55 protein-coding genes and 2 tRNA genes (2 of these 57 running past the window's edge) are annotated in these 56,846 nt (G+C 65.3%); 31 read left to right on the plus strand and 26 right to left on the minus strand.

Annotated features, from left to right (window positions below; genetic code table 11):
• Positions 1 to 887: the 3' portion of an allantoinase AllB gene (gene allB / locus NO366_RS13720; protein ID WP_256531353.1), read on the plus strand. Its footprint begins 487 nt before the window's first position; only the last 887 of its 1,374 coding nucleotides appear in the window; its start codon lies beyond the left edge, outside the window; its stop codon occupies positions 885 to 887.
• Positions 888 to 1,105: 218 nt separating this feature from the next.
• Here the strand turns inward: allB and NO366_RS13725 are convergent, their stop codons facing one another.
• Positions 1,106 to 2,167: a quinone-dependent dihydroorotate dehydrogenase gene (locus NO366_RS13725; RefSeq protein WP_256531354.1), complete on the minus strand. Its 1,062-nt coding sequence runs from the start codon at positions 2,165 to 2,167 to the stop codon at positions 1,106 to 1,108.
• A gap of 575 nt (positions 2,168 to 2,742) precedes the next feature.
• Here NO366_RS13725 and NO366_RS13730 point away from each other — a divergent pair.
• From NO366_RS13730 to NO366_RS13780, 11 genes are all read left to right on the plus strand, one after another.
• On the plus strand, positions 2,743 to 3,807 hold the full coding sequence (locus NO366_RS13730) for a monovalent cation/H+ antiporter subunit E (RefSeq protein WP_256531355.1): 1,065 nt from the start codon (positions 2,743 to 2,745) through the stop codon (positions 3,805 to 3,807).
• Entirely contained in the window at positions 3,804 to 4,085 is a 282-nt protein-coding gene (locus NO366_RS13735; RefSeq protein ID WP_256531356.1) for a monovalent cation/H+ antiporter complex subunit F, read from the plus strand. The genes NO366_RS13730 and NO366_RS13735 overlap by 4 nt, the downstream gene beginning before the upstream one ends.
• Entirely contained in the window at positions 4,085 to 4,390 is a 306-nt protein-coding gene (gene mnhG, locus NO366_RS13740; RefSeq protein ID WP_256531357.1) for a monovalent cation/H(+) antiporter subunit G, read from the plus strand. The genes NO366_RS13735 and mnhG overlap by 1 nt, the downstream gene beginning before the upstream one ends.
• Entirely contained in the window at positions 4,390 to 4,929 is a 540-nt protein-coding gene (locus NO366_RS13745; protein WP_256531358.1) for a DUF4040 domain-containing protein, read from the plus strand. The genes mnhG and NO366_RS13745 overlap by 1 nt, the downstream gene beginning before the upstream one ends.
• Positions 4,926 to 5,615, plus strand: coding sequence for an MnhB domain-containing protein (locus tag NO366_RS13750; RefSeq protein ID WP_256531359.1), 690 nt, complete (start codon positions 4,926 to 4,928; stop codon positions 5,613 to 5,615). Before NO366_RS13745 ends, NO366_RS13750 begins: the two co-directional genes overlap by 4 nt.
• Entirely contained in the window at positions 5,612 to 5,971 is a 360-nt protein-coding gene (locus NO366_RS13755; protein ID WP_256531360.1) for a cation:proton antiporter subunit C, read from the plus strand. The genes NO366_RS13750 and NO366_RS13755 overlap by 4 nt, the downstream gene beginning before the upstream one ends.
• Positions 5,964 to 7,523, plus strand: coding sequence for a proton-conducting transporter transmembrane domain-containing protein (locus tag NO366_RS13760; protein WP_256531361.1), 1,560 nt, complete (start codon positions 5,964 to 5,966; stop codon positions 7,521 to 7,523). The genes NO366_RS13755 and NO366_RS13760 overlap by 8 nt, the downstream gene beginning before the upstream one ends.
• Positions 7,523 to 9,262 carry a proton-conducting transporter transmembrane domain-containing protein gene (locus tag NO366_RS13765; protein WP_256531362.1) on the plus strand — a complete coding sequence of 580 codons (1,740 nt, stop codon included), beginning with the start codon at positions 7,523 to 7,525 and terminating at the stop codon, positions 9,260 to 9,262. Before NO366_RS13760 ends, NO366_RS13765 begins: the two co-directional genes overlap by 1 nt.
• Positions 9,262 to 11,061 (plus strand): Na(+)/H(+) antiporter subunit D, encoded by a 1,800-nt coding sequence (locus NO366_RS13770; protein WP_256531363.1) that lies wholly within the window; start codon positions 9,262 to 9,264, stop codon positions 11,059 to 11,061. The genes NO366_RS13765 and NO366_RS13770 overlap by 1 nt, the downstream gene beginning before the upstream one ends.
• Positions 11,062 to 11,668: 607 nt before the next feature.
• Positions 11,669 to 13,009: a glycosyltransferase family 2 protein gene (locus tag NO366_RS13775; RefSeq protein WP_256531364.1), complete on the plus strand. Its 1,341-nt coding sequence runs from the start codon at positions 11,669 to 11,671 to the stop codon at positions 13,007 to 13,009.
• Positions 13,006 to 14,079 (plus strand): DUF354 domain-containing protein, encoded by a 1,074-nt coding sequence (locus NO366_RS13780; RefSeq protein ID WP_256531365.1) that lies wholly within the window; start codon positions 13,006 to 13,008, stop codon positions 14,077 to 14,079. Before NO366_RS13775 ends, NO366_RS13780 begins: the two co-directional genes overlap by 4 nt.
• A 29-nt stretch (positions 14,080 to 14,108) precedes the next feature.
• On the opposite strand, the gene NO366_RS13785 is transcribed toward NO366_RS13780, so the two are convergent.
• From NO366_RS13785 to NO366_RS13800, 4 genes are all read right to left on the minus strand, one after another.
• Entirely contained in the window at positions 14,109 to 15,191 is a 1,083-nt protein-coding gene (locus tag NO366_RS13785; RefSeq protein WP_256531366.1) for a tyrosine-type recombinase/integrase, read from the minus strand.
• Between the two features lie 249 nt (positions 15,192 to 15,440).
• Complete coding sequence (locus tag NO366_RS13790) at positions 15,441 to 16,865, minus strand: MATE family efflux transporter (protein WP_256531367.1); 1,425 nt, start codon at positions 16,863 to 16,865, stop codon at positions 15,441 to 15,443.
• A 543-nt stretch (positions 16,866 to 17,408) separates the two neighbouring features.
• Positions 17,409 to 17,675, minus strand: a complete 267-nt coding sequence (locus tag NO366_RS13795; RefSeq protein WP_382274245.1) for a chorismate mutase — start codon at positions 17,673 to 17,675, stop codon at positions 17,409 to 17,411.
• Positions 17,676 to 17,746: 71 nt separating this feature from the next.
• On the minus strand, positions 17,747 to 18,619 hold the full coding sequence (locus NO366_RS13800; protein WP_256531369.1) for a shikimate kinase: 873 nt from the start codon (positions 18,617 to 18,619) through the stop codon (positions 17,747 to 17,749).
• A 255-nt stretch (positions 18,620 to 18,874) separates the two neighbouring features.
• Here NO366_RS13800 and NO366_RS13805 point away from each other — a divergent pair, with 255 nt between their 5' ends.
• The gene (locus tag NO366_RS13805; protein WP_256531370.1) at positions 18,875 to 19,303 is read left to right on the plus strand and encodes a DUF5796 family protein; all 429 of its coding nucleotides are present in this window, start codon (positions 18,875 to 18,877) and stop codon (positions 19,301 to 19,303) included.
• 94 nt (positions 19,304 to 19,397) lie between these two features.
• Here NO366_RS13805 and NO366_RS13810 read toward each other — a convergent pair whose 3' ends face one another.
• Positions 19,398 to 19,532, minus strand: a complete 135-nt coding sequence (locus tag NO366_RS13810; RefSeq protein ID WP_425493224.1) for a DUF7128 family protein — start codon at positions 19,530 to 19,532, stop codon at positions 19,398 to 19,400.
• A 171-nt stretch (positions 19,533 to 19,703) separates the two neighbouring features.
• On the opposite strand from NO366_RS13810, the gene NO366_RS13815 reads away from it, so the two are divergent.
• Positions 19,704 to 21,887, plus strand: coding sequence for an AAA family ATPase (locus tag NO366_RS13815; RefSeq protein ID WP_256531371.1), 2,184 nt, complete (start codon positions 19,704 to 19,706; stop codon positions 21,885 to 21,887).
• A gap of 35 nt (positions 21,888 to 21,922) precedes the next feature.
• Here NO366_RS13815 and NO366_RS13820 read toward each other — a convergent pair whose 3' ends face one another.
• From NO366_RS13820 to NO366_RS13845, 6 genes are all read right to left on the minus strand, one after another.
• Complete coding sequence (locus NO366_RS13820) at positions 21,923 to 22,234, minus strand: MazG nucleotide pyrophosphohydrolase domain-containing protein (protein ID WP_256531372.1); 312 nt, start codon at positions 22,232 to 22,234, stop codon at positions 21,923 to 21,925.
• A 122-nt stretch (positions 22,235 to 22,356) separates the two neighbouring features.
• Entirely contained in the window at positions 22,357 to 22,977 is a 621-nt protein-coding gene (locus tag NO366_RS13825) for a protein sorting system archaetidylserine decarboxylase (protein ID WP_256531373.1), read from the minus strand.
• A 147-nt stretch (positions 22,978 to 23,124) separates the two neighbouring features.
• Positions 23,125 to 26,013 carry a DEAD/DEAH box helicase gene (locus NO366_RS13830; RefSeq protein WP_256531374.1) on the minus strand — a complete coding sequence of 963 codons (2,889 nt, stop codon included), beginning with the start codon at positions 26,011 to 26,013 and terminating at the stop codon, positions 23,125 to 23,127.
• A gap of 107 nt (positions 26,014 to 26,120) precedes the next feature.
• Positions 26,121 to 27,026, minus strand: coding sequence for a metallophosphoesterase (locus NO366_RS13835; RefSeq protein ID WP_256531375.1), 906 nt, complete (start codon positions 27,024 to 27,026; stop codon positions 26,121 to 26,123).
• 2 nt (positions 27,027 to 27,028) lie between these two features.
• Entirely contained in the window at positions 27,029 to 28,798 is a 1,770-nt protein-coding gene (locus tag NO366_RS13840) for a hypothetical protein (RefSeq protein ID WP_256531376.1), read from the minus strand.
• Positions 28,795 to 30,066: a Single-stranded DNA binding protein gene (locus tag NO366_RS13845; protein ID WP_256531377.1), complete on the minus strand. Its 1,272-nt coding sequence runs from the start codon at positions 30,064 to 30,066 to the stop codon at positions 28,795 to 28,797. The genes NO366_RS13840 and NO366_RS13845 overlap by 4 nt, the downstream gene beginning before the upstream one ends.
• Positions 30,067 to 30,418: 352 nt before the next feature.
• Between NO366_RS13845 and NO366_RS13850 the strand changes: the two genes are divergently transcribed.
• The 7 genes from NO366_RS13850 (at position 30,419) to NO366_RS13880 (ending at position 35,893) form a co-directional block, all read left to right on the plus strand.
• Positions 30,419 to 31,084: a 2,5-diamino-6-(ribosylamino)-4(3H)-pyrimidinone 5'-phosphate reductase gene (locus NO366_RS13850; protein WP_256531378.1), complete on the plus strand. Its 666-nt coding sequence runs from the start codon at positions 30,419 to 30,421 to the stop codon at positions 31,082 to 31,084.
• Between the two features lie 92 nt (positions 31,085 to 31,176).
• Positions 31,177 to 31,836 (plus strand): HD domain-containing protein, encoded by a 660-nt coding sequence (locus NO366_RS13855; RefSeq protein WP_256531379.1) that lies wholly within the window; start codon positions 31,177 to 31,179, stop codon positions 31,834 to 31,836.
• Positions 31,837 to 32,011: 175 nt separating this feature from the next.
• Positions 32,012 to 32,785: an AzlC family ABC transporter permease gene (locus NO366_RS13860; RefSeq protein WP_256531380.1), complete on the plus strand. Its 774-nt coding sequence runs from the start codon at positions 32,012 to 32,014 to the stop codon at positions 32,783 to 32,785.
• Complete coding sequence (locus NO366_RS13865) at positions 32,778 to 33,110, plus strand: AzlD family protein (RefSeq protein WP_256531381.1); 333 nt, start codon at positions 32,778 to 32,780, stop codon at positions 33,108 to 33,110. Before NO366_RS13860 ends, NO366_RS13865 begins: the two co-directional genes overlap by 8 nt.
• 114 nt (positions 33,111 to 33,224) lie before the next feature.
• Complete coding sequence (locus tag NO366_RS13870; protein WP_256531382.1) at positions 33,225 to 33,890, plus strand: cyclase family protein; 666 nt, start codon at positions 33,225 to 33,227, stop codon at positions 33,888 to 33,890.
• 283 nt (positions 33,891 to 34,173) lie between these two features.
• Positions 34,174 to 34,716, plus strand: a complete 543-nt coding sequence (msrA, locus tag NO366_RS13875) for a peptide-methionine (S)-S-oxide reductase MsrA (RefSeq protein ID WP_256531383.1) — start codon at positions 34,174 to 34,176, stop codon at positions 34,714 to 34,716.
• A gap of 202 nt (positions 34,717 to 34,918) precedes the next feature.
• Entirely contained in the window at positions 34,919 to 35,893 is a 975-nt protein-coding gene (locus NO366_RS13880) for an MBL fold metallo-hydrolase (protein ID WP_382274243.1), read from the plus strand.
• 330 nt (positions 35,894 to 36,223) lie between these two features.
• Here NO366_RS13880 and NO366_RS13885 read toward each other — a convergent pair whose 3' ends face one another.
• Entirely contained in the window at positions 36,224 to 37,138 is a 915-nt protein-coding gene (locus tag NO366_RS13885; protein ID WP_256531385.1) for an MSCRAMM family adhesin SdrC, read from the minus strand.
• A 218-nt stretch (positions 37,139 to 37,356) separates the two neighbouring features.
• On the opposite strand from NO366_RS13885, the gene NO366_RS13890 reads away from it, so the two are divergent.
• The 3 genes from NO366_RS13890 to NO366_RS13900 all read left to right on the plus strand — a co-directional run bounded on the left by NO366_RS13890 (position 37,357) and on the right by NO366_RS13900 (position 41,260).
• Positions 37,357 to 38,007, plus strand: coding sequence for a DUF7504 family protein (locus tag NO366_RS13890; RefSeq protein ID WP_256531386.1), 651 nt, complete (start codon positions 37,357 to 37,359; stop codon positions 38,005 to 38,007).
• 234 nt (positions 38,008 to 38,241) lie between these two features.
• On the plus strand, positions 38,242 to 40,332 hold the full coding sequence (locus NO366_RS13895; protein ID WP_256531387.1) for an AAA family ATPase: 2,091 nt from the start codon (positions 38,242 to 38,244) through the stop codon (positions 40,330 to 40,332).
• 166 nt (positions 40,333 to 40,498) lie between these two features.
• Positions 40,499 to 41,260 carry a ribonuclease H-like domain-containing protein gene (locus NO366_RS13900; protein ID WP_256531388.1) on the plus strand — a complete coding sequence of 254 codons (762 nt, stop codon included), beginning with the start codon at positions 40,499 to 40,501 and terminating at the stop codon, positions 41,258 to 41,260.
• 25 nt (positions 41,261 to 41,285) lie between these two features.
• Here the strand turns inward: NO366_RS13900 and ddfA are convergent, their stop codons facing one another.
• From ddfA to mct, 8 genes are all read right to left on the minus strand, one after another.
• Positions 41,286 to 41,558 (minus strand): DdfA family disk-determining factor, encoded by a 273-nt coding sequence (gene ddfA / locus NO366_RS13905; RefSeq protein WP_256531389.1) that lies wholly within the window; start codon positions 41,556 to 41,558, stop codon positions 41,286 to 41,288.
• Between the two features lie 723 nt (positions 41,559 to 42,281).
• A tRNA-Thr gene (locus NO366_RS13910) sits at positions 42,282 to 42,355 on the minus strand.
• A gap of 23 nt (positions 42,356 to 42,378) precedes the next feature.
• A complete protein-coding gene (locus NO366_RS13915) occupies positions 42,379 to 42,915 on the minus strand; it encodes a GNAT family N-acetyltransferase (RefSeq protein ID WP_256531390.1) in 537 nt (178 codons plus the stop codon).
• Entirely contained in the window at positions 42,887 to 44,107 is a 1,221-nt protein-coding gene (locus NO366_RS13920; RefSeq protein WP_256531391.1) for a phosphoglycerate kinase, read from the minus strand. Before NO366_RS13920 ends, NO366_RS13915 begins: the two co-directional genes overlap by 29 nt.
• Before the next feature lie 65 nt (positions 44,108 to 44,172).
• Positions 44,173 to 44,742: a CBS domain-containing protein gene (locus NO366_RS13925; RefSeq protein ID WP_256531392.1), complete on the minus strand. Its 570-nt coding sequence runs from the start codon at positions 44,740 to 44,742 to the stop codon at positions 44,173 to 44,175.
• A 117-nt stretch (positions 44,743 to 44,859) separates the two neighbouring features.
• On the minus strand, positions 44,860 to 45,624 hold the full coding sequence (locus NO366_RS13930; protein ID WP_256531393.1) for a GTP cyclohydrolase III: 765 nt from the start codon (positions 45,622 to 45,624) through the stop codon (positions 44,860 to 44,862).
• A gap of 86 nt (positions 45,625 to 45,710) precedes the next feature.
• Positions 45,711 to 46,031 carry a DUF5785 family protein gene (locus NO366_RS13935; RefSeq protein ID WP_256531394.1) on the minus strand — a complete coding sequence of 107 codons (321 nt, stop codon included), beginning with the start codon at positions 46,029 to 46,031 and terminating at the stop codon, positions 45,711 to 45,713.
• A 113-nt stretch (positions 46,032 to 46,144) separates the two neighbouring features.
• On the minus strand, positions 46,145 to 47,323 hold the full coding sequence (gene mct / locus NO366_RS13940) for a succinyl-CoA:mesaconate CoA-transferase (RefSeq protein WP_256531395.1): 1,179 nt from the start codon (positions 47,321 to 47,323) through the stop codon (positions 46,145 to 46,147).
• Between the two features lie 177 nt (positions 47,324 to 47,500).
• Here mct and glmS point away from each other — a divergent pair, with 177 nt between their 5' ends.
• The 6 genes from glmS to NO366_RS13970 all read left to right on the plus strand — a co-directional run bounded on the left by glmS (position 47,501) and on the right by NO366_RS13970 (position 53,443).
• Complete coding sequence (gene glmS / locus NO366_RS13945) at positions 47,501 to 47,941, plus strand: methylaspartate mutase subunit S (protein WP_256531396.1); 441 nt, start codon at positions 47,501 to 47,503, stop codon at positions 47,939 to 47,941.
• Positions 47,942 to 47,945: 4 nt separating this feature from the next.
• On the plus strand, positions 47,946 to 49,406 hold the full coding sequence (locus tag NO366_RS13950; RefSeq protein WP_256531397.1) for a methylaspartate mutase subunit E: 1,461 nt from the start codon (positions 47,946 to 47,948) through the stop codon (positions 49,404 to 49,406).
• A complete protein-coding gene (locus tag NO366_RS13955) occupies positions 49,396 to 50,685 on the plus strand; it encodes a methylaspartate ammonia-lyase (protein WP_256531398.1) in 1,290 nt (429 codons plus the stop codon). The genes NO366_RS13950 and NO366_RS13955 overlap by 11 nt, the downstream gene beginning before the upstream one ends.
• Positions 50,682 to 51,908 carry an acyl dehydratase gene (locus NO366_RS13960; RefSeq protein ID WP_256531399.1) on the plus strand — a complete coding sequence of 409 codons (1,227 nt, stop codon included), beginning with the start codon at positions 50,682 to 50,684 and terminating at the stop codon, positions 51,906 to 51,908. The genes NO366_RS13955 and NO366_RS13960 overlap by 4 nt, the downstream gene beginning before the upstream one ends.
• On the plus strand, positions 51,905 to 52,954 hold the full coding sequence (citE, locus tag NO366_RS13965; protein WP_256531400.1) for an L-malyl-CoA/beta-methylmalyl-CoA lyase: 1,050 nt from the start codon (positions 51,905 to 51,907) through the stop codon (positions 52,952 to 52,954). The genes NO366_RS13960 and citE overlap by 4 nt, the downstream gene beginning before the upstream one ends.
• A gap of 108 nt (positions 52,955 to 53,062) precedes the next feature.
• Positions 53,063 to 53,443: a hypothetical protein gene (locus NO366_RS13970; RefSeq protein ID WP_256531401.1), complete on the plus strand. Its 381-nt coding sequence runs from the start codon at positions 53,063 to 53,065 to the stop codon at positions 53,441 to 53,443.
• A gap of 329 nt (positions 53,444 to 53,772) precedes the next feature.
• Here the strand turns inward: NO366_RS13970 and NO366_RS13975 are convergent.
• Positions 53,773 to 53,854 (minus strand) — tRNA-Ser (locus tag NO366_RS13975).
• A gap of 46 nt (positions 53,855 to 53,900) precedes the next feature.
• Positions 53,901 to 54,638 carry a hypothetical protein gene (locus NO366_RS13980; RefSeq protein WP_256531402.1) on the minus strand — a complete coding sequence of 246 codons (738 nt, stop codon included), beginning with the start codon at positions 54,636 to 54,638 and terminating at the stop codon, positions 53,901 to 53,903.
• A gap of 100 nt (positions 54,639 to 54,738) precedes the next feature.
• Here NO366_RS13980 and NO366_RS13985 point away from each other — a divergent pair, with 100 nt between their 5' ends.
• Entirely contained in the window at positions 54,739 to 54,987 is a 249-nt protein-coding gene (locus tag NO366_RS13985) for a hypothetical protein (RefSeq protein WP_256531403.1), read from the plus strand.
• 1 nt (position 54,988) lies between these two features.
• Here NO366_RS13985 and NO366_RS13990 read toward each other — a convergent pair whose 3' ends face one another.
• The 3 genes from NO366_RS13990 to NO366_RS14000 form a co-directional block, all read right to left on the minus strand.
• Entirely contained in the window at positions 54,989 to 55,582 is a 594-nt protein-coding gene (locus NO366_RS13990) for a uracil-DNA glycosylase (protein ID WP_256534030.1), read from the minus strand.
• 102 nt (positions 55,583 to 55,684) lie between these two features.
• Complete coding sequence (locus tag NO366_RS13995) at positions 55,685 to 55,906, minus strand: DUF7976 family protein (protein ID WP_256531404.1); 222 nt, start codon at positions 55,904 to 55,906, stop codon at positions 55,685 to 55,687.
• Between the two features lie 23 nt (positions 55,907 to 55,929).
• Positions 55,930 to 56,846, minus strand: partial view of an Mrp/NBP35 family ATP-binding protein gene (locus NO366_RS14000; RefSeq protein WP_256531405.1) — the 3' portion only. The gene runs 157 nt beyond the window's last position; the window shows 917 of its 1,074 coding nt (coding positions 158-1,074); its start codon lies beyond the right edge, outside the window; it ends in the stop codon at positions 55,930 to 55,932.

The raw sequence follows: 56,846 nt of genomic DNA on the forward strand, positions 1-56,846 counted from the left end.
ACGGAGAGATCCTCGCGGCGATGAATCGGATCCGCGAGACCGGGAAGCGACTCGGCTTTCACGAAGAGAACGGCGAGATAATCGATCACTACGAGTCGGCCTACCGGAACGAGGGCAAGAACGAACCGATCCACCACGCCCGGTCCCGTCCTGTCGTCGCGGAGCGAGAAGCTATCGAACGGATGATCACGTTCGCCGAGGAGACCGATGTCTCGATTCACATGTTCCACGTGTCGTCGGGATCGGGCGCGGAAGCGGTCGCTCGCGGTCGTGAGCGCGGAGTTGACGTCACCGCGGAGACGACGCCGCACTACCTCTGGTTCACCGAAGACGTGCTTCGCGAGAAGGGAAACGTCGCCCGCGTTCAGCCTCCGATCCGCGACGCTGCGGAACGCGAGCGCCTCTGGCGGGCGTTCGGTGATGGAGCGATCGACTGCATCGCGACCGATCACGCCCCGCATACGGACGGGGAGAAACTCGTCGACGATCCGTTCGGAAACACCTGGGACGCCATCTCCGGGTTCGTCGGTCTCGAAACGGAGGTTCCCGCGATGCTTTCGTTCGTCGACCAGGGACGCCTCTCGCTCACCGACTGGATCTACCACCACTCGACGCGCCCGGCACAGGTCTGGGGACTGTACCCACAGAAAGGGTCGTTGCAGATTGGAACCGACGCGGACCTCACGATCGTCGATCCAGACGAGGAGTGGACGCTAGCGGATCGATCGACGCTTCACTCGAAAGGAACCGTGACCCCGTTCGAGGGCGAAACGTTCGTCGGGCGGGCCGTCACGACGATCGTCCGCGGAGAAATCGTGTACGAGGACGGCACCGTCACCGGGGAGCCCGGCTTCGGAACGCGCGTCGACGTCGACACGGAGACGTGAGCCGGGCGAGATCTCGAGATCCGATCGAAGTCACGTGATCCGATCGGCGTTTCGTGCCCCGATCGGAATCAGGTGATCCGATTGGTGTTTCGTGACTCGTTCGGAACCAGGTGATCCGATTGGTGTTTCGTGACGCGTTCGGAACCAGGTGATCCGACCGGACTCTCGTGACGCGACGCCGCTGTCGAGACGTTCGAGCAGGGTTTGCTGGTGGTCGCTCAGTCCAGATCGGCGCCGACCGCCTCCGAGACGGTGTCGAAGCCGTCCTCGTGGAGTCGTTCGACGAGCCCGCGGTTTATCTCGCGAGCGGTCGACGGCCCGTTGTAGACGAAGCCGGTGTAGAGCTGGACGAGCGAGGCACCGGCTCGGATCTTCTGGTACGCGCTCTCGGCCGAGTCCACACCGCCGACACCCACGATTGGCAGGTCGGTGTACCCCGCAATCGTCTTGATCACGCCCGTCGATCGGGATTCGAGGGGTTTCCCGCTCAGGCCACCCCACTCGTCCGTCGTCGAGCGCAGCCCCTCGCGGCTCGTGGTGGTGTTCGTCGCGACGATCCCGTCCAGATCGTACGCTTCGACGATGTCGACGAGTTCGTACAGCGAGTCGGTCGGCGAGTCGGGGCCGATCTTCACGAGTAGCGGGGCGTCGTCTTCGTTCGCCGCCTGGAGCGTCTCGAAGATCGTTCGGAGGTGGTCCGGGTCGTCCTCGTCGAACTCGTCGGGCGTGTTCGGACAGGAGACGTTGACGACGAAGTACTCGCCGTACGGGGACAGTTCCTCGAAGACCCGCAGGTAGTCCTCGATAGCTTCGTCCGCGTCGGAGTCGTTCATCTTCCCCACGTTGACGCCGATCGGTCCGCCGGCCTCGCGGTTCGTTTCGAGGCGGTCGCGGACGCGGTCGACGCCGTCGCCGTTGAAGCCCATCCGGTTGACGAGCGCGCGATCTTTGGGGAGGCGAAAGAGCCGCGGACGCGGGTTTCCCGCTTGCGGTTCTGGGGTGACCGTCCCGACCTCGACGAATCCGAATCCGAGGGCGTCGAGCGCCGGAAAGACGCGCGCGTTCTTGTCGAAGCCGGCGGCCACGCCGACCGGATTATCGAAGGTCGTATCGAAGCACTCGACCTCGAGAGCCGGGTGCCGGTAGGTGTACCGGGTCGAAAGCGCTCGTCGAGCGGCGCCGACCGACTGGACCGCACGGAGTCCGGCCGTCACGTACTCGTGAGCGGTTTCTGCAGGGAGTCTGAAGAACAGCGGTCGGAGCCACGAGTACGCGTCCATCGTGCGTCAGTGACTCGCTCGGATACGTAAGTGACTCGGGTCGGCCCGACACAGGATGGGACGAGAGTAGTGACTCGGGTCGGCCTGACACAGGATGGGACGAGAGAAGTGACTCGGATCGGCCCGACACAGGATGGGACGAGAGAAGTGACTCGGATCGGCCCGACACAGGATGGGACGAGAGAAGTGACTCGGATCGGCCCGACACAGGATGGGACGAGAGAAGTGACTCGGATCGGCCCGACACAGGATGGGACGAGAGAAGTGACTCGGATCGGCCCGACACAGGATGGGACGAGAGAAGTGACTCGGATCGGCCCGACACCGGACTGTTCGAGGGCGACCCTCTCCACACCCGATTCGCCGATCGATTCGCGGTCCCGCACAGGATTCGACGTCGGACGGAGGCGACCCCGTTACGATCCGACTCATGGGTACACAATTGGATGCTTTTCTCTCACATTAGTTGTCAATATCTGTGTTTACGCCACGGTGATGGGTCGATGGTGGCACGATCGGACCGTGGTGGGCCCAAACGGGAACATTGAAGGCCGTACGACCGAAATCTCCGGAAAATGACCGACACAGCCGGAGGTGAGACGGCCGGTGACGTTCTCGTTCTCGTTACCGAGTCGTCCACGCTCGAGGAGACCGTCGAGTACGCGGCGCGGTCGGTCCGGGAGCTCGCCGCCGAGACCGACAGTCGGCTCTCGCTCACGATCGGAGCCCCGATCGTCGAGGCTGCTCCGGGAGCGGAGACGGCCGATTTCGACGCGCTCCTCGAGACGGCGGCGTCCGTCGCCGACCGGGAGACTGAACTGACCGACCCACAGGGGTCCGTGGACGTCCGGACCGAACGGATCTACCAGTATCGCTATCCGTTCGACCCCTACGAGTACGCCGACGCGATTCGGTCATACGCGACCGATCACGGCGTCGAGACGGTCGTGGTCGATCCCGCTCACTCACGGCCCGGTGTCAGGCCGATGACCGGATCCCTCGCAGACCAGTTGGATTCGATGGCCGATATCGAGGTCGTGGTCGCGCCCGTCGAGCGGACGAGTCGTCGTCCCTCGCCCGTCACCCGTGGCGGACTGGCCCAGTTTCTGTCCGTGTTCGGCATCTCGTTCGGCTTCTACCTCCTCGTCGGCGGGTTCGCTGACGTCCCGTTCGATCTCGCGACAGGTGTCGTCTCCGCCACCCTCGTCGCCGGAGTGCTCTCTCGCGTCACGTTCGAGCGGACGCCGAGTCCCGCCAGGATGGCCACGACTTCGATCCGCTGGCTGGCGTACGTCCCGTACCTCGGCTACAAGATCCTCGTCGCGAACGTCCAGATCGCCTACGTCGTCTTGCACCCGTCGCTTCCGATCGACCCCTCGGTGGAGCGGTTCGAACCCGGCGTCTGGGGTGGCCTCCCGATCGCGACGCTCGCGAACAGCATCACACTCACGCCGGGCACGTTGACGGTCGACGTCGAGGATCGGCAGTTCGTCGTTCACTCGCTCACCACCGGCGCCCGCGAGGACCTGCTCGAGGGCAGTCTGGAGCGGGCGGTCAGGTTCGTCTTCTTCGGTCGGAGCTCGCTCCCGTACCCGTCTCCGCGCGAGCGAGCGGCGGAGTCGGAGGGTGATTCGACGTGATCCAGGGGCCGGTTTCGACGGTGCTGGTCGCAGGAGCCCTCGGATTCGTGACGATCTCCATCGCCCTGCTCGGGCGTGTGCTCGTCGGTCCGACGATGCAGGATCGGGTCATCGCCCTCAACGTCGTCGGCTCGAACGTCGTCGTGGTCATCGCACTGCTTGCGGCCGCGATGGATCGTCCGGCGTTCCTCGACGTGGCGCTCGTCTACGCACTGTTGAACTTCCTGATGAGCATCGCCATCTCGAAGTTCACCGTCGAACGAGGAGGGGTTCTGTGATGGTGGGATCGGTACTGGTCGCCGCGTTCGTTGCCGGCGGCCTGTTCTTCGCGTTCGTCTCCGCGGTCGGGCTCTACCGCCTGCCGGATCTGTACACGCGGGCCCACGCGGCGTCGAAGAGCGATACCCTCGGAGCGGTTCTCTCGCTGACCGCGGTCGCCGTCGCGTTCGGTGTCGACGTCGCGACGCTCAAAGTGGCGATGCTCGCTATCTTCATGTTGATAACCTCGCCGACGGCCGCACACGCCATCGCCCGTGCCGCACACGAACAGGACATCGAACCCTGGACACGAGGTGAGAACTGATGATCACGTGGCTCGAAGCCGGGTTGCTCGTCTTCATCGTCCTCTCGGCGGTGATGACGGCGATCCTGCGCGACGTACTTGCCGCCATCATCGTGTTCGGAGCCTACAGCCTCGGCATGGCGGTGCTCTGGATCGTGTTGCAGGCGCCCGACGTCGGACTGACCGAAGCGGCCGTCGGCGCGGGAATCATGACGGTGTTGCTTCTCGTCTCTATCGCCCGGACGACGAGACTGACCGGGATCGAACTGCGTCCCGTCGACGTGAACTGGGCCGTCGCCGGACTCTGTGGTCTGTTCGTCCTGGCGCTCCTCGCGACCGTCCCGGAACTCCCCGAGATCGGGCAGGCAGCCGGAAATCCGGTGTTCGGCGACATCTACCACCACTACGTCACCATGGCGTACGAACAGACACACGTCGAGAACGTGGTGACGGCGATCCTCGTGGCCTACCGCGGATTCGACACGCTCGGCGAGGCGACGGTCGTCTTCACGGCTGGCGTCGCCGTACTCACCGTCCTCAGACGGGAGGTGGACGAATGAGCGACCGCAGAACGTACGTCGAGAGCCCGATCATCATGGCGACGGTCAGACTCGTCGCCCCGTTCGTGCTGACCTACGGACTCTTCATCACGCTCCACGGAGCGAGCTCACCCGGCGGTGGGTTCCAGGGCGGCGTCATCGTGGCCTCGGTGATCGTCATGCTCTCGTTCGCCTACGGGATCGACGCCACGTGGGAGTGGCTCGACAAACGCGTCCTGGTCGGGATCACGACGGGTGGTATCGCTGTCTTCGCCGCGCTCGCACTCGGTCCCATACTCGCCGAACCGGGGGCGGACTTCCTCGAACTCGGCGCCTTGCCACTCATCCCAAATCCGTGGAAGTACGGCATCGAACTCGTCGAGGTGGGCATCGCGATGACCGTCGCCGGCGTCGTCATCGTGCTGTTCTTCCAGCTCGCACGCGGAGCGATGCCGCCCGGCGGCTCACCGTACGCGATGCCGTCAGCGGGGCCAACCGGGGAGGAACGTCGTGGGGACTCAAACACGACCGAACGGACGGCATCCGGCACGACCGAACGGACGGCATCCGGCACGACCGAACGGACGGCATCCGGCACGACCGAACGGACGGCATCCGGCCCGGATGCGGTCGACGACGGCTCGCCGGAGCCGAGGACGGGTGCATCGAACAGTGGATCGACTGACGGTCGAGGTGATCGACGATGATGGAACTTTTATCAACTCACTACAATTACATCGTCTTCGCGATACTGCTCGGCGTCGGACTGTACGTGATCATCGACGACGAGAATCTGGTGAAGAAGGTCATCGGTCTCAACATCTTCCAGACGGGTATCTTCCTGTTCTTCATCACGATCTCGGTTCGGGACGGGGGCGTTCCCGCGGTCGGGACGGGCTCGGAATCGGCGTACGTCAACCCGCTCCCGCACGTTCTGATCCTGACTGCCATCGTCGTCGGAGTGAGTCTGACGGCGCTCGCGCTCGCGCTCGTCGTCCGGATCCACGAAGAGTACGGGACGATCCGCGAGGACGTCGTCGCGGAGGTGTTAGCGGATGAGTGACCTGACGCTGCTGCCGGTCCTACTGGTGGTCGGTCCGCTCGTCACGGCGGCGCTGATGCTCGCGCTGGGACAGGTGATCGACGGTGCCGGGCGGGCACTGTCCCTCATCGCCACAGTCGCGAACGCGGCAATCGCGTCCGTACTCGCCTGGGAGACGCTCGTGAGAGGTGCGTCGATTCGGACCGAGATCGCCGGCTTCCCGGCGGGCGAAGGTGGGATCGAGCTCTTCGTCGACGGCATCTCGGCGGCGCTGGTCGTGTTGATCGCCCTGGTCGGACTCGGGGTTCTCGTCGCGAGTCTCGACCACAGGCGCCCAGACAGCTTCTACGCGCTGTACGTACTCCTGATAGCCGGTCTCTCGGGGATGGCGGTGACCAACGACCTGTTCAACCTGTACGTCTTCCTCGAGATCAGTGGGTTGGCGACCTACGCGTTGATCGCGAGCGACGGGTCGGGGCGCTCCGCCGTCGCCGCACTCAAGTACCTTCTCGTCGGGACGGTCGGTGCCTCACTGTACCTGCTCGGCGTCGGATACGCCTTCGTCACGACGGGATACCTGAACGTGGTCCAGCTCCAGGAGGCGTTTTCCGCTGTCGGGTACGAGGACCCGCTCGTCCGGACAGCCTTCGCGCTGATCGCGGCCGGCCTGGCGATCAAGGTCGCCCTCTTCCCGGTCCACACCTGGCAGCCGGACGCGTATACGGAGGCACCAGACCGGGTCACGGCCGTCGTGGCTGCCCTCGTCTCGACGACGGCCGCCTACGCACTCCTGCGCGTCTCACTCGACGTGTTCACGCCGGCGTTCTTCGCCGCCAATCCGTGGATCGTCACGCTCCTGCTCGCGATCGCAGGTGCCAGTGTCGTCGCCGGGAGCGTCCTCGCCGTGTTACAGCGGGAGGTCAAGCGGATGCTCGCGTACTCCTCCGTCTCGCAGTTCGGGCTGGTCGTGCTGGGTATCTACCTGCTGAACGAGACGGCGCTCGTCGGATCTGTGATCCACCTGCTCGGTCACGCAGTCATAAAGGCTGGACTCTTCCTCGGCGTCGCCGCATTCGCCACCGCGTACGGCGTCTCGACGGTCGACGAGTACGACGGACTCGCCGACAGGGCTCCCTACGCGAGCGCTGCGGTCGCCGTCCTCGCCCTGGCACTCGTCGGCGTCCCGCCGACGGTCGGTTTCGTCGGCAAGTTCTACATCGCCGTCGGTGCGTTCGAGGCCGAAGCGTGGGCGCTGCTCGCGATCATCGTCGCGAGTACCATCCTCACGCTCGGGTACGTGATGCGACTGCTCGAACGGATGTACTTCGCCGACCCGCCCGACCCGGCGCCGACCGCACCGCCGCCGGTAGCGGGCCAGAACGGCGACATCTCGACCGACGGCGGCGAGACGACCGACGCACCATCTCGTGAGCCGACAGTGCGAGGCACCGGGACGATCGCTCGGCCGCTGCTCGCCGTCGTCGTCGGTGCGGCGGTCGCCGCCGTCGGTCTCGGCCTCCTCGGCGGTGTCCTGGAGACGGCGTTCGAAAGCGCCGTGGAGGTGCTCGTCTGATGGTCGGCGAACTGCGGCCCCTGCTCGCGGTCGCGATTCCGGCGATCGCGATCCCGCTCATCCTCGCGTTCGGTCGCCGACCGAACCTCCGGGAGGGCTGGACCCTCGCCGCGGCGTTCGCCACGTTCGCGACCGTGGCCAGCATGGTCCCCGACGCGCTCTCCGGCACGACCCTCGAGACGGATCTCGGGACCTTCCTCTCGACTGGGATCGGCGAGTCCATCGCGTTCTCGCTCCGGGCCGACCGTCTGGGAGTCCTCTTCGCGCTGCTCGCTTCCTTCCTCTGGATCGCGACGAGTTTCTACTCCATCGGCTACATGCGCGGGCTCGACGAGCACGACCAGACGCGATTCTTCGCGGCGTTCGCCGCCAGCATCGCGTCGGCGATGGGGGTCGCGTTCGGGGCGAACCTCGTCACGCTGTTCGTCTTCTACGAGGTCCTCTCGATTGCGACGTACCCGCTCGTGGCTCACGACGAGTCCGAGGAGGCGATCTGGGCCGGCCGCAAGTACCTGCTGTACACGCTGGGTGGCGGCGTCGCCGTCCTCGCCGGGACGGTGCTGATCTACGCGATGACCGGGACGACGACGTTCGAGACTGGCGGCATCGCCGCACTCGGAAACGCGGATCCGCTGTACGCTCGCGCCGCCTTCGGCCTGCTCGTCGGCGGGTTCGGTGTCAAGGCCGCGCTCATGCCGCTTCACTCCTGGTTGCCCGACGCGATGGTCGCGCCGACGCCGGTCTCGGCGCTCCTGCACGCGGTCGCGGTCGTCAAGAGCGGCGTGTTCGGTATCGCCCGGGTCGTCCTCGACGTCTACGGTCCAGGTGCCGTCCAGGACCTGGGCGTTGGGATCCCCCTCGCCGCCGTCGCGGCGGTCACGCTACTCACCGCCAGCGTCATCGCGCTGAAGCAAGACAATCTGAAGCGACGGCTCGCGTACTCGACGGTGTCGCAGTTGTCCTACATCGTCCTGGGATTGGGACTCGCGAGTCCGGCCGCTCTCGTCGGTGCCTTGCTGCACATCCCCGCCCACGCGTTCATGAAGATCACGCTGTTCTTCTGTGCCGGCGCCATCCACGTCGAGACCCACACCGACGACATCAGCGACATGGCCGGCATCGGTAAACGGATGCCACTGACAATGTCGGCGTTCGCCGTCGCCGCGGCGGGAATGGCCGGTATGCCGCTACTGGCAGGTTTCGTGAGTAAGTGGTACCTGCTGGTCGGCGCCGTCGACCTGAACCTGGCGATCTTCGCGGTCGTCTTGCTTGTCTCTGGCGTCTTGAACGTCGCGTACTACTGGCCGATCGTCTACCAGGCGTTCTTCGAGGACGAGACGAATCCGGATCCAAAACCGTTGCTAGAGTACCCGCCAGGCGGGCGCGCGGCCACTGATGCCGGCGCCGATGCGGACGTACCGCTCACGAACGGCGGCGTGCCGACCGGGGCCGCTGTGGCAGCACAGTCGACCGCCGATCCCGACACGGGTGACGGCCACTACGACGAGCACACCGACGAACGTAATGGTGACAGCCCGGACGCGTCGGAGCACGAGTCACGTCCCACCGATTCGCGCTGGGAACGTCGGACCTGGCGCACCGAGAGTACGTGGTTCATGCTCGGACCGATCGTCCTCGCGGCGGTCGGTGCGGTGGTCCTCGGACTCGTTCCCGATCACGTGGTCTTTCTCGACCTGATCGAACGCGTCGTCGAAACCGCGACGGAGGTGTCCAACTGATGGCGATAGATCCATACGTCGTTCCGCCGGTACTGCTCGTCGCTGTCGCACTGCTCGCGTACGCCGTGCGCCCGCGATCGATCCATCCCGCCGGACTCGTCGTGACGGCGCTCGCCCTGGCGTACGCCGGATTCGTCCCGTCGGATTACGAACTGACGGGAACGCTCTTCGGCGGCGACGCAGTCGCCTTCGCCGGGTTCGACGTGGTGTTCGTCTCCGTCGACCCGTTCAGCCGGCTGATGGGCACGATATTCGCGTTCATCGGCTTCGTCGCGGTCCTGTACTCGTGGTCGACCGACGCGTCGCCCAGCCAGACTGCCTACGCCGTCTCGTACGTCGCGTCGAGTCTGCTGGCGGTCTACGCCGGCGACTGGCTCCTCCTGCTGTTCGCCTGGGAGCTCATGGCGATCACGTCGACCCTGCTCGTCTGGCACCACGGCGGCGCCGCGGTCAGGGCCGGCTTCCGGTACGCCGTCTGGCACGGCATCGGCGGTAGTCTGCTGATGGCCGCCGTCATCTGGCACTACCAGAGCCCCGGCGTCGGAACGTTCGTCATGACCGGGGACGGCATCGCGACCGGCATTCCGCAGGCGCTGGCCGCGCTCGGCATCGGCATCAACGTCGCGTTCGTCGGGTTCCACGCCTGGCTTCCCGACACGTACCCGCGCCCGCACGTCGCGGCGAGCGTCTTCCTCTGTGTCTACACCACCAAGACCGGCGTCTACGCGCTCTACCGGGCGTTCCCGGATGGTTCCCTGGCGCTCGCCTACATGGGCGGTGCGATGGCCGTCTTCGGCGTCACCTTCGCGCTGCTGCAGAGTGACATGCGCCGTCTTCTCTCGTATCACATCCAGTCGCAGGTCGGCTACATGGTCGCCGGCGTCGGGATCGGCTCGACGCTCGCGGTCTCGGGTGCCTTCGCCCACGTCTTCAACCACATCCTCTACAAGGCGCTGCTGTTCATGACGGTCGGCGTCGTCATCTACCGCACCGGCGCCGAGAGCCTGAACAAGATCCACGGGATGCGCCGGGCGATGCCGATCACGTTCCTCGCCTTCACGATCGCCGCGCTCTCGATCGCCGGCTTCCCCGGCTTCAACGGGTTCGTGAGCAAGGGGATGGTCCTCTACGAGGCCCACCACTATCCGGAGTACGAGGCGCTGTGGTACCTGCTCCTGCTCGGCGGCGTCGGCACGTTCATGTCGTTCATCAAGCTCGGCTACTACGTGTTCTTCTACGGCGAGCAGACCCACGACGTCGACCGCGCGTCGGTCGGACAGTCGATCGCCATGCTGTCGGTCGCGGCGCTCTGTGTCCTCTACGGACTGTTCCCGGACGCGCTCTTCTCGATCCTGCCGGACGGAAACGCCGAAGCCATCGTCAAATTCGATGTGTTCTCTCTCGGTCACCTCCGGGAGGGCTTCGGTCTCGCCGCGGCCGGCGTCGTCGGCTTCGCGCTCCTCAAGCGGCCGCTCTCACGCGTCGGAATGATTCCCGACATCGACTTCGCGTACAATCCGCTCTCGGTCGGGCTCGGTCGCGGCACGCTCCGTCTGATCAACGCCGTGATCGGCGTCATGGATCGCAACTCGACCCGGGCGGTACTCGGAACCCTCTCGCTCGGGGCGGTCGCGACCGGTGACGTCGAGACGCGTTCGACGGATCGATCCCTGGAGGGCGGCCCCGAACTCTTCGAACGGGGCCTCACCGCGGCCTTCACGAAACGGTCCGGCATCGGCGTCGCCGTCGCGATCGTCGTCGTCGCGACCACGGTACTACTCGTCCTGGGGTTCATCTGAGAACCGTCGACCGGCGCACTCGCCCCATCGGTGATCGGACGCACCAGCGTCTGTCAGCAAGCGTGTCACGTAACGCGGCCTGTCTATCAGCAAGCGTGTCACGTAACGTGACCTGAGTGTCCGATTCGTGAGCGCAGTATCGTCTTCGAACGGACTCGAACGATCGGCGTACACCTGTTGTATGCCGTTCGTTGGTGATGAGTGTCCCGTCGGCGTGGTCGTAGGGCGTGTCGAACGCATCGCGATAGTCGGCCACCGGTCTCTGCGAGGCTGTCACCATCTGACGCCAGTTCACGTTCGGACCTCGTCCGTACGCTCGTACCGACCGAATCCAGTGGGTTGGCGTGAGGGCCTCGTCGGTCGACCCAGGTGACGGGGACCGACGGTTCGACGGGGAGTGCGTGTACACGATTCGATGACCCTTTCGGCGACTGCAAATTCCGTCGATATCGTGATACAGAGGCGCTGTGAGGATACTTCGACCATAGCGGTCTGCATGCGACGAATAACAATTGGCGCCAGGACGAGACCATCCTATGGATGACCGAGACCGGACGTCGAGTGGCCGATATCCCAGGATTGACCGGTGCGACCGGTGGGGTGAGAGATGTATCGTGACCATCGCGTCGCCGTCGTGGTCCCGGCGTACAACGAAGCCGCGTTCGTCGGCGAGGTCCTGGAGACGATACCGGCTTACGTCGATCGAGTCTACGCCGTCGACGATCGTTCGACCGACGGCACCTGGGCGGAACTCCGTCGACGGGCGGGTACCGAACCGATCGAAGAGCGCGCTGGGCGCCGCGATCGGGTGTCGTCGACAGAGGAGGTGCGATCGGAGCCAGCGACACCGGATCGCGCTCGCCCAGACGGCGGCGGACGGTCCATCGACGTCGGTGGCGCCGATTCGCCGGGGTCTGGACCGACCGGGAGTAACCCGTCGTCTCGGAGCGGATCGATCGATCTGGAGGGCATATTGAACGAGATGGATGACGAGCGCTCCCCGACGGCGACGGACGACGTGCTCGGATCGACGAGTGGTAACGGGGCTGGCGACAGGCCGACGAGTGGTGACGGGGACGGTGACGGGCCGACGGTGGTTCCGGTCCGGCACGCGGAGAACCGCGGCGTCGGCGCGGCGATCACGACGGGGTATCGACTGGCGCTCGCCGACGGGATCGACGTCACGGCCGTCATGGCGGGCGACGGACAGATGGATCCGGCACAGCTCTCGCGGTTACTGGATCCGATCGTCGAGGGGCGTGCGGCGTACGCGAAGGGGAATCGATTACGCGGACGGGAGCAGTTCGACTCGATGTCGTGGTTTCGATTCGGCGGGAACGTGCTCCTGTCGTTGCTGACGAAGGTCGCGAGCGGGTACTGGGGGATGCTCGACCCACAGAACGGCTATACGGCGATCTCGCGTGAGGCCCTGGCGGCGATCGATCTCGATTCGCTCTACACGGAGTACGGGTTCGCGAACGACCTGCTCGTCGAACTGAACACGAACGGGTTCTCGATCGCGGACGTGGCGATGCCGGCCGTCTACGGCGACGAGCGGAGCCACATCGCGTATCGAACGTTCGTCCCCCGTCTCTCGTGGTTGCTCTGGCGCCGGTTTCTCCACCGCCTCGGCGTCACCTACATCCTCAGGGACTTCCACCCGCTCGTCGGCCTGTACGCGCTCGGAGTCGGCGGTCTCGCCGTCGGTCTCGGATCGATCGTCGGGTATATTCTCGGGTCCCGGTCAGCGACGAGCGACTCGCCTGCGACCGCCGACGGCGACCCGACGTCTCGACGGACCGCCGATCGCTCCGAGGCGGACTCGCTCCGACGGTCGGTTCGGTGGTGGGCGGCTGGGACGTGGGCGTTCGTCGCGGCGATCGCGCTCTGTCTCGCGATGGCCTTCGATCACGACTCGAACGACGGGTCGGTGGTGGTCGACGAATGAGGTGTATCGTTACGATACAACACCCTGCGCACGTCCACTTCTTCCGACACGCGATCGGCGAACTCGAAGCAGACGGCCACGAGGTGTTCGTCTTCGCCCGCGAAAACGACCTCGCCGTCCCGTTACTGGAGGCGTACGACATTCCGCACGAGGTGCTCGCGGGGCCGCAGGACTCGCTCGTCTCCCTGGCGGCCGTCCAGGCGCGGTACGAGTGGCGGCTCCTTCGGCGAGCGAGGCGGCTCGATCCCGACGTCATGACGGCGATCGGCGGCGTCGCGGTCTCACACGTCGCGGCGCTGGTCGGGGCCCGGAGCGTGGTCTTCGTCGATAACGAAGGCGTCTGGTCGCATCGACTCGTGGCACCGTTCGCCGACGTGATCGCGACACCGTCGACGTTCGAGGGCGACTTCGGTGACGGTCACGTCCGATACGATGGGTATCAGGAACTGGCGTACCTGCACCCGGACCGATTCGAACCGTCACCCGAGACGCTCCGCGCGTACGGCGTGGATCCGGACGAGCGATACTTCTTCTGTCGGTTCCGGACCTGGGACGCGCTCCACGACGTCGGACAGGGCGGACTCTCCCCGGCCGGCAAACGCGAACTGGTCGCTCGCTTTTCCGAACGCGGTTCCGTGTACATCTCGAGTTCCGATTCGCTCCCGGCGGATCTCGAACCGCATCGGGCGCCAGTCCCGCCGACTGCCGTCCACGACCTGCTCTACTTCGCCGACTGTTACGCCGGCGATTCGGGGACGATGGCGACGGAAGCCGCACTCCTCGGCACGCCGGCCGTTCGGATTCAGTCGTTCGCCGAGGACGCCGACACCGACATGAGTAACTTCGTCGTCATGGAGCGCGAGTACGATCTCATGCGATCGACCGCCGACGAGGACGTCGCCATCGCCCTCGCAGACGAGTTGAGTGCGGACGAATCGGCGTCGGACCGGTGGCGACGCCGGCGGAATCGGGCGCTCACCGACCTGGCAGACGGAACGGACGTCGTCGTGGACCTGCTCACGAGGCCGCAACAGCGACGTCCGGCCCAGCCGGTGGTCGGACGCGAGTGATCTCGACGGTGGTATCGTGATTACGACGACTACTCACGTCCTGTCGATTCGTCAGATCCGTCCGTCGAATCGTCGACCGCGACGAGCGACTGCTCCAGGAAACTCGTGCGAATTCCGCCACGGGGCCCGGAGGCCGCGGTCCTGTCGCCGTCACCATCGTGGGCCCGTCTCGCGTCGCCCGGCGTGAGATAGTCGCCGTCCACGGAAACGCCGGTGGTCCGACTGAGACGTTTCAGGATCGTGCGGGCACCTTCGGTGGTGATCGCTGGCGGGGCAATTCCGTGGGTTCGAGCGAGGTCGATGGCCGTCGACTCCGCGAAGCGGGCCTCGATCTCCTCTGCGTCGTGCCCGCGATCGGTGAGCGATTCGCGGACCGTCGCCGCGACGGTCGGTGCGTGGCGCGTCGGAAAGAGCGGCCAGTCCGTGGTCGGCGGATCGAGAGCGACCCGATACCGACGCAACGGCGTCCTCGCAGCCGCGGGGAGCGCGACGTCTTCGAGATCGTGTGCCGTCCCGAGAACCCTGATCGTTCCGTCGTAGAAATCGACGTCGTCCCAGGTCGCGCCGGTTCGTCTGTCGTCTTCAGGAACTCGGAACAGTTCACCGCCACGCAGGCCCGCGTGGGTGAGCAACGCGACCATCGCGTGTTCCCGTAGTCGTTCGACTCGTTCGTCCGTTCCGTCGTCTGCCTGCGCCGCGAGCCGTCGCACTTCGGCTTCGAGTTCGACCGCGGCCGTTCCCGCCCGGGTCGCGCTCGGCGTCGCTTCCGGTTGCGTCGGCAAGGCGTCGGTTGCGCGTGTGGCCGTCGCCGGGTTCGTCGGGAGCATCGATTCTTCGACACACCACGAGAGGAACGCCCGGACGACGGCGAAGTACGTTCGCGCCGTCGACGCGGCGTACTCCCCGCGGTTCGTCCGTCGCGTGAGCTCTCTAGCGTACGCTTCCAGGTGGGCCCGTTCTAACTCCTCGAGGGTCGCGACGCCGTACTCGTCGTCGAGCCAGGTCGCCCACCGGCCGAGGATCGAGGCGGCGTTCGACGCGTACGTGCCGTCCCCGTCCCCGACGGATTTCCGATCCAGGTAGTGCTCGACGACGGTCGAGATGGGTCTCATGGCTTGTCGTCCCGTAGATCGTGTCCCGGCGGACACCACGTTCGGCCGCGATTGCCCTCGGTGGCTCGACGCGACTGATACATCGTCTTACTCCTGGACGGGCACCCCCGTAAATCTGGTCATCACCGGGCTACGGGGCGGATACGCGGGACGGCCGAACGGACTGTTCCACTGCGAGTCAACCCGTTCGGTACCGCTGTCGTCCGATCGGGTACCCGGCTTGGCCGCCCGTCGCGAGGACGGTCGCGCTCAATCGTCGGTCGCCGCCGTCGCCGGGCGGTAGGTACGACTTATCGCACGCCAGCGACCCGTCGTGAAGCGGTAGTAGGTCACCGCCGCCGGGATCGCAGTCTCGGCGACGAACGCGAGGAACAGGCCGTAGAGCCCGAGACGGGTGGTCGCACCGAGGTACGCCAGCGGGATCGCGCCGCCGAACATGCCGAGAAACTGCCCGTAGAAGGGCCAGCGGGTGTCTCCGGCTGCGTTGAGTGCACCCTCCGCGGAGCCGACGATCCCACGCAGCAGGATTGCGACGCACGCGGCGTAGACGAGCGACACGGCGATCGGGATCACCGGCGATCCGGCTTCGTCTACGAACGCCCGGACGATCGGCTCCGCGAAGATGAAGACGATCGCCGCCGACACCGCGTAGACGGCGACGGAGTACCGGACGATCTCTCGACCGTACTGTTCTGCGGTGTCTTCGGCGCCGGTGCCCAGTGCCTGGCCCACGAGACTCGACGCCGCGAGGCTGAAGCCCCAGCCAGGCGTGTTCATCAGCCCCCAGATGCGTCGCGTGATGACGTACGCCGACGAGGTATCGGTCCCGAACATGTCGACGATCGACAGCAGGGGGATCTCCGCGACCGTCCAGACCAAGTTCCGGAAGAACACGGGCGTCCCGATTGTGACGAGCGATCGGATGATCTCGGCGTCGACGTAGGATCCGAACGGGTCGATCGTGACCACCATGTCCGGGACACCCGGGAACGACCCACGGACGAGGAGCGTGGCGAACGCCCCCGAGACGACGACGTTCGCGAGGACGGTCCCGAGAGCCGCACCGGCGACCCCGAGGTCGGCGACGAAGATGAAGATCGCACTGAAGGCGATGTTCGAGATGGCACCGCCAGCCCTGATCACCATCGGCGTCCAGGCGTCGTCCATACCGACGAACGTGCGACTTCCGATCAGGTTGAGCCCGGCGAACGGGACGCCAAACGCGACGACCGCGAGGTAGGACGCACCGAGGGCGAGGGGTTCCGGTTTCGTCGTGATGACCGAGACCAGTTCGGTCGAGAACGTCGCGAAGAACGCCGTGACAGGGAGGCTGATGACGAGCACCAGCAAGACTGACGAGCGTATCGCCAGACCGAGTTCGTCGAACTGTTCGGCCCCGTAGCGTTGTGAGACGAGGGCGATCGTCCCGCCCGCGACCCCGCCGCCGATGGTAAAGGCCAGCCCCCAGAACGGCGTCGCGAACCCGACGCCGGCGATCGCTGCCTCGCCGACCGCGATACCGACCATCGCGACGTCGACCGCGCTCTTCGACATTCGCGCGAGTCCGGTCACGATGCGCGGCCAGGCGAGGTCGGCCGTACGGACGGCGCGCTCCCGGTCGATCAGCCCCAGCCGTGCGAGGCCGAGACCGATCCACAGAATCACGAGTCGCATCGGATTCGGGAGGCGCGACGACACTGGAATCCTGCGGTGCTAGCCGACGGAGGCTAAAAGTAGTTCACGACCCGGCAGCCCCGACCGGTTGTCGAATCGACACGCACGGGTGGGATTCTCACTGTCGGTGGCGTGTTGTGGCGGTGGCATCGGCGGGACCGTCGTTGCGAGGGAACTGGGTTACGAGGGAACGCAAGTGCGAACTCGTGAGCTCTGCGTAGCCCGCTCGAGTGTGGCGATATCAGCACACGTTTCGAAGTGCGACCACGCAGTGGTTCGAAAGACCGGACCACTCGCTGAACAACTGATCAGTCGAGGGAACGAATCGGCCCGGCGGACAGAATACCCGATAGAACGGCGTTCCCCGCCGATGTACCGGTCATACCGAGGAACACGATGCTCCGCTACCGTATCGACGGTCGCCCAGAGAACGCGTCGTGGTGTATCGGTCGTCGATTGGAGCCTGTCGATCTTCGATTGGAGCCTGTCGATCGTCGATTGGTACCTGTCGATCGTCGATTGGTACCCGTTGACCGTAGATAGTTACCTGTTCTCTCGCTGTTCGACCTTGTTCAGTTCGATCAGTAACCGAAAAATCGCCTTGACGAGGTTCGAATCGACGTCGAACCGGTCGGCGTTCTCGCCGGCGCGGTCCATGACGCGTTGCTCTTGCGTTTCGTCCGTCGTCGGGAGGTCTTCGGCGTCCTTGACGCTCGCGATCGAGTCGGCGACGTACGTCCGGCGCGCGATCAGTCGGACGAGTTCCTGATCGATCTCGTGGATCTCGGTCCGAAGGCCCTCTAACGACATATCGGTCGGTTCGGCGTCGGTCGGTTCGTCTCTGTCCTGTCCCGTCTCGGTGTCGGTTGAGTCGTTGTGAGTCATCCTGTCGTCGCTCCCTCCGTTCGCGTTCGTGTCCGCCGTACCGTCCCAGGTCGCTGGCACCACTCCTCGGCCGCGGCGTCGAGTGCCTCGCTCGTCCCGACGGCGACGACGCTCGGTCCCGTCCCCGAGAGGGAGACGCCGGACGCAGCTGGAAGCGCCTCCAGGAGCGGGCCGGGATCGAATCCCAGCGCCGCACAGTAGGCGAACCCGTTCACGGTCATCGCCTCCCCGTACCGGCCGTCGAGCGCGAGTTCGACGGCGAGATCCGCCATCGGCGCGACGCGTGCGCAGGCGTCGGCGTCAGCGTCGGCGCTGAAGGCCCGTTCGGGCGGCGTGTACACGAGCACCTCCCACTCGACGACGGCGCGCTGGCGAAGATCGTCGGTCGCGTTGTCGGTGACGGTGACGCCGCCCAGCATGCTCGCCGACGCGTCGTCGAACGCACCGGTGACGGTGACGCCGGCGTCGCGCGCCGCATCGACGCCGAGTCGACAGGCGTCGAGCGGGTCGACTGCGTCGTCTCTATCGAGCGCGTCGAGCGTGGCCAGTACGGTCGCGTTGGCCGCGGCGCTGGAACTCTTCAACCCGGCGGCGATGGGGACATCACTCTCGGTCCGAATCCGGGCGCCGTACTCGGCGGGGTCGACGCCGGCCCGAGGGCCAACCGCATCGAGGGCGCGTCGAGCGCATCGTTCGATCAACGTCGTGTCGGCGTCCGGCGCCCCGGCGATCGTCCCGACAACGGCCCCGTCGGTCGTCAGTTCGACCGTCGCCGTCGTCTCGAGGTCGATAGCGAACGCCGAGCCCTGCCCTGTCGCGAGGGCGTTCACCACGGTCCCCGCAGCGGGTGCGACGGCTCGTCCCTCCATGTGTACCCTCGGTCGAGGGAGATACTTACGGCTAGCGGTGACCGCACCTTCTGCCACACATCGATCCTCCCCGGACAAATCGACTCAGAACTCGAAAACGCCCGACAGCGTCGTTCTCGCAGGGTCTGTGTCTCTATTCGCACTTGGCGTATGCGACGTCGCTCAGCCGTGTGGTACTCGGTGACGCTGTATCGCGTCACGAGCGCTCGACGCGCGAAACACAGCCTTTAGACGGTCCGGCCCGTAGCGCTCGACATGAGCACCCGTTCGGACGTGGCACCGAGTACGCTCGAGGTGGACCTCGTCGACGGTGGGATCGTCGTTCGATACCTCGACGGTCGGGAGGTCTTCTACCACGGTCCACCCGAGACCGTCGAGTCGAGCGTGGCGACCCCTCCGGGAAAGTCGGTTCACGTTCTGGTGACCGACGAGGACGGCGTCGAAGGGGTGATGACCTACGTGAACGACCGAAAGACGGATTCGTCTATCCTCGAATCGACCGGTGTGGGGCGCATCTTCGTCGACAGCGGCGAATCGACGGTGTTGTTTCCGGGCGTTTCGGCGGCGGTGGACGGCCACGCCGTGACGATCGATGCAGACCTGGACGTCGTCGATGGCCGGGTATTCGTCTTCGCCGAGGATCAGTTCAGCGAGCGAGCGTACGAACTCGTTTCGGAAGCCTGAATTGCGAACCCCCGTTCGGGCCCGATCGGCACGAGGAACGCGGTCGTAGAGCCGGAATTCCCTCGGGCCCTCACTGCACCAGACGTGAGCCCGGTCACTGGATGTACGTCGGGTCCTCGTCGTCGCAGTTCGCCTCGTGTGTCGCCGCGTCCTCACGGTCGTCGAATAGCATACCACACATCTCGCACTCGTACCACGTTTCTCCGTCCCGTTCGGTTTCGGCAACCATACCCTCCCAGACGGGGCCCTCCCAGAAAGGCATTGTGTCGTGTCACCGTATCACTCGGAACCGTCGATATCCGCCCGATCCGGGAGGGTGATACCCTCCACGTACTACAGCGTGCGGAGTTCCGATCGCTGGGATAATAATTCTCAAGGTGACAGCCCCGATAGGGATCGTATGAGCGAGTCGGATGCGGATGGCGTTCGCCTCTCGGTGCGGGCGGCCGAGAAGCGAGATGCGGGTCGGGGCGTCGCGCGGATTCCCGAATCCGCGCGCCGGAAGTTGGGTGTATTGAGCGGCGACGCCGTCGTCATCGAGGGCACGGAGTCGACCGTCGCGAAGATGTGGCCGGCAGATCCGACCGTCGACGAGACTGTCGTCCAGATCGACGCAGACGCGCGCGCGAACGCCGGCGTCCACGTCGGCGACAGCGTGACGGTCAGACCGTTAGACGGGACGTCGATCGCCACCGCCGAGGAGGTCGTCCTCGCCGCACCGGTCGCGGCCGGCGAGGCGGAGACGAACCTCACCGAACGGGTCGCGAATCAGAAACTCAGAAATCGGCCAGTTCGGGCCGGTGAACAGGTTCGAATCGAAGGCGTCGCCGCCGAACCGTTTCGCGTGCTCTCGACGGTCCCCGATGGCGACGTGCGGATCACGACCGAGACGGACGTCGTCGTCCGGCAGGAACACCCCCGAACACCAGCGGCCGAGCGCTCCGGTTCCACGGCGGATTCGGGGAGTCGGACGAATCCCTCCGGAGCCGCGTCGCGCCCGTCGTCCGGTGCCACCTACGAGGACATCGGCGGGCTGGACGAGGAACTGGAACTCGTCCGGGAGATGATCGAATTGCCGCTGTCCGAACCGCAACTCTTCCAGCGACTCGGCGTCGAGCCGCCATCGGGCGTTCTCCTCTATGGCCCGCCCGGGACCGGCAAGACGCTGATCGCCCGGGCCGTGGCAAACGAGGTAGACGCTCACTTCATCTCGATCTCCGGTCCGGAGATCATGTCGAAGTACAAGGGTGAGTCCGAGGAGAAATTGCGCGAAGCCTTCGAACGGGCGCGAACGGAGTCACCCTCGATCATCTTCTTCGACGAGATCGACTCGATCGCGAGCGCGCGCGACGGCGACGCAGACGCCGAGAGTCGCATCGTCGGCCAGCTCCTGTCGCTGATGGACGGACTCGACGGCCGCGGCGACGTGATCGTTATCGGGGCGACGAACCGCGTGGATTCGCTCGATCCGGCCCTCCGGCGGGGCGGACGCTTCGACCGCGAGATCCAGATCGGCGTCCCCGACGAATCCGGCAGACACGAGATCCTCGAGGTTCACACCCGTGGAATGCCCCTCGCAGACGACGTCTCGATCGAGACGCTGGCCTCGCGCACCCACGGCTTCGTCGGCGCCGACCTGGATTCGGTCACCAGCGAGGCGGCGATGGCAGCGATCCGCAGACGGCCGACCGACGAGGACGACCGCGCCGAGTGGAACGCTGAACCGCTCGTCACGCGGGCCGACTTCGACACCGCACTCGCGTCGGTCGAGCCGTCCGCCATGCGCGAGTACGTCGCGGAATCTCCTGACACTGACTTCGGAGACGTCGGCGGCCTGGAGTCTGCCAAGCGGACTCTCACCGAATCGGTCGAGTGGCCGCTCACGTACGACCGGCTCTTCGCCCGAACCAACACCGATCCGCCGGCCGGCGTCCTCCTCTACGGTCCGCCGGGAACCGGCAAGACGCTGCTCGCACGCGCCCTCGCCGGCGAGACCGACGTCAACTTCGTCCATGTTGCCGGTCCGGAGGTGCTCGATCGGTACGTTGGCGAGAGCGAGAAGGCGATCCGCAAGATCTTCGAGCGCGCCCGCCAGTCGGCGCCCTCGATCATCTTCATCGACGAGATCGACGCCCTCGTCGGGCGGCGCGGCGAGAGCCACGAGGTCACGGAGCGTGTGGTCTCCCAACTGCTCACGGAGCTCGACGGGATGCGCGAGAACCCGAACCTCGTCGTCCTGGCCGCGACGAACCGGATGGACGACATCGACCCCGCGCTCCTTCGGCCGGGCCGGCTCGACACGCACGTGCTCGTCCCGGAACCGGATCGCGAGGCGCGCGAGGAGATCCTCCGGGTGCACGCCGGCGACAAACCCCTGTCTGACGACGTCGACCTGGCCGAACTCGCCGCGGAGCTCGACGGCGCGACCGGTGCAGACATCGAGGCGATCGTCCGCGACGCATCCATGCAGGCCATCCGCGAGATCGCCGACCGGTACGATGATCCCGAGGAGGCCAACGAGCGAGCCGACGAGGTCGTCATCGAACGCGAACACATCGATCGTGCACGAGACGCCCTTGAGTGAACCGGACCGGTAGGTCCCGTTGGCCACGCCGTCGACTACCCGTCAGAACCCGGATGCCCCGTCTCGTCGAGTCGCCGTTCGTACTTCTCCAGTGCGCGCTCGAACGCGTCCTCGGCATCGACGTCGACGGCGTGGGCGACGAGGAGCACGGAGAACAGGGCGTCGCCGATCTCGTCCGGTTCGATCGTCAATCCATCGGGATCGGCCCCGTACGCCGAAGATTTCGCCGCATCGGCGGCGATTTCGCCGACCTCCGCAGCGAGGTCGAGGACGCGATAGGCCGGGTCGGCGTCGAGATCGTGCGTGTCGGCGAACGAGACGGCCCGATCCTGGAGCGAGTTGGCCATAGCCGTCTGTCAGGCGGCGCCTGCAAAATACCGTCGGTCGAGTGTCGTCTCTCGGAGGTCTTGCGCCCGTCGGTGGAGTCGGAGTCCGTCCGGCCGGGTGGCTACCGTCCGACGGGGCTCGGTCACGCGGGTTCGTCGAGAACGACCGTCTCGCCGGCCGTGGTGTGGTCACCCGGCGATACCTGGACGTCCTCGATGGATACCGATTCCGAGAAAACGACGTCGACCCGGCTCCCGAAGGCGATGTGCCCGATGCGTTCGCCCGGCGAAAGGTCGTCGTCCACCTCGGCGTACGGCGTGATCCGTCTGGCAAATGCGCCGGCGATAAGCGTCACCTCCTCTACAGGTAGTGAGGGTTCGGCCGCGTCGCCCGCGACGCTCACGTGGACGCGCTCGTTCCGATCGGAGTCCTTCGAGAACGCCGGGCGGTGGGCGCCGGGGGTGTGTTCGACGTCGGACACGCGTCCGTCGACGGGTGATCGGATCACGTGGACGTCCCAGACGTTCATGAAGATCCCCAGTCGGACGGTCTCGCCTTCTTCCCTGAGGACGGAGACCTTCCCGTGGGCTGGCGCGAGGGTTCCGGACGCAGGCGGTGAGCGTTCGGGGTCGCGAAAGAACCAGAGCACGAATCCGCCCAGTGCGACCAGACCCAGACCGAGAGCCGGGTTCACGTAGAACCCGACCGGTGCGAGGAGTATCGGGGGGATCGCGTAGCGCCACGCCCCGGGTGCGACGTTCATACACGCGGTTGGTCGTCCGATCGTTTGGACGTTTCGTCGCCCGCTGCCCTCGCCGACGCGCGTGGCTCACGGGTTCCTGACGGTGGCTCAGTTCCAGAACGATCTCCCGATGGTGGTTCGGTCCCAGTGCAATTTCCCGACAGTAGCTCAGTCCCAGAACGATTGCGTACGTGCGTACTGGCGTTCCTGTCGTAAGATATCGCGGTAGAACTCGTCTTCGTCTTCGCGGAGTTTGTTGATGATCCGAGCGGCGTTGTGCGGTCCGACGCCCCTGGCCGCCATGGCGATGACGGCCCGTTTGCCGTGGCTCTGGACGAGACTGGCCGAGTGAAACGCGCGTTCTGTCATCTCGCGTTGGTCTTCGGATTTCTCCTCGGCGCGGACCGCGTCGACCACCTCGTCGGCCCAGGGGTTGAGTGAGGCGATGCGGGTCGAGCCACACTCCGGACACTCCGGGTGGTCCGGGACGCGCCGTACTTTCGTGCGCGAGAGCCACTCCGTACAGTGCGTACACAGGAGGATGACGCGATCGTCGCGGATCCGCTCTCGCACCGTTTTGATGACGCTCGCGTCGGCGTTGTCGGGTGCGAGAAGCTCCTTTCCCGAGGAGTGCCCGCCGCTGCCTACCGACGTGCGCCCGCGGACGGTCTCGACGTCGATCTCGCCGGACTGGATCGCCTCCAGGACGGCCGCCGCCGACTCCGGATTCAGGTCTTCGTGGAACACCTCGCGAACGGCTTCTTCGTACATCGGCGTGTCCGCGAGTGCGGCGAGGAGGCGATCGTTCGACAGTCGGGCCGATCCCTCCCAGCGCTTGAGCGCGCCGAACTTGCCGGAGACCTGCGCCAGACGGAACGCGAGCGCGTCAGAATTCTTGAGCCCGAGTTCGACGATCGTCTCGACGTGGGCGGGATCGGTATCCTCCAGCACCGCGACCACGTCGCTCGTCGCGACGCTCGTCGGCACCTCGAGTTCGATCCGGTAGGGGTCCGTCTCGAGGCCGATCGACGACCCCGATCGCTGGCCGAGCAGCGAGGAGAGGACGCGTCCCAGCGTCTCGTTCGTCTTGTGGCCGAGACAGGCGTTGACGACGACGTCACGACCCTGCCGTTCGAGGACGATTCGATCTCCTGTCGGCATCGGCTGGTCGGCGTCGATCTGGCGTTCGAGCTGCGAGAGCGCCGACGCGAGCGTCTCGGGGTCGCTCGGATACCGCGTCGCCAGCTCGCGGGCGACCGCATCCTCGTCGGCGCCGCCGGCGAATTGCGGTTCGGCGACCTGCCGGACCTCGCCGACCTCATGGGCGACGTCGTACGGAACAGGGATCTCCTGGCCGATCCATGAGGGGACTTCTCCGGCGGGATCTTCGATCGGGCTCACCTTGACCACACCCTCGTCGTCGTCCACCTCCGCGATACGCCACATCTCGCCGCGCTGGATGAAGATCTCCCCCGGCGAGGCGAAGTTCACGACGAAGCGTTCGTCCAGCGTTCCGATCTGCCCGCCGGATGCGATGTCGTGGACCTCGTAGGTCTCCTCGTCTGGGATCATCGAGAGGTTAGCGTAGACGTACTGCCAGGTGCTCCCGCTGGATTCGATGCGGTCTTCGGCCTCGTCGAACCAGACGATCCGATTCCGGTGGAGTTCGGAGAGGACGCTCCTGAACGTCTCTTCCGTGAGGTCGCGGTAGGGGTAGGCCCGCGTGACGATCTCGAAGGCATCGTCGACGAACGTGTTCCCCGCGCTCTTGACGATCGCCGGAATCTGGTTCGCGACGACGTCCAGACTCCCCTCGTGTATCTCCGCGTCCTCGACTTCGCCCTGTCGCGCGCGCCGGGCGATCGCGATGGCCTCGAAGGTGTCGTCCGCCCGGGTCGTCACGATCGTCCCAGAGGACACCTCGTCCATGCGGTGTCCGGCCCGACCGATGCGCTGGAGGAGCCGTGCGACCTGCCGCGGGCTCTGGTACTGGACCACGTGATCGACGCGGCCGACGTCGATGCCCAGTTCCATCGACGAGGTACACAGGAGGGCGTCGAGCTCACCCGCTTTGAAATCGTCTTCGACCTCGATCCTGGCGGACTTCGACAGCGAGCCGTGGTGGACGCCGATCGGGAGGTCGAGTTCTCGAAACCGCGATCCCAGTGCCTCCGCTGTCTGACGCGTGTTGACGAAGACGAGCGTCGACTCGTTCTCGGCGACGATATCGCGAATGAGCCTGACGTGACTGGCCGTCGTCACCTCCGTCATCAGCGTTCCGGCCAGGTCGCGGTCCTCTTCGGTGACGGTCGGCTCTCGCACCGTCACGTCGACGTTACTCCCGACGTCGATCTCGCGGATCTCGCACGGTCGACCGCCGGTCAAAAACTGGCCGACTTCGCCGGGATCGCCCACCGTCGCGGAGAGGCCGATCCGCTGGAAGGGTCCGGCCAGTTCGCGCAACCGTTCCATCGCCACCGAGAGTTGTGCGCCCCGTTTCGACGCCGCGAGTTCGTGCACCTCGTCGATCACGACGTGGGTGAGGTCGGCGAACGCCTCGCGTAACCGTTCGCCGGTGAGCATCGCCTGGATCGTCTCCGGCGTCGTAATCAGGACGTCGGGTGGTTTCTCGGCCTGTTTACTCCGCTGGTACTGCGTCGTGTCGCCGTGACGGACGTCTACAGAGACGTCGAGGGCCTCACCCCACCACTCCAGGCGATCGAGCATGTCGCGATTGAGCGCACGCAGCGGCGTCACGTAGAGCGCTCGAAATCCCTCCGTCTCCTCGTCGTCGCCCGAATCGGCGCCGCGGTTGGGCTCGTCCAGGGTGGACCGGCGTGTCTCACGATCGGCGACGATGTGATCGAAGACGGGCAGCATCGCCGTCTCGGTCTTGCCACTCCCCGTGGGGGCGATAACGAGCGTGTGTTCTCCAGCCGCGAGCGGTGGAATCGCCAGTCGCTGTGGCGCGGTCGGCGTCGAGAAGCCGCGGTCGGAGAGGGCCTCGCGAACGGCCGACCCCAGGTGGGTGAAGGCCGCCGCGTCCCCGTCGGTCATCGACCGCTCTAGGAACGAACGGCGCATAAGCCCATTGCTATCGAGTCGGCCCGTCGACCCCCCAGCCCGGGCCGTTCGCTGGCGATACACACCGACACCGTTTGCCCCTAGATGGAGTGGTACGGACCCAGGCGGGTGCCGTCGAGCAGGTACGCCTCGCCGGTTTCGAGCCCGCCCGGGAGCACGGGTGAGAGGAACGACTGCCCCTCGACGTTGATCCAGGTGCCGCCGACGAGGTCGTTGAACGCCGGGAAGGCGACGAAGGGGATCGGATCGGGTTCCCGGCCGACGACACCTCCGGACGAGTCGCTCGACGACGCGTTTGGGCTCACCCCGTCGTCGGTCGATCGACCGGTATCCGACGGAGCATCGGTCCCTGCGTCGACGTGTGGCGATCGCCGAGCAGCCCATCTCCGGTCGAGCGTGCCCCGGAACCAGACCGGTTCGACCCGGCTGCCGCCGACCTCGTCTTCGAGCCTGACGCAGGGGTGCTCGTGGCCCAGACAGAGGACGTCGGCTTCCAGTGCTGGTGCGGCTGGCCAGCTGTGGCCGTGACAGACACCGATATCGCCGAGCCGTCCACCTTCACCGTCCAGTACGTCGAGTTCAATCACTCCGGTCGAAGCGGCAGCGGGTGGACCGCGACTCGATTCGGCGATCGTCTCGCCCAGCCACGTCTCGATCGCGCCGTCGTGGTTCCCTTTCACGAGCGTGACCGGAATCGGCGGCAGCGACTCGAAGAGCACCTCCAGTTCTCCGCGCTCTGCACCCCCAGGGTCGCCGATCGAGTGCATCAGGTCACCGAGGACGACCAGGCGGTCGACACCGGTCTCGTCGACGAGTCTGCAGAGTCGCTCCCGGCGCTCGTCGGCTCGACTTGGCACCTGGACGCCGCGTTCGTATCGGAGCGCGGCCTCGACACCGGCGTGGTAATCGGCGACGAACAGCGCTCGCTCGTCGTCGACCGTCCCGATCGCCGCCGGTTCGTCCGGGACCGGCTCGATCGCGTGCATGCTCAGATGGCCTGCAACCTGTCTTCCGACGGTTCGAAACACTCCCCGCCCATCAGCGCGTCCTGTATCGCCTGTTCGACGTCGTCTTCGGACGCGCCCGTCTCCTCGGTGACGGTCTCGACGATGGCCGATCGCTCGGCACCGTCGCCGTCGTCCAGGTCGTCCATCGTCTCGACGACCTGCGACTGCAAGTCGACTTCGTCGGCGGCATCGTCCTCGGTCGCATCGGCCGCTTCGTCTGTTCCGTCGTCCGAGGGTCCGTCGTCGGTTTCGCTCCGTCCGCCCGCGTCGTCGTCCGGCGAGGGCTGGTCGGGCTCTGATTCGGCCACCTCCGACGCGACGTCGGTCGCGTCGGGAACGTCGATATCTGCTTCCCCGGGGTCGTCGACCTCCGTGCCGGTCGTGAAGTCGGTCCCGAACTCTTCTTCTACGGCCTGGCGTTCCTCCTCGTCGAGGTCGTACATGCCGTCGTCTCCCGCGTCGGGTGCCGGCTCGACGGCGTCGGATTCGGGTTCCGACTCGGTCTCGTTCGGTGCCGACGGTTCGGACCCTCCGTCGTCGGTCGTTCCATCATCGTCGGTCGGGACGTCGGTATCGGGTGCACCGTCCACGTCAGCCGCGACTCCGTCGCCGACCGCTTCATCGTCGGCCGTCGGTTCCGCGTCCGCTGTCCCGTCTTCGTTCGCCGTCTCGCCATCGTCGGCTGTCGTCGTGTCTCCGGGTTCGAAGTCCCCGAGGACGTCCTCGCCGTCCGAATCGTCGTCGACTGCCGACGGTTCGGCCGTATCAGTGTCTCCGGTCGACGGTTCGGTCGTATCGTTGGCTCCAGTCGACGGTTCGGTCGTCGACTCGACGTCGACGGCCGCTTCGTCGGCGTCCGCGTCGACGACCGGTTCACTCGCGGTCGCGGTGCCGACCGCCGCACCGGCCGCGGCGTCTGACGATGTCCCGGTGGGTGCGTCCGTCGTCACTGCATCGGACTCCGGTTCGTCTTCGGTCGTCCCGACGTCGTCCGGGACGGAGAACGTCGGCCCATCGGCGGCGAGCGTCTCGTAGCTGGGGGCGTCGGGTCCCGTCGCGTCCGGCGACCCGACGCTCGCCTCGACCTGTGACTGCTCGCCGGAGACGACACGGACGGCGTCGACGGCCACGTCGCGAAGGCCGTCGAGGTACGTCGGCGTCGTCCTGTAGTGGGCCATCGCGAGCGGTATCCCCTCGGCGAATCCCTCGGAGACGCCGTTCTCCCGAAGGACGTCGCCGAGCGCGTCCCCGTCCACGTCCAGTGTGACGGCTGCGGCGTACCGCCGAATTCGGTCGATAGTGTGCTCTGCAGCGTCGACCACCCAGCGGTCGCGTGTCTCCGCGTCGACGAGCGACAGGGTCTCGGGGCGGATGGATGTGTACACCTGATCGCCGTCGTCGGGCTCGAACGTCCGGGCTTTTCCGGAAACCGCGACGAAGGCCGGCGGATCGGCCCGTTCGAGAAACGCCAGCGCCTCGGGCTGGTACTGCCCGGCGTAGACGACGAACGCGCCCGTCGGATCGACCACGCGGGCCCGGACCATCTCCTCGTTGACGTCGGTGACTTCCGTGAGCGTCCCGACGACGAAGACGCGATTGAGCCGCGCACCGGTCGGCGAGATGACGTAGTTCGGTGCGCGCTCCTCGTCGCTCTCGGCGTACGACAGCGATGCGTCGTCGAACTCGGCGGCGAAGAGCCGGTATGCGACTTCACGGCCCGGTCGGCTGTCGCCGTCGCCGTTGGAACTCACGCGTTCACCTCCGCGAGGAACGCGCTCGCACGGTCGGCCGGATCCTCGGCGACTTCGTCGAACGAATTGGCGTCAAGGTTGGCACCGTACTCGTCGACCGAGAGGTGCCCGCGAACCCGGTACGCGCGGCCGACGATCCGCTCGCGGATACGATCCGCGACGACTTCCTGATCCATCGCCTCCCGTGCGGCCTCGCGGGCGTCGTCCAGGTCGCCGCCGTAGATCTCCTCGGTGAGTTCGTCGTCGAGGACGGCTGTCACGGTTCCCGTCCCGTCGTCGAGGATCGCCTTGACCCTGAGGTCGTCCTCGCCGTCGACGTCGCCGTGAGTGCGACACTGGCCCTTCTGTACGACCCGGCGACACTCCGGACAGCGCTGGATGAGTCCGGAGCCGTCGCGCACCTCGATGACGTTGCCCGTCAGTTCCACGTCGTAGATACCGCCACTGTCGACCGCTTGCCCGATACCGAGCGACGGAGCGTCGGTCCCGACCTCGATCGCTCTATCGAGCGTCTCGACGGTCGAGAATCGTGAGACGTTGACCTCGGGGACGCCTCGGAACTCACGGACGTACACGTTTTCTGCGCGGACGGTGGCGTCCGTCTCGATCTCCGGCCTGGGATCCCAGCAGGTGAAGGGAAGACGGCCACTCTCGTCGCCGAACACGCCGCTTAGAATCTCCGTCTCACCGTCACGTCCATCGATGGTCCGCGTCTCGCACTCGACGACCACGACCTCGACCGATCTGGCACGATCGCCGGTCTCGAGTTCGGCGAGCGTGGCCTCGCCGCCAATCTCGTACGGAACATCGAGCGATTCATCGGTGACCGAGATCGCGGCGTGTTCGCCGAGGTTGAGTTCGGGTTCACCGTCCCACTCCCGGACGCCAGCGTTCCCGACGGTGATCGTCTCTCCCGGTTCGAGGCCGAAGTCCTCCCAGGCGGTGTAGTCGATGCGTCCCGTCTCGTCGGCGAGTTCGCCCTCGACGATGACGTGGTCGTCTCCCTGGTAGCGAATCGACCGTTCGCCCGCAGTGAGAACGACGGCGGTCACGCTGACGTTCCCGGTGTCGGGCGTGATCTCGCCGATCGACTTCGTTGTCGGGCCGCCAGCGTCGGCGGAGCCGTCGCCGTACTTTCGGCGCAGACTCTGTTTGGCCTCGTCGATGGGGACGCTGTACTCCACCAGATTCTGCAAGTCGACTTTGACCTCCTCGTTGTCGACACCGAGGGCGGAGGCGAGTTCCTCGGCGTGGCTGTCGAGATCCATTACGGACACCTATACGCGCGCCCGTGAAAAGCGTTCGTAGCGCGGAGCGAAAGTAAAGCCCTCCCGGGATTAGTGGAAGGCGGGCCGACGATCCTCTGACGCCCCTACCGATCCGACCCATAGATCGGCGGTCGACGAGCGGACAGACCATTCCATGGGCCGGCGATCGACGAGCTGACAGACCATTCCATGGGCCGGCGATCGACGAGCGGACAGACCATTCCATGGGCCGGCGATCGACGGCGGGCGGGTCGTTCCGTGAACGTGAATCGTCGGAACCGGTGGTGAGCCCGGTTCCGCTCGGTCAGCCGGCGGTGGCGTTAACTCGGTGCCGCAGAAACCTCACGCATCCATGCACGTGGTCGTCAACGCGGCGATGAGCGCGGACGGGAAGCTCTCGACGCGCGAGCGAACGCAGATCGTGATCAGCGGCGAGGCGGACTTCGATCGCGTCGATCGGCTCCGAGCCGACAGCGACGCCATCGTCGTCGGCGTCGGAACGGTGCTGGCAGACGATCCGAGCCTCACTGTCACGGCAGACGCGCTTCGCGACACCCGCATCGAATCCGATCGACCGGCGAACCCGGCGCGCGTCGTCGCCGATTCGCGGGCGCGGACTCCTGTTGACGCGTCCGTCCTCGACGACGCGGCCGAGACGTACGTACTCGTGAGCGAGGCCGCGCCGGTGGACCGGCGGTCGGCGTTGGCAGACCGCGGCGCGACACTGATCACGGCCGGTGCGGATCGTGTGGACCTCCTACGCGCGTTCGCTGCCCTGCAGGAGGCCGGTTTTCGGGACGTGATGGTCGAAGGGGGCGGTGAACTCATCTTCTCGCTGTTCGATGCGGGCCTCGTGGACGAGCTGATCACGTACGTCGGTTCCACGGTGTTCGGCGGACGCGACGCACCGACGCTGGCCGACGGCGAGGGATTCGTCACCGGCTTTCCCTCGTTATCATTGTCGTCGGTCGAGCGACTCGACGACGGCGTCGTCCTCTCTTGGACGGTGGATCGGTGACCAGCGCACGGCCACGCGGTCACAGCCGAGATGGGTGTGAATCGATCCCTCAGTCGGAACCACTTTCACCGGCTGGATAGACACTCGGCCCTATGGGGGAGAAGTTGGCACCGGAGTCTACGGAGTCGTCGGACGTCAGGTCGATTGCCCGGACGTATTTCGCGGATGCGCCGCCCGCTCACGATTGGCTACACGTCCGTCGTGTCGAGCGACTCGCCGAACAGCTCGCCGCAGGGCGCGACGACGTCGACGACTCGGTACTCCGGTACGCGGTCTGGTTGCACGACGTCGGACGCCAGCGTGAAGACGCGGGTGCAATCGACGACCACGCCAACTGGGGCGCCCGGGAGGCCGAGTCGATCCTCGAATCTATCGGGCTCGATCGGGAGACGATCGACGCGGTCGCCCATTGCATCCGTGCGCACCGCTTCTCGAACGACGTCGAACCGCGTTCGCCGGAGGCTCGCATCCTCTGCGACGCCGACAACCTGGACGCGATCGGCGCGGTCGGGATCGCCAGGGTGTTCTCACACGGCGGTTCGAACGGGTTTCCCATGCACGGAATCGAACCGTCTACCGACGGGAACGACAAAAGCGCGGGTGCACCGTCGCGCACCCACTTCACGGAGAAGATTCTCACGCTGTCTGACCGGATGTACACCGACGCCGGGCGCGACCTCGCCGCGGAGCGCCACGCATTCTGTGAACGGTTTCTCGAACGGTTCGACCGCGAGAGCACGGGCGCAGTCTGACCCGAGCGGTCGGACCGACCTGACGTGAGGGCTGGCGGACTCGTCCTGCTACACGCACCTACGTCGATACCCGCTTCCGAGACGACTTTAGCGGTCCGTTACCCAGTCCCCGTATACTGATGGCCGCACGACTGACGACCGAAACCGGGGCACTCGTGCGAGACGAGCGCCCGCGATGACCGGATCGTCCGAAGAGATGGCTGGTGACCACGATCGAGCGAGTGCGACCGACGACGGGCACGCGTCGAGCGGTGCGGGTCACACAGACGTGACGTTCGGCTGGGCCGGACTCAGACGAGGGTTCACGACGGGTGTTCCCGTCGCGATCGGCGTCGCCGGCTACGGTGTCGCGTTCGGGATGCTCGCCGATCGGGCCGGCCTGAGTGTCGCCGAGGCCGCGCTGATGAGCGCGACCGTCCTCGCGGGCGCCTCACAGATGGTCGCCGTCGAACTGTGGTCAGATCCGATCCCCGTGGCGACGATCCTGCTCGCGACGGTCGCGATCAACCTCCGGTACTCGATCATGGGAGCGGCGCTCGAGCCGTGGTTCCGGTCACTGTCGCCCCGACAGGCGTACGGAAGCCTGTTCTTCATGGCCGACGAGAACTGGGCGCTGACGATGCGGGACCTCGCCGGCGGAAGCGGACGCGGCGCGTTCCTCGTCGGGAGCGGAATCGCCCTCTGGCTGTTCTGGATCGCCTCGACCGTCGTCGGCGCGGTCGCCGGGGGAGCGATCGGTGAACCCGCACGGTTCGGTCTCGATTTCGTCCTCGCCGCCGTCTTCGTCGCGCTCCTCGTCGATCTCTGGGAGGGCCGCTCGAATCTCTTCCCGTGGGCCGTCGCGCTCGCCGTCTCCGTGACGGCCGCGGAACTGCTTCCCGGCCAGTGGTACATCGTCGTCGGCGGTGGTGCGGCCGCGGTCGCCGAGGTGATTCGTCACGATGAGTGAGTACGTCGCGTGGGCCCCCGGAATCGGCCTGGATCCGTTCGTCGTCGCTGTGATCCTGGCGATGGCCGCCGCCACGGTCGCGACGAAGGTCGGTGGACTCTGGTTCCTGAGTCAGGTCGACGTGAGTGAACGCGTGGAGGCAGGCCTTTCGGCTCTCCCCGGAGCGATCGTCGTCTCGATCCTCGGCCCGGAACTGGTAGAGAGCGGGCCGCCCGAGTGGGCCGCTGCTGGCGTCGTCGCGTTCGTCGCCTGGCGAACGAATCGACTGCTCGTCGCCCTGGCCGCCGGACTCGTCGCCGTCGTCGGATTCAGGGCGCTGCTGTGACACGGATCGTCGTTCGACGGCGGTGGGTCCGACCGAATCGGCGAGCCTGGAGGTGCTTCCGTGCGAACGGAACCGATTAGGGGCACGCGACCTACCTGCAGGTAGAACGTGGCCATGGTGACGTACGATCTCTCACAGCAGATCCGAGACGGCATGCCGGTCTATCCGGGCGACCCGACGTCGACGGTTCGACCGCTCGCGACCGTCCCCGACGACGGCTACCGGGTGACGGGCCTGGAACTCGATAGTCACACGGGCACACACGTCGACGCCCCTGCACACATGCTCGAGACAGGCCGATCGATCGACGAGTACGACCCCGCGACGTTCCGGTTCGCTGCCCTCGTGGCCGATCTGGCGCCGCTCGCCTCCCGGGCGTCCATCACGGCGGAACAGCTCCGTCGGGCGGTGGCGCCCTGCTCTCTCGACGGGGTCGATCTGCTCGTGATCCGCACCGGCTGGGACGACCACTGGGGCTCGGACCGCTACTTCGACCATCCGTCTCTCACGGCCGACGCGGCCGCACAGATCGTTGACTGGGGCTGTCACGTTGGGGTCGACGCGCCGAGTGTCGACCCGACGCCGACGGACCGCGCGGGTGCGGACGATCCGGACGGGTATCCGGCTCACCAGATCCTGTTCGAGGCTGACCGCCTGATCGTCGAGAACCTCCGTGGTCTCGATCGACTTCCGACTGGGGAGTCGTTCGTCGTTCACGCCTACCCCCTTCCGATTGCACGCGGCGACGGCGCGCCGGTTCGGGCGGTCGCGTCCGTCTAACTCGCTCTCTACCGATCGAACCGATTGGGGGGATCTCCCACGGTCCTGTTCGGCTCGTTCGCACACCGGTTTGCGATCGGACAGATGACGTCGACCGTACCGAACTACGGTCTCACGCAGATGCCAGGACGATCGATTCACACGTCGTTTCCGACGGAATCGATCCCGCGCTGGTGTCCGTTCGAATTCCCCGTCACCCATTCGTTCGCGGACCGTCCCCGTCACCCATTCGTTCGCGGACCGTCCCCGTCACCCATTTGTTCGCTCACCTCCTGGGTAGTGTATGGAACACGCAACGTTCGGCGGCGGCTGTTTCTGGTGTATCGAGGGCGCGTTCGAACAGCTCGCGGGCGTCGAGTCGGTCACATCGGGTTACGCAGGGGGTCACACCGCAGACCCGACGTACGAGGACGTGTGCAGCGGTCAGACCGGGCACGCCGAAGTCGTCCAGGTCGCGTACGATTCCGACGTCATCGGGTACGAGGACCTCCTCGAGGTTTTCTTCACGGTCCACGATCCGACCCAACTGAACCGGCAGGGACCCGACGTGGGAACGCAGTATCGGTCGATCGTCCTCGCACACGACGAGCACCAGGAGTCGCTGGTGCGAGCATTCGTCGACGAACTCGACGACCAGGGCGTCTACGACGAGCCGGTGGTCACCGAGATCGACCAGCTTTCGACGTTCTACGAGGCCGAAGCGCATCACCAGAACTACTTCGAGAAGAACCCAAACGACGCGTACTGTCGAATGCACGCGGCACCGAAACTGGAGACAGTCCGTGAGCAGTTCGCCGATCGCGTCGAAACCGAGCCCAACCCGTAACGGTCGGCACTCGTCGCTAGTCACCGTTTGGTCGACCCACACGGTGGTCGACCGATCCCGACCCACACAGTCACCTCCAGTCGACGGAGACGAGTCTCCGTTCGGTCGACGTATACGGGTCTCTGGTCGGTACCTCCGCGTCACGGTCGGTGCCGATTCCAACAACGATACGTAGGGGTGTTCCCTCTCTTCAGTCGTGAACCTGGAGGCAATTTCGCTCGGAAACCACGAGTTCGAGGGGGAGAATAACGCCTACCTCCTCGAATCGGAGGGGCAGACGGCGTTGATCGACACGGGCATTCACCGGCCGGACATTCGGGAACAACTGGTGGCTGGTGTGGAGTCGACCGGACAGTCGATCGGGGACATCGGCGTCGTGGTCCTGACGCATCACCACCACGATCACGCGGCGCTAGCCGGTTCGATCGCAAACGAAGCCGGCGTACCCGTCTACGCACACGAACGGACGGCACCGCTCGTATCGCGCGATCCAGACGCACTTGAGGAGTACGACGAGTTACAGGAGCACCGATTCGAATCCTGGGGCATGCCGGCAGAGAAACGAGACGAACTGCGTTCGTTCTTCGACGCGATCCCGCCGATCGAAGCGCCCGAGGACCTCGTCGTGATCGACGACGGCGACGACATCGAGATTGGTGACGTCACGCTCTCTGTAACCCACGCGCCGGGGCACGCGGCTGGTCATTGCACGTTCGGGTTCGAACGAGACGGCTCCGCGGAAGCGTTCGTCGGCGACGTGATCTTGCCGGTCTACACGCCGAACGTCGGTGGCGCCGACCTCCGCCTCGAACGACCGTTAGAGCGCTACGTTGAGACGCTCGCTGCGATCGTGGAGACCGAGTACGATCGGGTCTGGCCCGGCCACAGGGAGGTGATCGAGTCGCCCGCGGCGCGCGCACGGACGATCGTCGAGCACCACCACGAACGAACCGACAACGTACTCTCAGTGCTTCGTACCGTTGAATCGGCGACACCCTGGGAGGTGAGCGCCGAACTCTTCGGGTCGCTCGAGAACATTCACATCCTCCACGGTCCTGGCGAAGCGTTCGCTCACCTCGACCACCTGGCTCGGGCCGGCGCGGTGGAGGTGACGAACGACGGGTATCGACTCGGTGCCGAGGACGTCACGGCGGCGGACGTCCTTCCGACGCTGTGAGTCGATCGGCGAGACGGGTACCCTGGCGGATACGGCCGCTGGATACAACGACAGTGTCCAATCCGCCGCTTCCGGGGACGACACCTAGAGACAGGACGCTCTCACGAAGGGCTGATCTCGTCCGCTCACGTGTGACGATCGACTTCCGACATTGCTGATCGACCTCCGACATTGCCGATCGACTTCCGCCGTGTGACAACTACGTGATCATATTCGTTCGAAAATGGAACTGTGATCGATACGCTGCGTGACCCACGAATTCCACCGATCCGGCGAAAGCCCGTCTCGGTCGACTGTGACGAGACGTCTCTCGGGTGGACGCGAGACTCGTCAATCCTCCTCGTTCGCCTCGTCTCCAGGGTCGTCACCGTCAACAGATTCGGTCGGCCCCGTGTCGGTCTGCGACGAGTCGGGAGCGTCGGTACCGTTCGGCTCCTCGACGTCCGCCTCGTCGGATTCCGACGGGGTCGAATCGCTTACATCGGGAGATTCCGATTCATCCGCACGAGTGTCTTCCGATCGATCGGTACCATCGGTTTTCGGTCGATCTGCACCGGCGTCTGCCGATTCGACCGTGTCGTGTTCTGTCGATCCGTTTCTCCCGTCGTCGGCGCCGTATCGATCACGGAGTGTCTGGAGCTCGGCGTCCACGTCGACGTGATCGCCGGCTGACGTCGGTTGTCGACCGTCAGATCGCTCTCCGTCGTGTTTCCCACGGTCGGCTGCTTCGTCCGGGTCCGTGTCGGGCGATCCGTCGTCTATCTCGATACGGTAGCCATCGGATCGGTTCTCCGGGGAGTGATCCGAGAGGCGGCGGTCTATCTCCTCGTACAGCGAGCGAGTTCGTTCGAGCAGGGCGCGCGTCTCCGCGTCGGACGAATCTCCGAGCCGATTCTGGATCTCGTCGATCGTCTCCCCCATCCGGTCTACGATCGGTGCGGCGGTACGATCGATGCTGGACCCGTCTCCGGTCGCCTCCCGAAGGCGGGTGTTCACGTCGCGCCCTCGGCGGACGGCGCGGGACCCTCGTTGCAACAGTGTGAGCGCCCGTATCTGGGCTTCGAGGAGCCCGATCAGGGCCGGAATCGCGCGTTCGTCGGTCACTTTGAGAACGTCGTCGAGCGTGGGGAGTTCTCGAGAACGCGCAGGCGGTTCGTCACCGGCGGTGTCCGCTATCGTCCCTTCGAGGCCTCGAATCGCCGCCGCGAGGTCTTCCAGTGCGACCGCGATATCGTCCCGACTCATACCGGTATCGTCACCGTCCAACGGAATAAGCGTCCGGTTCCCCCGGTTTGGACGATACGTATCGGTACTCCGCGGGGAAGCACGATTCGAGGCGCCGAATTACCCGCCTGTCGCTTCGATGCGATATGGATGCCGAGTATAAATTACCGTTGGATGCACCTAACAGATGATTTTATGGCCGCAATACTTATTTGCAATTGAATCAATTTACTGATTGAATGGGTAGCGAGCTTGGGGTTGGCGTGCCAGAGAGCACATCGTTCGCGCAGGCGCTGGGAACGCTCAAACGAAATGGCAGCAACGTACTGCTCGTCGGCGAACCGGTCGCGACGACCCACGAACACGTCTGCGACACGTTTCTCGGCTCGAACGACTCGGCCCAGCGGCGGATCGTCGTCTCGACTGACCGGACGCGAATTCCACGCGATGGGTCGACGGACACCGACTATCTCGTGCTCGACCCCGAATCGTCGGCGTCGGCCCTGGATCTCTCGCCGAGCGAGTCGATTACCGAACTGTCCGTCCTCGGGATGGTCGGTCGTGAGTTCGTCAATCGGGTCGACGAACTCGACCGACTCGATGACCTGGATCCGGCCACGCTCCGGGTCTGCGTGAACGCGGTGGACGAACTCCTGGAGCGACACGATTCGGAAGTGGTCTTTCGCCTGCTCCACGTCATCACGACACGCACCCGACGCAGCCGCGGAATGGGACACTATCACCTGCCGATCGATCGTGAGTCAGAAGCCGTTCGACTCTTCGAACCACTCTTCGACGCGGTCGTGTGTCTTCGGACGATCGGTGGGGAACTGGAACACCGATGGCACCTTCGAGATGGCGAGACGTCGACGGACTGGATTCCGCTGTGAGTACCGGAGAGCCGTCAGTCGATGAGCGCCGAGGTGTCCCCGGACCACCCGTCGGTGCTCCGATCGAGCCACGAATCGGACGGTGATTCGGAGTTCAGTGTGAATCGGTGTCTGTCGCACGGTTCGGCGGGTCGCCGCCGCGGCGTAACGCCCGGATTACCCTCTCCTCAGCGTCTCTCGTTCGAATCGGCAACAAACACTATATGGCGATCGTTCGATTGCCGTATCAGTACTATGGTCGCAGTCGACGCACAGATTCTCGGCGGTGTTGCGGTGACGGTGTTGCTCGCCCTCCTGTTCTTCGGCGTCGTCGTCCTCTGGGACGTCGCACTGGCGCTTCGCGGCGTGGCGGACAAGGTCGACAAACTCGAAGATACGGTCGACGACGATCTCACGGACCTGGAACGAGCGGTGGCCGGTTCGTCGGGGGCCGGCGGTCCGCAGGTACACCTTCGCGGTGGAGGAACGATTACCCCGGGTGGGACGCACACGGCCCCCCAGGCGGACTCCCGAGCGCAGACAACCGAGCGACCCACGCAACCGTCGCACGTATCGACTCCGGGACAGCGGTCCGGTGCCCCACGGTCCGAACCGCGCGCGGATCGACGGACCTCCCCTGAAGCACGGCAGGCGAACACCGGTCCCGACCACCGACCGACCGACGGTGCCGACGAACGTTCTGACGAACCGGTAGAGTCAGATACCGACGTGGCGGAGCGATCTGAGTCGACTGACGAGTCGCCCAGGGACGAATCGACCGCTTCGCGCGAACGCCTCGGTGCGGATCCGACACCCGTCAACCGATCCCATCGCGACCCCCGTGAGACGGACTCGAGCCGGACAGATCGAGACGAGCGATCGGAAGTGAGTAATCGCGGACGGTTCGTCGCGTCACCCGACAGAACCCCGTGGTACCGAACGGAACTCGATCGGGCGGCCGTCAGCGACGGTCGGTCCCCGATCGCCGGTGAACTCGAATCCGGTGACGCCCCTGAAACGCCATCGGGCGACGTCACCGTGGAGACCGACGGACCACCGAACGAGAGTGACGATCCGATCGTGGTCGATCGGGACGGTGCCGCGTCGATGAGTCCATCTGACGATGGTTCCGGTTCAGCAGGCACGGACGCGTCCCTGTCGTCGGGATCGGAATCGGACGGAATCGGTGAACGGGAAGGGGAGGAGGAGCCCACTGATGCGTCTCCATCCCTGGATACCGAGACGGCCACAGACGAAACCACTGCTGCATCGACCGACGACGACGGCGGACGGAACGCTGTCACCAGCGACCACCACGACGCCGTCGATCGGGACGATCCCACTGCCGCAGAGTCGACCGAAGACGGGTCGATCGTGACGACGTCGGAGAACGCTGCTGGGACAGAACATGGCGACGACGAACGGTCGATCGTCAGAGACGTCCAGTCTGACACGGAACCGAGTGACGACGTCGAGGCTGGCCGCAGTGAGGGGGCTGAAACGGACACCCCGGTCGAGGAAGGAGTGACCGAATCGGCGGCGTCAGACGACGGAGCGGTGACCGAGGAGGCGGCGGGCGCTGACGACGAGGCGGCGGGCGCTGACGACGAAGCGGCGGGCGATGACGACGAGGCGGCGGGCGCTGACGACGAAGCGGGCATGGGTGGTGACGAAGCACCTGTGCCGGAGACCGATTCACCGACGCCGATCGTGGATCGCGTGGAATCGGAATCGGATCCCCAATCTGGCACCGACGAGGACGCCTCGAATTCTGGATCCGGTAGCGACACCACGGCCGCCGGGCAGAGCGAAACTGCGGGTGACGACCCGACCGCAGCGGACGACGAATCGGAGACGGGGGACGACCCCTCTCTTCAGGACGGCGATGAACCAGGCGACGGTTCAGAGACGGGTGATGGGTTCGAAACGGATGATACCCTCGACCCGGACGACGGAATCGAGTTCACGTTCGAAGAGTTTTCCCCGCCGGAGACGACTGAGCCGTCGATCACGATCGACGACGCCGTCGAGGCGATCAACGACAGTGTTCCGGAGCTATCGCGCTCCACTCACGGTGTCGACGCGTCGGCCGAGGTAGACGACGACGCCGTCGTTCTCGTCTACGACCTCGAAACGACCGACGCGACGGACGCGTCGACGCGCCTGCTCCGCTACCAGTTACAGAGCTTCGCTGCCCAAAGCGACGCCGACGTCGACGTCACGGTCTCCGGGAACCGAATCGTCGTCGACATCCCGGACGCTGACGGGACCGACGTCTCACAGTGGGAGGCAGCCATCGTCGAAGTCATCGACCGAACACTCTATCTCTCTGACACCGGCGAGTAACGCACACGTCCATCGAGTCTCACCTGATCGCCCCCCTCGGTCGGATCCCCTAGATCGTGTCGACAGATCCTCACTACTTTTAGTCGCCCAGTGGAACGATCGCGCCCCGGTCGCGTGCGAACCCGTCGATCGAGCCCTTTTTCGTGGTGGCCGATCCAGTCCGTCTGTGCGTATCGAGAACAGCTTCATTCCCGTGCGGGGCGTCGGGGAGAAGACCGAACGCAAACTGTGGAAGGCGGGGGTGACACACTGGGACGAGTTCGAGCACGACGTTGTCGGTCCGACGCTTTCGACTCGTATCGAGACGTTTATCGAAACTGCCAGCGATCGACTCGAACGGGCCCAGTACGGGTTCTTCGCCGACTGCCTCCCAGCAAACTCCCAGTGGCGGCTCTTCGAGAACGCAGGATCGGACGCCTGTTATCTCGACATCGAGACGACCGGATTGAGTCGCCACCGGGACGTGGTCACGACCGTATCGATGCACCAGGGCGGGTCGACCGAAACGCTCGTTCGAGGGCGCGACCTCACGCGGCAGCGACTGGCGGAGCGACTGGCCGATGCTCCCTTGCTCGTCACGTTCAACGGACGACGGTTCGACGTGCCGTTCATCGAGCACGCCTTCGACCTGGACCTCCAGGTGCCACACATGGATCTCTACTCCGCTTGCCGTACCGTCGGGTTGTCCGGTGGTCTCTCCGACGTCGAACGTCAGTTCGGAATCGAACGGGACGACCCAGATATCTCGGGCCGGGACGCCGTCCGCCTGTGGCACGAGTACGAACGCGGCGACGAGGCGGCGCTCGAGACGCTCGTCCGCTACAACCAGGCAGACACGATCAACCTGGAACCGATCGCGCGCGACGTCACGAGTCGACTCCACGACTCGGTGTTCGGGACCGTTCGACGATCGGGCGACGAGACGTGACGCGCCGCTGGTACCGACGCGGTGGCTACTGGACGTTCGGATCGACGACGGAGACGGTCCCCTCGCTCGTCACCTCGACTTCGTACCCGCAGAAGCGAAAGCAAACCGACCCCTTCGTCGTGCTATCGGACGCAAACAACGCGTCCAGCGCGTCCGGATCACACACCCGATAGAGCGAGTCGTACTCAGGCGGTCTGAGTGCCGTCGGATCGACGCCCTCGTGTTCTGCGACCGCCGTGACGATCGCGATACTCGGTGGCTCTTCTACCCCCCGGGATCGGTCCGCTGAGGCCAGCATTGGCACACTCCAACCCTCCGGTAGCCATAAACCTACCGAGATCTGTCTATTCTTCCAAAAATTTGTAACTGAATCCGCCAATTGACTATTTAGAATTCTGAGATATGCAGAAACCGCTCTATGGGCCAGATAGACCAGCACGACAGTCACACGGTTGGTGCCGAGACGGCGGTCGGAGCGTCTGCTATCGGGTCCCACTCCTCACAAGCTGGATCTGCGCATCCTTCGACTACCCCCGTGTCTCACTATCGTATACGTGGACAGGACCCGTGGAATTGGATGTCCAACCGTGGCTACGACAGTCTCCACCGAAAAATTCTGGGGAACTCGTAATTCGAGGCGGGAACTCCTTTTTTGCTGGACAGCCCCCATCCGCTCCGCTCACCGTTGGTGTCCTCGCGATACGAACGAAGTGTCCCCCTCGCAAGCCAGGGGTGGATTGTGAACCACCTGAATTTCGGTCGCTTTGCTCCCTCGTTCCGTACTTCACATCCCACGTCCGCACTTCGCGCCTCCCTTCGTTCGACGCAGACTGCCTCGCGGTTCGCTCCGCTCATTGCTCGGGACACCGTGATTCTCACTCCGTTCGAATCACGCAAGCCAGGGGTGGATTGTGAACCACGGTCGATCGCTTCCGCGCTCACTCCGTTCGCGAGACTGCGCTCTCCCTGATTCAAATCCCACAGACGGATCGTGCCGCTCGCGAATTGCTCGCGGCACCGAAGCCAGGGGTGGGATTTGAACCCACGAAGTCTCGATTACAAGTCGAGTGCATGAACCGCCCATGCTCCCCTGGCGCGACGTGGCACGCAATCGGTGGTTAGCGGTCGCCCTTTGAGTGTGTATCGCTTTTGTCTTTCCCGTCCAGGGACCGTTCCAGGACGCGGCGGCGGGTTTCGTAGCCGTGATCGTCGTAAAACGCCCGGGCGCGTTCGTTCGCTTCGAGTACCTCCAGTCGGCAGACGTCGGCCCCTCGCTCGGCGAGGGCGGTTTCGGCCGCTTCGAGTAACTCACCACCGATTCCCTGCCCACGGTGGTCGGGCCGAACCCAGATATTCGAGAGCAGTCCCCGTGTCTCATCGAAGGCGATGGTCTGCGTTTCGATCGTCACCGTCGCGAACCCGACGATAGATCCAGTCTCCGACGACGCGTCGGAGCCGGGCCGGCGAGCGACGATGAGGCCGCCTGCCGACTGGTGGGCCGAGAGGAGGTGAGAGATCGCCTGGCGGTTCTCTTCGACGGAGACCGCGGAACCGTGCTCGCGCTGTTCGGCGGCGAGGCGAAGCCAGCACTCGACGACCACATCCACGTCGTCGGGCGTCGCCGGTTCAATCACCGGCCGATCGTTTCGGGGCATCTGCTATGGCGTCGACGGCGACGAGCGAGTCGCCGGTCAAGAGCGTGAGAGCGGCACCGCCGCCCGTACTCACGTGCGTGAATCCGTCGATCCCGAGGGCGTTCATGGCAGAGGCGGTGTCGCCGCCACCGACGATGCTCGTCTCCACGTCGGCCGCAGCCCGGTACAGCGTTCGCGTGCCGGTCGCAAAGACATCTCTCTCGTAGACACCGGCCGGTCCGTTCAGAATCACTGTCCGCGACTCGTCGAGGACGGTCTCGTATCGGTCTAGCGTCTCCTGGCCGACGTCCATGGCCGGTTCGTCGTCGCCGGGCGGGAGGTCATCGAGGCCGAGTTCTACCCGCTCACCGTCTCGGTCCACGGCAACGTCTGACGGGAACTCGATCCGATCGCCGTAGTCGTCGAGGAGTAACGCCGCGCGCTCGATCTCGTCCCAGTATCCCCGTTCGTATATGAAGTCAGTACTCGCTTTGCCGATGTCCTCGTCGGCGGCCGCCAGAAAGACGTTTCCCACGACGCCGGCGGTGAGAACGGTGTCGGCGAGGTCGCGTGCGAGTACATCGCGCGCCGCGTCGATCGATCCGGACACTTTCGCACCCCCCAGGACGTAGGTTCTTGGGTTGTCGGTGGTAGCGATATCGTCCAGTACTTCGAGTTCGCGCTCCATGACGAGTCCAGCGTAACTCGGCAGCACGCGTGGAAAACCGACCAGGGATGGTTGCGATCGGTGGGACGCTGCGAAGGCATCGTTGACGTAGACGTCGAAGACGGGCGCGAGTCGTGTGACGAGGTGTGTCGACGCCGCGACGTCCGGTTCGAGCGTCATGTACTCCTCGCTGTAAAAGCGCGTATTCTCGAGAACGACACATTCGCCGTCGTCGAGTGCGTCGACGGCCGCCCTGGCGGACTTACCGTGCGTTTCGTCGACGTACCCGACCGGCGCGTCGAGGAGGGTGTCCAACCGACGGGCGTGCGGTTCCAGCGTCGAAAACGAGTCACCGCCGCCAGGGCGTCCCTGGTGGGCTAACACCGCGACGCGGGCGTCCGCTTCGAGGAGAGTTTCGAGCGTACCGACGTGTGCCCGAATTCGAGAATCGTCGAGGAGCGAACCGTCTTCGACGGGGCTGTTGATGTCCACGCGACAGCCGACGACGGTCCCTCGGGCGTCGAGATCGTCGAGGGTGTTGATCATCAGTCGGAGGTCCACTGGCCGGCCCGAAAGGTCTTACTATCGGACCGATACGCGATCGAACGTCGTCAGATCGATCGACAATCGTTGCAGACGAGCTGGCCGTTTCGTTCCCGAAGCGACTCGGCGAACGTCCCGCAACTGTCACAGACTCCCTGCGTGGTGTAGTCCGTCCCGCCGTTCGTTTCGACACCCTGAGCGACAGTGTCGGCCGCCATCGCCATCGGTTCGGAGTTGCCGACGGTCGTCGTCCCGCTGAACGACCCCGCGGCGGCGATGACGTCGCGCTGTGTCAACACGCCGACGATACCCTCGTCGTCTTCGACGACCAGGTTCCTGATCGCGTCTCTCGCCATCACGCCCGCTGCGTCGGTGAGCGATCTGTCCGGCTCGATAGTGAGTACCGGCGAGGACATGACCGATCCGACGGTGACCGTATCCGGATCCTGGCCGGCTTCGACGACACCCATGACGTCCCACTCGGTCATGATGCCGACCGCACTCGAACCCCTGACAACGAGAACTGATCCCGCTCGCTCGGCCCGCATGAGTTCGACTGCACCTCGAACGCTGTCCGATTCGCTGACGCCGACGTACGACGTCGTCAGGACGTCTTTGACCGACACCTCCGTTTCCATGATAGTCTATAACACACAGTTGCCCTAAAAGCTAGCCCCGATACGCTTATTCCCGCCTGACGAGTAGTACTCACGGACGATTCAACGGTCCACTGACCGCCGTTCGCGGGCGTCAGATCACTCCCAGCCGAGGGAGAGTCGCCGTCCATCTGCCCGGCAGTGTTCGAGTTCGTGCTTGGCGCTCATTCCGGCTTCGTGTGCCGTCTCGCCACGACCGACGCCGACGCGCAGTTCGACCTCGACTGCCGATTCGACGTGGTCGACGGCGTCCTCGTAGGCCGTCCGATCCAGATCGGGACAGACGGCGATGACGTTGTCACCCCCGACGAAGAACGAGAGACTGTCGTGGGCGCGTCGCATGTACCGCATCAGCGCGGCGTAGCCCTGTTCGATCTCGATGAAGCTGTCGAACGCGTTGAGTTCGTCGGTGTACTCGCCCGTCGCGTCGACGACGTCGAAGTGTGCGATCTGTACGTCGTCCGGAGCTCGAAACTCGTCGTCGACGATACGGCCGTCCAGTATCTCCCGGCGCCCATCGTCCTGGGCGCTGCCGGCGTCCTGAACGAGTGTCGTGGCGTCGGACAGTGCCTGGATCGGTGTTCGTCCCGTCGCCACGCCGATACTGACCGTCACGGGATAGCGATTCGAGATGGATTCCTGGAGCAACTCGTGATCCGTCACGTCCAGCCCGTTGGTCACCGCGATCATGTTGTCGAAGCGGGTGAAGAAGACGTAGCCGTCCCTCGCGCCGACGTACTGCGAGATATCGGCGAAGAGGCGAGATTGGAGCGTCTGGAGGTCCGCTTCGCGTCGCGGCTCGGGAGTGACCGTCCACGGCCCGTAATTGTCTATCTGGAAGAGTGTAACCTGCGTGTTCGTCACGGTGAGTGAACGATGCCACCACCATCGGATAAGTGATACGCAATCCAAATTCGTGATGGAGCGGTAGCTGTCCAGACGGTCACGCCTCAGGCGGGCTTTCGCTCCGGCTCTGCACCCTGCGGGTGATACTCCCAGCAATCGCCCGAACGCATGGCGTCGCCGACGGCCTGGTGCATGTCGACGATAGTCTCGAACTCGTCCGGTTCGACGTACTCGAAGATGTCGGAGAGTGCGACGACGCGTCGGTGGTTGACGCGGATGGGATCGTCGCCGAATTCAGCGACGAACGCGTCTCGGTCGAGCGGGAAGTCCTCGTCCTCGTCGACCTTCTTGGCGATGATGGCCATGTCGTACTTGCGGCCCTCCTCGCTTCCCTCCTCGCCGTCCGGGTCGTGCGGCCAGTCCATACGTCGTCTCTCGTCGGTGGCGGCAAAAACGTTACTCACGCACTATCTGTCAGGGTTCGGTCACAGACTCGTTCGCCAGGCGTCGATCACCGACCGCATCTCACACCCGGCGTTCACTCTCGAATCGCTCGATCCTGCGCGGCCAGTTCCGCCAGCAGTTCGTCCCGGTGTTCGTCGAGCAACGGTGCACGGGAGCGTGGTTCAGGGTTCGTCTCGGTCATCTTGATAGCGCTTCCGGCGATGTGAACGGACTCGTCCGTCCCCGGTTGGTCGACCTCGTAGAGCATATCGCGGTCGTGGACGTGGGAGTCAGAGAAGATGTCCTCTGTGTTCTGGACGGGCGCTACGGGGACGTCACCTTCGAGTCGGTCGATTACGTCGGCCGTCTCGTGCTCGCGCATCCAGGCGGCGAGTTCGTCGTAGAGGACGTCGCGATCGGCCAGCCGGTCGGCAGGGGTCGGATAGTCCGCCGCGAGGTCCGGTCGATCGATCGCCTCGCAGAACCGACGCCAGTGATTGGTCCCGAACGCGGAGACCACGACGTACCCGTCTTCGACTTCGAACGCGTTGTACGGAAAGAGGGTGGGGTGTGCGTTGCCACAGCGAGTCGGCGGCTCCCCCTCGTAGGACTGGAGGTAGATGGCACGCTCGGTCATGCTGATCATCGAGTCGTACATCGCCGTGTCGACGTACTGTCCCTCACCCGTTCGGTCGCGGTGATGGACCGCGCCGAGGATGCCGATACAGTTGAGCGTCGCGGTAAACAGGTCACCGATCCCTGGACCGACTTTCATCGGCGTCCCGTCCGCCTCTCCGGTGATCTCCATGACGCCGCCGAGCGCCTGCGCGATGATGTCGAAGGCCGGCTGACCCTGCCGGTCGGTCTCGCCCGTCCGCGGGTCGCCGAAACCCCTGATCGAGGCGTAGATCAGTTCGGGATTCCGATCCAACAGGTGCTCGTAGGAGAGATCGAACGACTCCATCGTCCCGGCGCGATAGTTCTCGACGACGACGTCAGCCGTCTCGACGAGATCCAGGAACGTCTCGCGGCCCGCTTCGCTCCCGAGATCGAGTTCGATGCTCCGTTTGCCGCGATTTACGCTCTGGAAGTAGCCGCCGTAGGGTTCCTCGTCCGGGTCGTCGACGAACGGTGGATTCGATCGAATCAGGTCGCCACCAGGTCGTTCCACCTTCACGACGTCCGCGCCCATGTCCGCGAGCAACATCGTACAGTACGGCCCGGCGAGCACCTGCGTCAGGTCTAGTACGCGCAGGTCCGAGAGTGCTCCCATGACGCGGCATAACGCGAAGACTGGGTTAACCCTTACTACACCCCCGAGCGTTGCGATGGACTTTCCCGCCCGGGACTGCTGCGGGCCATGGTACAGACACACATTCAATGGCATATAAGGCGTTTTATCATGATAAACCATTATCTTTAAGCCCCAATCTATCATGGTTCCGCATCCATGCCGACAACCGTCGTCCTCGGGGTGATCGGTTCCGACGCGCACGTCGTCGGAGTGACGATCCTCGAACGGGCACTGGAAGGGGCGGAGTTCGACGTGATCAATCTCGGCGTCCAGAGTAGCCAGGCCGAGTTCGTCGATGCCGCGGCGGCGCACGACGCCGAGGCGATCCTCGTCTCGTCGCTGTACGGACACGCCGAACAGGACTGTGCGGGCCTCCACGACCGTCTCGAGGACGCGGGTGTAGACGCCGTTACGTACATCGGCGGAAATCTCTCAGTGGGGCAGGACGACTTCGAGAAGACGCGAGCGACCTTCGAGACGCTCGGGTTCGACCGCGTCTTCGACCCGGAGTCGGGTCCGACCGAGGCTATCGCCGCACTCCGTCGCGATCTGCAGCTGAACGCGACCGAAAGCGAACGGCTTCGGGTGTCGTCCTGACCGAATGGTTCGAGACGAACGCCTCGCGTCTGACGAGTTACGGCGGATCGACGAGAGCGTGCGAGGGACCTATCCGACCGGCGACGAGGTCGACTTCGAGGATGCGCTCGCGTTTCACGACTCGCTCGCACCGGAGAAGTCGTTCGCGACCGTTCTCGAGTCCGCGACGGGACCGCTCTTGCAGCCACGTGCCGGCGTCGCGCGGCTCGACGAGCAGATCGATCTCCTCGCGTTCCTCCACGAACGGGGTGGCGCAGATCTCCTCCCGACGACGATCGATTCGTACACGCGCGACAACGAGTACGGGAAAGCCAGCACCGGTCTCGAACGGACACGAGAGACGGGTGCGGACGCGCTCAACGGCTTTCCAGCTGTCAATCACGGCGTCGAAGGCTGCCGTGAACTGATCACGTCCGTCGACGCCCCGATCGAAGTGCGCCACGGCACGCCCGACGCCCGGTTGCTCGCCGCTATCACCCTCGCTGGCGGCTTCCAGAGCTTCGAAGGAGGTCCGATCTCCTACAACATCCCGTACACGAAGCGTGGGAACCTGGCCGAGACGATCGAACACTGGCAGTTCGTGGACCGCCTCGCAGGACTCTACACCGAACACGGCGTGCGCATCAACCGCGAACCGTTCGGTCCACTGACCGGAACGCTGGTCCCACCCTCGATCGCCATCGCGATAATGGTGATCGAAGGACTTCTTGCGGCGACGCAGGGCGTCCGCTCACTGACGCTCGGGTACGGCCAGGTGGGGAACGTCGTCCAGGACGTCGCCGCGCTGCGAGCGCTGCGGGCGCTCGGCGAGGAGTACCTGCCAGACGAGGTCACGGTCACGACCGTCTTTCACGAGTGGATGGGCGGGTTTCCACCGGACGAAGCACGCGCGAACGGCGTCATCGGCCTCGGTGCCGTGACGGCCGCGATCGCGCGACCGGACAAGGTGATCACCAAGTCCCCACAGGAGTTCCAGGGCGTCCCGACCAAGGAAGCGAACGCCGCCGGACTGCGAACGACGAGACAACTCATGGACATGGCGATGGAGCAGCGACTGGACATCGACGGCATCGAGGCGGAACGGGACCTGATCGAGCGCGAAACCAGATGTCTGATAGACGCCGTCTTCGAACACGGTGACGGTGACGTCGCGGCGGGAACCGTCCGCGCGTTCGAAACCGGCGCGCTCGACGTCCCATTCGCGCCGAGCGAGAGTGCGAACGGGGCCTGCCTGCCCGCGCGAGACGACGACGGTCGAGTGCGACTCTTCGACCCGGGGGACCTGGCGCTCGACGACGAGCTCGTAGAGATTCACGCGGCGCGGCTCGAACGCCGAGCCGAGACGGAAGACCGTTCCACCTCGTTCCACATGGTCGCCGACGACGTCGACGCGATCAGCAACGGCCGCCTCATCGGCCGACCGACCGACGCCGACGGATCCGGAGGGGTGTCGGATGCAGATTGAGTCGATCTCGGCGACACCGGGTGTCACCGGCTTCTACGCGGACGACCAGCGAGCCATCGCGGACGGCGCCTCCCAGGACGGATTCGTCTACGAGGGCGACCCCGTCACCGAGGGCTTCGATCGGATTCGACAACCCGGCGAATCGCTCATCGTCACGATAGATCTGTCAGACGGCGACGCAGTCCGCGGGGACTGCGCCGCGGTCCAGTACAGCGGCGCCGGTGGCCGGGACCCACTGTTCCGTGCTACGGACCACGTATCTACGGTGGAGGGGCCGATCCAGGACGCGTTATCCGGACACTCTGCCGACGCCTTTGCGGAGAACGCAGCGACGATCGAGGAGCTGTCGGTCGACGGCGATCGGCTGCACACGGCGATACGGTACGGCATCTCGCAGGCGTTGCTCGCGGCCGCGGCGAGAGCGAGGCGCACGACGATGACCGACGTCGTCGCCGACGCGATCGACGCGACGCCGGCGACGAGGCCGATTCCGGTCTTCGGCCAGTCCGGCGACGAGAGGTACGAAAACGCGGAGAAGATGCTCCTCTCCAGGGTTCCCGTCCTGCCCCACGGACTGTTCAACAGCGTCGAGAAGGTCGGTACCGACGGCGACCGGTTACGGCAGTATCTCGAGTGGCTCTCCGATCGAACCGCGGAACTCGGCGGTCGCGAGTACGAGCCGACGTTCCACGTCGACGTCTACGGGACGATCGGCACGCTATTCGATCCGCCGTACGACCGTCCCGCGGTCGTCGAGTACGTCGCCGAACTGGCCGCCGCCGCGGCGCCGTACTCGCTCCAGATCGAAGGTCCGGTGGACGCCGGCGACCGCGAGGCCCAGCTCGCGGCCATGGGCGAACTCCGCGACGGTCTCGCCGACGCGGGCGTCGACGTGGACATCGTGGCGGACGAGTGGTGTAACACCCTAGACGACGTGCAGGCGTTCGTCGACGCGGGCGCCGCGGACGTGGTTCAGGTGAAGACACCGGACCTCGGCGGTCTGCAACGGAGCGCGGCGGCCGTCCGCTACTGCGAGGGGACGGAGACCCGGGCGTACCTCGGCGGCACCTGTAACGAGACCGCGACGTCTGCCCGGGCGACGGCCCACGTCGCACTCGCGACGAAGGCCGCCCAGGTGCTCGCCAAACCGGGAATGGGCTTCGACGAGGGCCACATGATCGTCGAGAACGAGATGCGACGAACCGTCGACAGGCGGCGACGGCGTACGACAGACGCCTCGCAAACGGACGTCGCCGGACGTGGCGGTGACGCCAGATGACCGAGTGGACCGACCCCGAAACGTTCGGTCGTCTCGTCGACGCGACGACTACGCTTGAAACCGGCCACTACGCCGATTTCTTCGAAGAAGGTGACGTTATCGAGCACGACCCAGGCCTGACGCTCTCTCGCTGGGGGGCCGAGCAGTGGACCGGCCAGACGCTCAATCACGATCCGACGTACTGGCGGTCGGACCGCGCGAGCGAGAACGGGTACGACGAACCGCCGATCCATCCCGACTACGTGCTCGCCGCGACACTCGGCGTCACCGTCTGCGACTTGAGCGAGAAGGGCGGCTACTTCCTCGGTCGCACCGACGTTCGGTTTCACCGGGACGTGTATCCGGGAACCGAACTCAGGGTCGAGAGTCGAGTGCTGTCCGTCGACGAATCCCGCTCTCGCCCATCCTATTCCATCGTAACCTGGCGAACGACTGGAACCGACGCGGTGACTGGCGACGCCCTGTGCTCGTACGAACGGACGAACATGATTCCACGCCGGGAACCCGTCCGCACGGACGACCCGACCGATTCGGGCGCCGATACGGACGAATCGACTGTCGACAGGAACGGTTCGACTGACGAATCGATGGACGAATCCACTGACGACCCGACCGGTTCGAGTGACGATTCGGCGGACGAATCGACCGTCGACGACGGGCCGACCGGGCCGTTCGTCGCGCCGGACGGCCCGTACTTCGAGGACCTCGTCGAGGCGCTCGAAACGGCGTCCGACCGGGGCGGCCACGTCGCCTACACCCACGAACGCGGCCGCACCATCGACGACGTGACGGTCGCCGCGCTCCCGCTCTCGACGTTGAACACGGCGAAGCAACACCACAACGCGGACGCTATGGCCGACGCGCCGTCGGGCGACGTCGTCGCGTACGGCGACGTCACCAGATCGATCGCACTCGGCCACGCTCGATCCGACGAGGCGACGTACCGAGAACTCGGCTTCGACGACGAGCGATTCCACGCGTTCGTCACGCCTGGGGATACGATCTACGGGTTTACTCGCGTCCTCGAAGCCGTCGACGACACAGCGTCGGATCGACCAGCTACCGAGCCGGCAGCTGAGTTCGCGGGGGCTGTGCCCGACGATCGAGCCGGAATAGTCCGGTTCGAACACGTCGCCTTCAACCAGGCCGAGGAACCGGTGTACTCGGGCTTCCGAACGGCCGCGATTCGAAAACGAGCGACCCACCACTCACAGACCATATGAACACGAACCACACGACACGACTCTGCCGAAGCTTCCAGACCGCCCCGGCGGCCGTCGCGAAAGCCGACACGGCGAAGTACCTGCGATCGGGACTCACAGCCGAGGGATTCGAGGCACCCGACTGGCTCGTTCCGGACCTGGAGGACGGAACGGCACCGTCGATGAAGGATGCGGCCCTCGAGAACACGATCGAGCTGCTCGACGAGCACGAGTTCGCCGGTGAGATCTGGCCCCGCGTCGAGTGGAGCTACGACGATGCACGGCTCCGAGAGCGTGGCGGCGAGCAGATCCAGTCGCTCGTCGCCGAAGCGACGGAGTCGATCGACGGCGTCGTGGTCCCGAAGGTCGGCGGCGTCGACGATTTCCGGCGCGTGCTAACCGTCCTCGACGACGTGACCGAGTCGGCGGGCGTCTCGTCCGAGGCGGTCGGACTCGCGATAATCCTCGAGACGGCTCGGGCTCGATCGGCAGTGGGCGACATCGCTCGAATCGGGGCCGACTCGGTCCTCGAGGCCATCGTCTTCGGCCCAGTCGACTACACCGCCGAGCTCGGCGGGCGTGATCTCGGCGACGGCCGGCCCCGGTGGGACAACGTACTGGAAGCGCTCTCCATCGAGACCAGCGCGAACGGACTTCTGTCCATCGGCGGGCCGTTCGACCAATTGTATACGACGCGGGCGGGCGTGACTGCGTATCGCGCCGACGAGTACGCGTCGCAGGTCGAACGCGAGGCCCACCTCGGCCTCGACGGCTCCTGGTCGCTCCACCCGAAGCAAACCGTCCAGGCGAATCACGTCCACATGCCACGCCCAGCAGAACTCGACCGGGCGATCGACCGCATCGAACGTGCGACGGCCGCCCTCGAGGACGGTACCGGCGCTGTCGCGATCGACGGCCAGATGATCGACGAGGCGACGATCAAGAACTTTCGAAACGCCGTCTCGATGGTCAGGACGATCGACGAGCGCGCACCGGCACAGACCGCCGCCCAGTACGACGACGAATCGCTCGAACGGGCCCGGGCGATCGATATCTCTTCACCGTAACGTCCGTCGGTCTCACAGCGACCGGTCGGCCGGACCTCCTTTCGAACGGACATCCGATAGTTTTACAACGTCGAGTTGAGTACCGTGGTGGCGAGTTGACCCACACGAATGGCGACGGACGATAGCCGACGATGTATCCGCTGTCGGTGCGAGCCAGGCTACAACAGGGCCGTCATCGATCTCGTCACGAACACCGCGGTGGGAGCGCTCTGTCGAAATTGCGAACTCGACGTGGTTCCCGATACCGATCGGTTCGAACGCGATTCCGCAGACGGCACCTGCGGGTGCCCTGGCTGTGCCCGCGACAGCACCGTCTCGTTCCCGCGCTGGCTCCCACAGACGACCGTCTCTAACGGCGTGGTCGAATCGCGCGTCGACTACACGAGAGACGACCGGCCGTTCGCCCTCTGTGACGAACACGTCGACACACTCGTCTCCGGCGAATCGCTTCTCTCACCCCCGACACCTGCCGCGTCGGAACACCGGTAGGCAGACCGACGGACACGCGATTCAGTTGGGTGGATCGCGTCGCTCTCCCTCATCGGTGGTCTCGAAGTGACTACGAGTCGTCTGTGGGAGTGGGCTTCGACCCACGTGAAGACGGTCCTGCGAACCTCCCTCCGTTCGGCTGCGCGGACTGAGACTGGTTTCCTTCAAATCCAACGTGTCCGCTTCGCTCCTCACGTCCGTTCGTCGCAGAAGCGGTGGGATGGGATTTGAACTACCCCCGAGAACCTGTTCGCTACGCTCACAGAACCTCGGTATAATTCAAATCCCACCATACCTCGCTGTCGCTCACGGATTGTTCGCGACAGCAACGGTGGGGATGGGATTTGAACCCATGAGGCTGACGCCACCTGCTTTCAAGGCAGGCGCAATAGGCCGCTCTGCCACCCCACCACACGTGGTGGTTTTCGGTCCGGTACAAAAGCGTTGTCGGTCCCACTTATCGACTGTCTTCGGAGCGGAGAACGTGGGCGTCAAGTTCGAGCCGATCGATAGCCGTCGCCGTCGATTCGGGGATCGGGTCCCCCGCGGCGCGGCGGGCATCGATTCCGGCGATCGTGGCGGCGAGTCCCGTCACCGTCGTGAGTCGAGGCACCATGGGAGTGAAACCGATCGGGAGTCCAGTCGCCGCTGCTCGGTCGGCGAGCGTCGACAGCGCAGGGAATTCGAAGCCGTCTTCGAAATCGATCGGATCGGTAAAGGCGGCGAGGTAGACGTCGCCCGCACCGTCAGACCCGAGAACGATCGCGTCCCGTCGTGCTTTCATCGGGACGCCGTCGACGTCCGATCTGCGAACCAGCGGTGCCAGCGGATCGACGACGCAGACGGAGGCGGCGTCTTCCCGTTCGAGCAGGTGCGTGACGGTGTTTCCCATTCGCGCGGCGTGAGTCGAGCCGACCTGACGTTCGAATCGGACCTCCTCGCTCCCGAGCGCGCCCTCCACCAGGTCCCGACAGGCCGCTTCGGGATCGTCGGGTCGATCCGTTTCGGGAAGCGTTTCTCCGTCGCGATAATTGACGAGCAGTTGACCACCACTCGCGTGTGCAGTATTCAGGACGTCCGTGACGGACGCCTCGTAGAGCGCCTCGACGGCGCTATCGTCGAGTTGATCCGCTATCGACAGTCGAGACGACGCACACTCCGCCCACGGTGGATCGACGGGCACGACGACGATCATGGACCCACCGACGCGTTCGGGGCCCATGAACGCGCCGTTTCGACTCCGGGTGTCGCCGTCTACCCCTACGATTACATCGGAGCGGGTACTCCGTTGACCCATGCATCCGCGAACCAATGGATCGCGAACGCTGAAACGACGACTCGGTGGCGCGCTCGGCACGCTGGTCGTGATTCTCACCGCCACACTCGGTACGTACGGCCTCGTCAGCGGCTACGTTCTCGACCCGACCTCGGCGCTCTCGACGACGGCGGCCGCTCTCGTCGCTCTCGCCGTGATCGCCTTCGTCGCGATTCTGTCCACGATCGGTTCCCGCGGTGGTGGGTGGCTGGACACGCCGTACTGGTGAGTCACCGATCGCGTCGCCCCTTCGTCTGCCGATAGTCCGAAGCCATGATCTCGGCGAAGGCGACGACCCAGTCGTCCAGTCGCTCGTCCGTCGCAGCCGTCGGGGCGACCATCGGAACGAGTTCGAACCCGCGTCCGCGAATCGGTTCGGCGTGGCAGTCGTCGATGTGAAGGTCGTCCGGGTTGCGGGTCGTGTACTCGGCGCCGAGTCTCGAGAGCGCCCGCTGGCCGATCGGGACCAGCAACTGCGGGTTGATCATCCGTATCTCGGCGTCGAGAAACGATTCGCAGGTACCAACCTCGTCGTCGGTCGGCCCGCGATCGGGGTGACGACACCGCGTCAGGGCCGTTACGTACGCGTTCTCGAGCCGGGGAGCGGCTGGATCGCTCGTCAAATCGCACAGACCCAGCCGACCGAGCGCCCGATGGAGGCGTGAGAAGTCGTCGACGCCAGCGAATGGGATCCCGGTCCGATCCGCCCGCCGGGTGGGTCGCTCGCTCACGAAGCAGAAGTCGGCCGCGACGTCGCCGTACCCGTGGACGACGGTCTCACGCGTCTCGCAGAGTCCAGGACAGTTCTGACAGTCCTCGTCCATCCCGAACGGATTCGACCGCGTCTCCGGTTCCATCGTCCGACGGTGGGCGGCCCGGACAAAAAAGCGACGCGGTGGGGCGGTCGTCGACACCGTCCGAGCGACCTAGCGGTCGAGGCCGCCTCGTTCGACGACTTCGAGGATGAACTTGACGTTGCGAATCACGTCTTCGGGATCGGTCTGCTCGTCGGGATCGTAGATGTCGCTCGTGCGATAGAGGATGTTCGAAAGTTGCTTGCGCTCGCTCGAATCGCCACGAACGTCGTCTGCGATCTCGCGAAGCACGGCCACGTGTTCGGGATCGGGTTCGAACTCGTCATCTGTCATGGGATCGTCGTCGGTCGTCGACCTCAGTCGTCGATCGGCGGAGCCGACCGGTTCGTTTCCGTGGCGATCGCCTGGCGGTGGACGATGCCGACGTTGTCCGTGATCTCGGCGGTCGCGTCGGCGAACGCCTCGGCCGTCTCGCCGTCACCGAGGACGGTCGGTTCACCCGCGTCCCCGCCCGCACGGACAGCAGGATCGAGCGGGATCGAACCGAGGAACGGGAGATCGTGGACGTCGGCGAAGGATTCACCGCCGCCGCTACCGAAGATGTCGTGCTGGCTCCCGCAGTCGGGACAGGCGAAGCTGGCCATGTTTTCTAAGATTCCCAGGACGACCGTCTCGTGTTCGGCGAACATCTCGAGTCCCTTGCGTGCGTCGTCGAGCGCGACGTCCTGCGGCGTCGTGACGATGACGGCACCGGTCACCGGCATCGTCTGGAGCATCGTCAGTTGCGTGTCGCCGGTTCCCGGCGGGAGGTCGACCACCAGGTAGTCCAGGTGGCCCCACTCGACGTCCTCGGTGAGTTGCGTGATGACCTTGTGGACCATCGGGCCGCGCCAGATGACGGGGTCGTCCTCGCCGACGAGAAACGCCATCGACATCAGCTTCACGCCGTACTTCTCGGGCGGAACGAGCGTCTCCTCGGCCGTGGCCATCGGCGGTTCGTCCGCATCTATCATCCGCGGCACGTTTGGGCCGTAGATGTCGGCGTCGAAGAGCCCGACCCGAGCGCCACGATCGGCAAGGCCGGCCGCGAGATTGACCGCCACAGTCGACTTGCCGACACCTCCCTTCCCGGAGGCGACCGCGATCACGTTTTTCACGTTCGGCAGTACCGCTTCTTCGTCGGGACGATCGTCCCGACCGGGGATACTCGCCGTGAGGTCTACGTCGACGTCCTCGTCGCTCAGTCGATTCGTGATCTCGCCGGCGAGATCGG

Origin of the sequence: Halovivax cerinus (assembly GCF_024498195.1) — an archaeon.
In the GTDB taxonomy this organism is placed as follows: Archaea; Halobacteriota; Halobacteria; order Halobacteriales; family Natrialbaceae; genus Halovivax; species Halovivax cerinus.

Bases quoted from the DNA above. Each gene is read 5' to 3' on its own strand.
- NO366_RS13725 (WP_256531354.1), bottom strand. From the start codon at position 2,167: ATGGACGCGTACTCGTGGCTCCGACCGCTGTTCTTCAGACTCCCTGCA.
- NO366_RS13730 (WP_256531355.1), top strand. From the start codon at position 2,743: ATGACCGACACAGCCGGAGGTGAGACGGCCGGTGACGTTCTCGTTCTC.
- mnhG (WP_256531357.1), top strand. From the start codon at position 4,085: ATGGTGGGATCGGTACTGGTCGCCGCGTTCGTTGCCGGCGGCCTGTTC.
- NO366_RS13745 (WP_256531358.1), top strand. From the start codon at position 4,390: ATGATCACGTGGCTCGAAGCCGGGTTGCTCGTCTTCATCGTCCTCTCG.
- NO366_RS13750 (WP_256531359.1), top strand. From the start codon at position 4,926: ATGAGCGACCGCAGAACGTACGTCGAGAGCCCGATCATCATGGCGACG.
- NO366_RS13755 (WP_256531360.1), top strand. From the start codon at position 5,612: ATGATGGAACTTTTATCAACTCACTACAATTACATCGTCTTCGCGATA.
- NO366_RS13760 (WP_256531361.1), top strand. From the start codon at position 5,964: ATGAGTGACCTGACGCTGCTGCCGGTCCTACTGGTGGTCGGTCCGCTC.
- NO366_RS13765 (WP_256531362.1), top strand. From the start codon at position 7,523: ATGGTCGGCGAACTGCGGCCCCTGCTCGCGGTCGCGATTCCGGCGATC.
- NO366_RS13770 (WP_256531363.1), top strand. From the start codon at position 9,262: ATGGCGATAGATCCATACGTCGTTCCGCCGGTACTGCTCGTCGCTGTC.
- NO366_RS13775 (WP_256531364.1), top strand. From the start codon at position 11,669: ATGTATCGTGACCATCGCGTCGCCGTCGTGGTCCCGGCGTACAACGAA.
- NO366_RS13780 (WP_256531365.1), top strand. From the start codon at position 13,006: ATGAGGTGTATCGTTACGATACAACACCCTGCGCACGTCCACTTCTTC.
- NO366_RS13785 (WP_256531366.1), bottom strand. From the start codon at position 15,191: ATGAGACCCATCTCGACCGTCGTCGAGCACTACCTGGATCGGAAATCC.
- NO366_RS13790 (WP_256531367.1), bottom strand. From the start codon at position 16,865: ATGCGACTCGTGATTCTGTGGATCGGTCTCGGCCTCGCACGGCTGGGG.
- NO366_RS13795 (WP_382274245.1), bottom strand. From the start codon at position 17,675: ATGTCGTTAGAGGGCCTTCGGACCGAGATCCACGAGATCGATCAGGAA.
- NO366_RS13800 (WP_256531369.1), bottom strand. From the start codon at position 18,619: ATGGAGGGACGAGCCGTCGCACCCGCTGCGGGGACCGTGGTGAACGCC.
- NO366_RS13805 (WP_256531370.1), top strand. From the start codon at position 18,875: ATGAGCACCCGTTCGGACGTGGCACCGAGTACGCTCGAGGTGGACCTC.
- NO366_RS13810 (WP_425493224.1), bottom strand. From the start codon at position 19,532: ATGGTTGCCGAAACCGAACGGGACGGAGAAACGTGGTACGAGTGCGAG.
- NO366_RS13815 (WP_256531371.1), top strand. From the start codon at position 19,704: ATGAGCGAGTCGGATGCGGATGGCGTTCGCCTCTCGGTGCGGGCGGCC.
- NO366_RS13820 (WP_256531372.1), bottom strand. From the start codon at position 22,234: ATGGCCAACTCGCTCCAGGATCGGGCCGTCTCGTTCGCCGACACGCAC.
- NO366_RS13825 (WP_256531373.1), bottom strand. From the start codon at position 22,977: ATGAACGTCGCACCCGGGGCGTGGCGCTACGCGATCCCCCCGATACTC.
- NO366_RS13830 (WP_256531374.1), bottom strand. From the start codon at position 26,013: ATGACCGACGGGGACGCGGCGGCCTTCACCCACCTGGGGTCGGCCGTT.
- NO366_RS13835 (WP_256531375.1), bottom strand. From the start codon at position 27,026: ATGCACGCGATCGAGCCGGTCCCGGACGAACCGGCGGCGATCGGGACG.
- NO366_RS13845 (WP_256531377.1), bottom strand. From the start codon at position 30,066: ATGGATCTCGACAGCCACGCCGAGGAACTCGCCTCCGCCCTCGGTGTC.
- NO366_RS13850 (WP_256531378.1), top strand. From the start codon at position 30,419: ATGCACGTGGTCGTCAACGCGGCGATGAGCGCGGACGGGAAGCTCTCG.
- NO366_RS13855 (WP_256531379.1), top strand. From the start codon at position 31,177: ATGGGGGAGAAGTTGGCACCGGAGTCTACGGAGTCGTCGGACGTCAGG.
- NO366_RS13860 (WP_256531380.1), top strand. From the start codon at position 32,012: ATGACCGGATCGTCCGAAGAGATGGCTGGTGACCACGATCGAGCGAGT.
- NO366_RS13865 (WP_256531381.1), top strand. From the start codon at position 32,778: ATGAGTGAGTACGTCGCGTGGGCCCCCGGAATCGGCCTGGATCCGTTC.
- NO366_RS13870 (WP_256531382.1), top strand. From the start codon at position 33,225: ATGGTGACGTACGATCTCTCACAGCAGATCCGAGACGGCATGCCGGTC.
- msrA (WP_256531383.1), top strand. From the start codon at position 34,174: ATGGAACACGCAACGTTCGGCGGCGGCTGTTTCTGGTGTATCGAGGGC.
- NO366_RS13885 (WP_256531385.1), bottom strand. From the start codon at position 37,138: ATGAGTCGGGACGATATCGCGGTCGCACTGGAAGACCTCGCGGCGGCG.
- NO366_RS13890 (WP_256531386.1), top strand. From the start codon at position 37,357: ATGGGTAGCGAGCTTGGGGTTGGCGTGCCAGAGAGCACATCGTTCGCG.
- NO366_RS13895 (WP_256531387.1), top strand. From the start codon at position 38,242: ATGGTCGCAGTCGACGCACAGATTCTCGGCGGTGTTGCGGTGACGGTG.
- ddfA (WP_256531389.1), bottom strand. From the start codon at position 41,558: ATGCTGGCCTCAGCGGACCGATCCCGGGGGGTAGAAGAGCCACCGAGT.
- NO366_RS13915 (WP_256531390.1), bottom strand. From the start codon at position 42,915: ATGCCCCGAAACGATCGGCCGGTGATTGAACCGGCGACGCCCGACGAC.
- NO366_RS13920 (WP_256531391.1), bottom strand. From the start codon at position 44,107: ATGATCAACACCCTCGACGATCTCGACGCCCGAGGGACCGTCGTCGGC.
- NO366_RS13925 (WP_256531392.1), bottom strand. From the start codon at position 44,742: ATGGAAACGGAGGTGTCGGTCAAAGACGTCCTGACGACGTCGTACGTC.
- NO366_RS13935 (WP_256531394.1), bottom strand. From the start codon at position 46,031: ATGGACTGGCCGCACGACCCGGACGGCGAGGAGGGAAGCGAGGAGGGC.
- mct (WP_256531395.1), bottom strand. From the start codon at position 47,323: ATGGGAGCACTCTCGGACCTGCGCGTACTAGACCTGACGCAGGTGCTC.
- glmS (WP_256531396.1), top strand. From the start codon at position 47,501: ATGCCGACAACCGTCGTCCTCGGGGTGATCGGTTCCGACGCGCACGTC.
- NO366_RS13950 (WP_256531397.1), top strand. From the start codon at position 47,946: ATGGTTCGAGACGAACGCCTCGCGTCTGACGAGTTACGGCGGATCGAC.
- NO366_RS13955 (WP_256531398.1), top strand. From the start codon at position 49,396: ATGCAGATTGAGTCGATCTCGGCGACACCGGGTGTCACCGGCTTCTAC.
- NO366_RS13960 (WP_256531399.1), top strand. From the start codon at position 50,682: ATGACCGAGTGGACCGACCCCGAAACGTTCGGTCGTCTCGTCGACGCG.
- citE (WP_256531400.1), top strand. From the start codon at position 51,905: ATGAACACGAACCACACGACACGACTCTGCCGAAGCTTCCAGACCGCC.
- NO366_RS13970 (WP_256531401.1), top strand. From the start codon at position 53,063: ATGGCGACGGACGATAGCCGACGATGTATCCGCTGTCGGTGCGAGCCA.
- NO366_RS13980 (WP_256531402.1), bottom strand. From the start codon at position 54,638: ATGATCGTCGTCGTGCCCGTCGATCCACCGTGGGCGGAGTGTGCGTCG.
- NO366_RS13985 (WP_256531403.1), top strand. From the start codon at position 54,739: ATGCATCCGCGAACCAATGGATCGCGAACGCTGAAACGACGACTCGGT.
- NO366_RS13990 (WP_256534030.1), bottom strand. From the start codon at position 55,582: ATGGACGAGGACTGTCAGAACTGTCCTGGACTCTGCGAGACGCGTGAG.
- NO366_RS13995 (WP_256531404.1), bottom strand. From the start codon at position 55,906: ATGACAGATGACGAGTTCGAACCCGATCCCGAACACGTGGCCGTGCTT.